This window comes from Roseobacter sp. OBYS 0001 (assembly GCF_019654895.1).
In the GTDB taxonomy this organism is placed as follows: Bacteria; Pseudomonadota; Alphaproteobacteria; order Rhodobacterales; family Rhodobacteraceae; genus Roseobacter; species Roseobacter litoralis.
The window spans coordinates 1-57671 of the sequence record NZ_BPES01000009.1 but is presented as its reverse complement, the minus strand read 5'-3'; the positions used below and the strand labels follow the sequence as shown (position 1 = coordinate 57671).

Annotated in this window: 51 protein-coding genes and 1 tRNA gene (1 of these 52 running past the window's edge); 17 read left to right on the top strand and 35 right to left on the bottom strand. The window is 57.5% G+C overall.

Features of this window, described 5'->3' with window-relative positions; translation table 11 throughout:
- The 6 genes from K5Q35_RS16205 to K5Q35_RS16185 form a co-directional block, all read right to left on the bottom strand.
- Window positions 1–1004, bottom strand: partial view of an FAD-dependent oxidoreductase gene (locus K5Q35_RS16205; protein ID WP_220800314.1) — the start only. 1447 nt of this gene lie to the left of the window's left edge; only the first 1004 of its 2451 coding nucleotides appear in the window; the start codon lies at window positions 1002–1004; its stop codon lies off the left edge, out of view.
- A gap of 1 nt (window position 1005) precedes the next feature.
- A complete protein-coding gene (locus K5Q35_RS22700) occupies window positions 1006–1137 on the bottom strand; it encodes a hypothetical protein (RefSeq protein WP_259650560.1) in 132 nt (43 codons plus the stop codon).
- 1 nt (window position 1138) lies between these two features.
- The gene (locus tag K5Q35_RS16200; protein ID WP_220800313.1) at window positions 1139–1759 is read right to left on the bottom strand and encodes a LysE family translocator; all 621 of its coding nucleotides are present in this window, start codon (window positions 1757–1759) and stop codon (window positions 1139–1141) included.
- Window positions 1759–2331 (bottom strand): helix-turn-helix domain-containing protein, encoded by a 573-nt coding sequence (locus K5Q35_RS16195; RefSeq protein WP_013963697.1) that lies wholly within the window; start codon window positions 2329–2331, stop codon window positions 1759–1761. The genes K5Q35_RS16200 and K5Q35_RS16195 overlap by 1 nt, the downstream gene beginning before the upstream one ends.
- 120 nt (window positions 2332–2451) lie before the next feature.
- The gene (locus K5Q35_RS16190; RefSeq protein WP_220800312.1) at window positions 2452–2907 is read right to left on the bottom strand and encodes a GAF domain-containing protein; all 456 of its coding nucleotides are present in this window, start codon (window positions 2905–2907) and stop codon (window positions 2452–2454) included.
- 49 nt (window positions 2908–2956) lie between these two features.
- Window positions 2957–4129: an acetyl-CoA C-acyltransferase gene (locus K5Q35_RS16185; RefSeq protein WP_220800311.1), complete on the bottom strand. Its 1173-nt coding sequence runs from the start codon at window positions 4127–4129 to the stop codon at window positions 2957–2959.
- 81 nt (window positions 4130–4210) lie between these two features.
- Between K5Q35_RS16185 and K5Q35_RS16180 the strand changes: the two genes are divergently transcribed.
- The 3 genes from K5Q35_RS16180 (at window position 4211) to ggt (ending at window position 6863) form a co-directional block, all read left to right on the top strand.
- Window positions 4211–4552 (top strand): STAS domain-containing protein, encoded by a 342-nt coding sequence (locus K5Q35_RS16180; RefSeq protein WP_013963700.1) that lies wholly within the window; start codon window positions 4211–4213, stop codon window positions 4550–4552.
- Between the two features lie 23 nt (window positions 4553–4575).
- On the top strand, window positions 4576–5022 hold the full coding sequence (locus K5Q35_RS16175; RefSeq protein ID WP_013963701.1) for an ATP-binding protein: 447 nt from the start codon (window positions 4576–4578) through the stop codon (window positions 5020–5022).
- 263 nt (window positions 5023–5285) lie between these two features.
- Complete coding sequence (gene ggt, locus K5Q35_RS16170; RefSeq protein ID WP_220800310.1) at window positions 5286–6863, top strand: gamma-glutamyltransferase; 1578 nt, start codon at window positions 5286–5288, stop codon at window positions 6861–6863.
- A gap of 8 nt (window positions 6864–6871) precedes the next feature.
- On the opposite strand, the gene hspQ is transcribed toward ggt, so the two are convergent.
- On the bottom strand, window positions 6872–7198 hold the full coding sequence (hspQ, locus tag K5Q35_RS16165; protein WP_013963703.1) for a heat shock protein HspQ: 327 nt from the start codon (window positions 7196–7198) through the stop codon (window positions 6872–6874).
- A gap of 84 nt (window positions 7199–7282) precedes the next feature.
- Here hspQ and K5Q35_RS16160 point away from each other — a divergent pair, with 84 nt between their 5' ends.
- Window positions 7283–8164, top strand: coding sequence for an AEC family transporter (locus K5Q35_RS16160; protein WP_013963704.1), 882 nt, complete (start codon window positions 7283–7285; stop codon window positions 8162–8164).
- Window positions 8165–8235: 71 nt separating this feature from the next.
- Complete coding sequence (locus tag K5Q35_RS16155; protein ID WP_013963705.1) at window positions 8236–8823, top strand: hypothetical protein; 588 nt, start codon at window positions 8236–8238, stop codon at window positions 8821–8823.
- Between the two features lie 2 nt (window positions 8824–8825).
- Here the strand turns inward: K5Q35_RS16155 and K5Q35_RS16150 are convergent, their stop codons facing one another.
- The 4 genes from K5Q35_RS16150 to K5Q35_RS16135 all read right to left on the bottom strand — a co-directional run bounded on the left by K5Q35_RS16150 (window position 8826) and on the right by K5Q35_RS16135 (window position 14955).
- A complete protein-coding gene (locus K5Q35_RS16150) occupies window positions 8826–9419 on the bottom strand; it encodes an outer membrane lipoprotein carrier protein LolA (RefSeq protein ID WP_044025753.1) in 594 nt (197 codons plus the stop codon).
- A 104-nt stretch (window positions 9420–9523) separates the two neighbouring features.
- Window positions 9524–12316 (bottom strand): DNA translocase FtsK, encoded by a 2793-nt coding sequence (locus tag K5Q35_RS16145; protein ID WP_220800309.1) that lies wholly within the window; start codon window positions 12314–12316, stop codon window positions 9524–9526.
- A gap of 23 nt (window positions 12317–12339) precedes the next feature.
- Window positions 12340–13518 carry an aminotransferase class I/II-fold pyridoxal phosphate-dependent enzyme gene (locus K5Q35_RS16140; protein WP_220800409.1) on the bottom strand — a complete coding sequence of 393 codons (1179 nt, stop codon included), beginning with the start codon at window positions 13516–13518 and terminating at the stop codon, window positions 12340–12342.
- Between the two features lie 108 nt (window positions 13519–13626).
- On the bottom strand, window positions 13627–14955 hold the full coding sequence (locus K5Q35_RS16135; RefSeq protein ID WP_220800308.1) for an amidase: 1329 nt from the start codon (window positions 14953–14955) through the stop codon (window positions 13627–13629).
- Between the two features lie 51 nt (window positions 14956–15006).
- On the opposite strand from K5Q35_RS16135, the gene K5Q35_RS16130 reads away from it, so the two are divergent.
- Window positions 15007–16269 (top strand): FAD-dependent monooxygenase, encoded by a 1263-nt coding sequence (locus tag K5Q35_RS16130; protein WP_220800307.1) that lies wholly within the window; start codon window positions 15007–15009, stop codon window positions 16267–16269.
- A 99-nt stretch (window positions 16270–16368) separates the two neighbouring features.
- Here K5Q35_RS16130 and K5Q35_RS16125 read toward each other — a convergent pair whose 3' ends face one another.
- The 5 genes from K5Q35_RS16125 to K5Q35_RS16105 all read right to left on the bottom strand — a co-directional run bounded on the left by K5Q35_RS16125 (window position 16369) and on the right by K5Q35_RS16105 (window position 19926).
- Complete coding sequence (locus K5Q35_RS16125) at window positions 16369–16554, bottom strand: Trm112 family protein (protein WP_013963711.1); 186 nt, start codon at window positions 16552–16554, stop codon at window positions 16369–16371.
- Window positions 16551–17195, bottom strand: coding sequence for an LON peptidase substrate-binding domain-containing protein (locus K5Q35_RS16120; protein ID WP_220800306.1), 645 nt, complete (start codon window positions 17193–17195; stop codon window positions 16551–16553). The genes K5Q35_RS16125 and K5Q35_RS16120 overlap by 4 nt, the downstream gene beginning before the upstream one ends.
- A 27-nt stretch (window positions 17196–17222) precedes the next feature.
- Window positions 17223–18140: a co-chaperone YbbN gene (locus K5Q35_RS16115; protein WP_220800305.1), complete on the bottom strand. Its 918-nt coding sequence runs from the start codon at window positions 18138–18140 to the stop codon at window positions 17223–17225.
- Window positions 18141–18194: 54 nt separating this feature from the next.
- Window positions 18195–18983, bottom strand: a complete 789-nt coding sequence (locus K5Q35_RS16110) for an exodeoxyribonuclease III (protein ID WP_220800304.1) — start codon at window positions 18981–18983, stop codon at window positions 18195–18197.
- A 256-nt stretch (window positions 18984–19239) separates the two neighbouring features.
- The gene (locus tag K5Q35_RS16105) at window positions 19240–19926 is read right to left on the bottom strand and encodes a response regulator transcription factor (RefSeq protein WP_011566403.1); all 687 of its coding nucleotides are present in this window, start codon (window positions 19924–19926) and stop codon (window positions 19240–19242) included.
- A 162-nt stretch (window positions 19927–20088) separates the two neighbouring features.
- Here K5Q35_RS16105 and ribA point away from each other — a divergent pair, with 162 nt between their 5' ends.
- Window positions 20089–21177 (top strand): GTP cyclohydrolase II, encoded by a 1089-nt coding sequence (gene ribA, locus K5Q35_RS16100; protein WP_220800303.1) that lies wholly within the window; start codon window positions 20089–20091, stop codon window positions 21175–21177.
- The gene (locus K5Q35_RS16095; protein WP_220800302.1) at window positions 21174–21668 is read left to right on the top strand and encodes a L,D-transpeptidase; all 495 of its coding nucleotides are present in this window, start codon (window positions 21174–21176) and stop codon (window positions 21666–21668) included. Before ribA ends, K5Q35_RS16095 begins: the two co-directional genes overlap by 4 nt.
- Window positions 21669–21675: 7 nt before the next feature.
- On the opposite strand, the gene K5Q35_RS16090 is transcribed toward K5Q35_RS16095, so the two are convergent.
- Both K5Q35_RS16090 and K5Q35_RS16085 read right to left on the bottom strand, forming a co-directional pair.
- On the bottom strand, window positions 21676–22329 hold the full coding sequence (locus K5Q35_RS16090; protein ID WP_174270239.1) for a YggS family pyridoxal phosphate-dependent enzyme: 654 nt from the start codon (window positions 22327–22329) through the stop codon (window positions 21676–21678).
- A gap of 101 nt (window positions 22330–22430) precedes the next feature.
- A complete protein-coding gene (locus K5Q35_RS16085) occupies window positions 22431–23393 on the bottom strand; it encodes a porin (protein WP_013963719.1) in 963 nt (320 codons plus the stop codon).
- Window positions 23394–23640: 247 nt separating this feature from the next.
- Here K5Q35_RS16085 and K5Q35_RS16080 point away from each other — a divergent pair, with 247 nt between their 5' ends.
- The 5 genes from K5Q35_RS16080 to K5Q35_RS16060 all read left to right on the top strand — a co-directional run bounded on the left by K5Q35_RS16080 (window position 23641) and on the right by K5Q35_RS16060 (window position 28859).
- Window positions 23641–24132 (top strand): DUF3576 domain-containing protein, encoded by a 492-nt coding sequence (locus tag K5Q35_RS16080; protein ID WP_013963721.1) that lies wholly within the window; start codon window positions 23641–23643, stop codon window positions 24130–24132.
- Window positions 24133–24245: 113 nt separating this feature from the next.
- Window positions 24246–26792, top strand: a complete 2547-nt coding sequence (leuS, locus tag K5Q35_RS16075; RefSeq protein ID WP_220800301.1) for a leucine--tRNA ligase — start codon at window positions 24246–24248, stop codon at window positions 26790–26792.
- A complete protein-coding gene (gene lptE / locus K5Q35_RS16070) occupies window positions 26779–27258 on the top strand; it encodes an LPS assembly lipoprotein LptE (RefSeq protein WP_220800300.1) in 480 nt (159 codons plus the stop codon). The genes leuS and lptE overlap by 14 nt, the downstream gene beginning before the upstream one ends.
- Entirely contained in the window at window positions 27255–28256 is a 1002-nt protein-coding gene (gene holA / locus K5Q35_RS16065) for a DNA polymerase III subunit delta (RefSeq protein ID WP_220800299.1), read from the top strand. The genes lptE and holA overlap by 4 nt, the downstream gene beginning before the upstream one ends.
- 18 nt (window positions 28257–28274) lie before the next feature.
- Window positions 28275–28859, top strand: coding sequence for a glutathione S-transferase family protein (locus K5Q35_RS16060; RefSeq protein ID WP_220800298.1), 585 nt, complete (start codon window positions 28275–28277; stop codon window positions 28857–28859).
- On the opposite strand, the gene K5Q35_RS16055 is transcribed toward K5Q35_RS16060, so the two are convergent.
- From K5Q35_RS16055 to K5Q35_RS16010, 10 genes are all read right to left on the bottom strand, one after another.
- On the bottom strand, window positions 28838–30022 hold the full coding sequence (locus tag K5Q35_RS16055) for a TIGR03862 family flavoprotein (protein WP_220800297.1): 1185 nt from the start codon (window positions 30020–30022) through the stop codon (window positions 28838–28840). The two genes, K5Q35_RS16060 and K5Q35_RS16055, sit on opposite strands and share 22 nt — an antisense overlap.
- The gene (locus K5Q35_RS16050) at window positions 30019–31353 is read right to left on the bottom strand and encodes a mechanosensitive ion channel family protein (RefSeq protein WP_220800296.1); all 1335 of its coding nucleotides are present in this window, start codon (window positions 31351–31353) and stop codon (window positions 30019–30021) included. Before K5Q35_RS16050 ends, K5Q35_RS16055 begins: the two co-directional genes overlap by 4 nt.
- A 102-nt stretch (window positions 31354–31455) precedes the next feature.
- Window positions 31456–33459, bottom strand: a complete 2004-nt coding sequence (locus K5Q35_RS16045; RefSeq protein ID WP_220800295.1) for a hydantoinase/oxoprolinase N-terminal domain-containing protein — start codon at window positions 33457–33459, stop codon at window positions 31456–31458.
- Between the two features lie 67 nt (window positions 33460–33526).
- Window positions 33527–34567: a tRNA epoxyqueuosine(34) reductase QueG gene (gene queG / locus K5Q35_RS16040; protein WP_220800294.1), complete on the bottom strand. Its 1041-nt coding sequence runs from the start codon at window positions 34565–34567 to the stop codon at window positions 33527–33529.
- Between the two features lie 12 nt (window positions 34568–34579).
- Window positions 34580–35245: a glutathione S-transferase family protein gene (locus tag K5Q35_RS16035; RefSeq protein WP_220800293.1), complete on the bottom strand. Its 666-nt coding sequence runs from the start codon at window positions 35243–35245 to the stop codon at window positions 34580–34582.
- Between the two features lie 55 nt (window positions 35246–35300).
- On the bottom strand, window positions 35301–36023 hold the full coding sequence (gene mtgA, locus K5Q35_RS16030) for a monofunctional biosynthetic peptidoglycan transglycosylase (RefSeq protein ID WP_220800292.1): 723 nt from the start codon (window positions 36021–36023) through the stop codon (window positions 35301–35303).
- 52 nt (window positions 36024–36075) lie between these two features.
- The gene (gene gltB, locus K5Q35_RS16025) at window positions 36076–40605 is read right to left on the bottom strand and encodes a glutamate synthase large subunit (RefSeq protein ID WP_220800291.1); all 4530 of its coding nucleotides are present in this window, start codon (window positions 40603–40605) and stop codon (window positions 36076–36078) included.
- On the bottom strand, window positions 40602–41036 hold the full coding sequence (locus K5Q35_RS16020; protein ID WP_220800290.1) for a GFA family protein: 435 nt from the start codon (window positions 41034–41036) through the stop codon (window positions 40602–40604). Before K5Q35_RS16020 ends, gltB begins: the two co-directional genes overlap by 4 nt.
- The gene (locus tag K5Q35_RS16015) at window positions 41033–41467 is read right to left on the bottom strand and encodes a GFA family protein (protein WP_013963734.1); all 435 of its coding nucleotides are present in this window, start codon (window positions 41465–41467) and stop codon (window positions 41033–41035) included. The genes K5Q35_RS16020 and K5Q35_RS16015 overlap by 4 nt, the downstream gene beginning before the upstream one ends.
- 130 nt (window positions 41468–41597) lie before the next feature.
- Window positions 41598–43031, bottom strand: coding sequence for an NAD(P)-dependent oxidoreductase (locus tag K5Q35_RS16010; protein WP_220800407.1), 1434 nt, complete (start codon window positions 43029–43031; stop codon window positions 41598–41600).
- A gap of 224 nt (window positions 43032–43255) precedes the next feature.
- On the opposite strand from K5Q35_RS16010, the gene K5Q35_RS16005 reads away from it, so the two are divergent.
- The gene (locus K5Q35_RS16005; RefSeq protein WP_220800289.1) at window positions 43256–44059 is read left to right on the top strand and encodes an undecaprenyl-diphosphate phosphatase; all 804 of its coding nucleotides are present in this window, start codon (window positions 43256–43258) and stop codon (window positions 44057–44059) included.
- Here K5Q35_RS16005 and K5Q35_RS16000 read toward each other — a convergent pair.
- A complete protein-coding gene (locus tag K5Q35_RS16000; protein ID WP_220800288.1) occupies window positions 44056–45039 on the bottom strand; it encodes a complex I NDUFA9 subunit family protein in 984 nt (327 codons plus the stop codon). The genes K5Q35_RS16005 and K5Q35_RS16000 overlap by 4 nt on opposite strands.
- A gap of 165 nt (window positions 45040–45204) precedes the next feature.
- Between K5Q35_RS16000 and K5Q35_RS15995 the strand changes: the two genes are divergently transcribed.
- Together K5Q35_RS15995 and K5Q35_RS15990 are read left to right on the top strand one after the other, a co-directional pair.
- A tRNA-Leu gene (locus K5Q35_RS15995) sits at window positions 45205–45290 on the top strand.
- 95 nt (window positions 45291–45385) lie between these two features.
- Complete coding sequence (locus K5Q35_RS15990) at window positions 45386–46789, top strand: tyrosine-type recombinase/integrase (protein WP_220800287.1); 1404 nt, start codon at window positions 45386–45388, stop codon at window positions 46787–46789.
- A 146-nt stretch (window positions 46790–46935) separates the two neighbouring features.
- Here K5Q35_RS15990 and K5Q35_RS15985 read toward each other — a convergent pair whose 3' ends face one another.
- The 4 genes from K5Q35_RS15985 to K5Q35_RS15970 all read right to left on the bottom strand — a co-directional run bounded on the left by K5Q35_RS15985 (window position 46936) and on the right by K5Q35_RS15970 (window position 52178).
- Window positions 46936–47655: a PP2C family serine/threonine-protein phosphatase gene (locus K5Q35_RS15985; RefSeq protein WP_220800286.1), complete on the bottom strand. Its 720-nt coding sequence runs from the start codon at window positions 47653–47655 to the stop codon at window positions 46936–46938.
- Entirely contained in the window at window positions 47652–48974 is a 1323-nt protein-coding gene (locus K5Q35_RS15980) for a serine/threonine-protein kinase (protein ID WP_220800285.1), read from the bottom strand. Before K5Q35_RS15980 ends, K5Q35_RS15985 begins: the two co-directional genes overlap by 4 nt.
- Window positions 48975–49180: 206 nt before the next feature.
- Window positions 49181–50485: a hypothetical protein gene (locus K5Q35_RS15975; RefSeq protein WP_220800284.1), complete on the bottom strand. Its 1305-nt coding sequence runs from the start codon at window positions 50483–50485 to the stop codon at window positions 49181–49183.
- A gap of 1054 nt (window positions 50486–51539) precedes the next feature.
- The gene (locus K5Q35_RS15970) at window positions 51540–52178 is read right to left on the bottom strand and encodes a recombinase family protein (protein ID WP_220800283.1); all 639 of its coding nucleotides are present in this window, start codon (window positions 52176–52178) and stop codon (window positions 51540–51542) included.
- A gap of 277 nt (window positions 52179–52455) precedes the next feature.
- Here K5Q35_RS15970 and K5Q35_RS15965 point away from each other — a divergent pair, with 277 nt between their 5' ends.
- Window positions 52456–53103 carry a hypothetical protein gene (locus K5Q35_RS15965; protein ID WP_220800282.1) on the top strand — a complete coding sequence of 216 codons (648 nt, stop codon included), beginning with the start codon at window positions 52456–52458 and terminating at the stop codon, window positions 53101–53103.
- A 117-nt stretch (window positions 53104–53220) separates the two neighbouring features.
- Here K5Q35_RS15965 and K5Q35_RS15960 read toward each other — a convergent pair whose 3' ends face one another.
- On the bottom strand, window positions 53221–54327 hold the full coding sequence (locus tag K5Q35_RS15960; protein ID WP_220800281.1) for a restriction endonuclease: 1107 nt from the start codon (window positions 54325–54327) through the stop codon (window positions 53221–53223).
- On the bottom strand, window positions 54251–57229 hold the full coding sequence (locus K5Q35_RS15955) for a class I SAM-dependent DNA methyltransferase (protein ID WP_220800280.1): 2979 nt from the start codon (window positions 57227–57229) through the stop codon (window positions 54251–54253). The genes K5Q35_RS15960 and K5Q35_RS15955 overlap by 77 nt, the downstream gene beginning before the upstream one ends.
- Window positions 57230–57671 lie beyond the last annotated feature (442 nt).

Here is a 57671-nt window from a genome sequence, read left to right as displayed (position 1 = left end):
ATAGGCCCGTTGATGTTGCGCCCCACACCGGATGTGCCCAAAAGTGGCATCCGTTCCATGGCGTCTTCGATATAATACTCCAGCCGTTCCAGATCATCCGGGTAAAGCTGGAACGAGAAATCCTCCGGCATGGGATCCTCCGGCGTGACCCAATGCGCCTTGCAATTGCGCTCATAGGGGCCGAGGTTCAGACCCGTCTTTTCCTGCCGCAGGTAATAGGACGTATCCACATCGCGGATCATCGCGACCTTCTTGCCGTTCTCCTTGGTCCAGGCTTCCAGCTCGGGGATCGGTTCGGTCAGGAAGTACTGATGGCTCATGACCACCATCGGCACAGTGCGCCCGCCGAAGGGTTTGAACATCTCACCGACGCGCTGCGCGTAATACCCGGCGCAGTTGACGACCTTTTCGCAGCGAATATTGCCTTTCTCGGTTTTCACGATCCATTCATCGCCATCCCGGTCCATCCCCGTGACCGGGCAGAACCGTTCAATCCGCCCGCCCGCCTGCCGCGCGCCTTTGGCCAGCGCCTGCGTCAGTTGCGCCGGGTCAATATCACCATCCAGGGGATCCCACATGCCCCCCGCAAGATCATGCGTTTCCATGAAGGGGTTATACTGCTGCAATTCCTCAGGCGTGCAGATGTCCATCTGCAGACCCTGCGCGCGCCCCATGCCCGCGACTTTCTCAAACTCCTGCATCCGCTCTTTCGAGTGCGCCAGACGCACAGCCCCGGTGACATGGTAGTTCATCGGGTAATCCACGTCGTCACCCAGCGTCCGGTACATGGCCGCCGAATAGCGCTGCATGTTCATCACCGCCCACGACCCTGCAAAATTCGGCACATTGCCCGCCGCATGCCATGTCGACCCGGCGGTCAACTCGTTCTTTTCAAGCAGAACGCAGTCTTTCCACCCTGCCTTGGCCAGATGATAAAGGGTCGAGGTGCCCACCACGCCCCCGCCAATAATCACGACACGCGCTGTTGTTGGAAATTCAGCCATTTCACTTCTCCTCTTGTGGGACAAAGTCCGTACTCTTGTGGTAGCCGCCTTTGCCGACGGCAAAGCGATGTGTTTCGCGACATAAACCGGCAAGTGCCATACGCAGGTTGGTCGTGGTGACGTTTGTTGTCATGTCACGTGCGCCCCGGCGCATTTGAAAAGCCGAGCAACAGACCGTAGATCACGAAACAGGAGGCCAGAATGCGCCGCAGCCAAACGTTGAAAACCGCGTCCAGCGCTGCACGCCCAAGCCCTGCGCCAAGGGCACAAAAGCCGGTGTAGCTGAGCGCGGTCAGTGTCAGGGCGGTTGGCACGATGACGGTCATCTGCTCCCAAATCGGCACATCCGGTTGCACGAATTGTGAAAAGGCCGCGAGATAGCCCGCAACGCTTTTGGGGTTGATGGTGGCGATGGCGAGCGCTTGAAAGTAGATGGATTTCGCTGGTGTTGCGCTGATCTTCACCGGGGTGCGGGCCTGCATCCAGCCGCGCACCCCAAGGTAAATCAAAAATGCCGCACCGATCATCTTGGCCGCGAAAAAACCGGCGGGTGATGCCGCAATCAGTGCCGTGATGCCAAAGGCGGAGAGGATCAGAAACAGCGTCGCCTGTGTCAGGATCGCCAGCACCCCGATCATCGCAGGGCCAAACCCGAGGTGTATGCCGTTTTGGATGCAATTCACCGCATTGGGACCCGGCGTTGTGACAAAGACAATCCAGAACAGCGCGAATATGGTCCATGCCTCAAACCCCATCAATAAACCGGTGGGGCGATGACCCAGATCGCCACTGCCGGCTCTGCGTAGGGGTTTGACCAGCGGAACGCTTCGCCGCGAATGCGAAAGCTGTCACCGGGATGGATCGTGTGGACGGTTTCGTTGATCTCGATCTGCAAGGTGCCGGAGAGCAGATAGGCGACTTCTTGAGTGGGGCGGGTGACCATCTCCTTGACGCGGCTGCCCGGTTCAAAGGTGGAATGCACCATCTCGAAATCATCCGTGAGGTCAGGCGATAATAGTTCTTCGACCAACCCTTCGGTTTTCGAGCCCATCGGGCGGCGCGCAGCGGCACGCACGATATAGCCCGCCTCGGTCGCGGTCGCCGGTGCGTGGCGAAACAGCATCGAGATTGAGACCTCAAGCACCTTGGCAATCGCGCGCAGGTCGGAAATCGACGGGTCGGATTTGTCCCGCTCCACCTGACTGAGCCATCCGACAGAACGCCCCAAACGCTCCGCCAGATCCGCCAGCGTCAGCCCGCGCGCTTTGCGCAGGGCCCGCAGATCGGCCCCCAAAGTCTGTGGTTCGTCCGGTAGGCTGTGGTGCATGAGCGTGAAAATTCTCCTTTGAATTTCACGGTGCCTGAGTTGAGTGAAAAAATCCAGGCTTTTTTCATGGCGCAGGCCGCGTTTTTTGCCGCCGGATTGAACCGCCCTCGGATCCAGAAACTACAACCGACCGAAAACAGCCTTCAGAATACGGTCGATCTCATCCGCATCGCGCTGATGGAATGCAGCGGGCTGGTCGCTGTCGATATCAAATACCCCCAGCAACGCGCCACGCGCGTCCTCAACCGGCAACACCAGTTCGGATCGTGTGCTTGAGGCGCAAGCGATGTGACCCGGAAAGGCATCGACGTCTTCAACACGCTGTATCTCGCGCGTCCTTGCAGCAGCCCCGCAAACGCCGCGCGAAAACGGGATGACCAGACAGCCATGCCCCCCTTGATAGGGACCGATTTTGAGCATTTGCGGCCCCGTCACCCGGTAAAAACCGGTCCAGTCGAAACGATCGTCGCAGTGATGGACTTCGCAGGCGACCGTCGCCATCAGGGCGACAACATCCGTCTCTCCCTCGGTCAGGGCAGCGATTGTTTTTGCAAGGGTTGGGTAATCGACCTTCACGCGTCTGGACTCCGGGTTTGAAACCTGTTTCTTCAAGACGACAAACGGTTCAGTCGCGCTCAAGCGCGATGGCTGTCGCCTCGCCCCCACCAATACAGATCGCAGCGACACCCCGTTTGACATCGCGCTTTTCCATCGCATTCAGCAAGGTCACCATGATACGCGCGCCCGACGCGCCAATCGGATGCCCCAGCGCACAGGCACCGCCGTTTACGTTTACGACGCCATGATCAAGGCCCATTTCATGCATGAAGGCGAGCGGCACAACCGCGAAAGCTTCGTTCACCTCCCACAGATCAACGCTGTCCTTGTCCCAGCCTATCTTTTGCAACAGCTTCCGGGCGGCTGGAACCGGTGCGGTTGTGAATAGCCCGGGCGCTTGGGCATGTGTCACATGGCCAGCGACGCGACACCGAACTGTCAGACTATTTGATACGGCATAAGGATTTGAGGCCAAAACCAGCGCCGCTGCCCCATCCGAAATGGACGACGCATTCGCCGCAGTTACCGTGCCACCGTCCCGAAACGCAGGCTTGAGCTGCGGGATTTTCTCCGGCCTTGCCGCCCCCGGTTGCTCATCCGCGACGACCGTGATCGTGCCCTTGCGCGACACCACGTCAACCGGTGTGATTTCGGCGTCGAACGCGCCGGATTTCTGAGCTTCTATCGCGCGGGAAAGTGATGCCAGTGCGTATGTGTCCTGTGCCTGCCGCGTAAACTGAAACGTCTCTGCACAGTCTTCGGCAAATGTCCCCATCAAACGCCCTTTGTCATAGGCGTCTTCCAACCCGTCAAGGAACATATGATCAATCACTTCACTATGACCAAGGCGCGCGCCAGAACGCATTTTATTCAACAAATAAGGGGCGTTGCTCATGCTCTCCATGCCACCTGCCGCGATCAGACTGGCCTGTCCGAGGGCGATCTGATCAAAGGCGATCATCGCTGCTTTCATGCCTGACCCGCACATCTTGTTGAGCGTGGTCGCAGGCACTGTGTCGTCCAGCCCCGCCGCAAAACCCGCTTGCCGGGCGGGCGCCTGACCCTGACCCGCAGGTAAAACGCACCCCATCAACACCTCGTCCACGGTCGCGACCCCAGCAACCTGCATCGCTGATTTCAACGCGACCCCGCCAAGCTGCGCAGCGCTCAAAGACGACAAGGCGCCTTGAAACCCACCCATTGGGGTGCGCGCCGCTCCCACGATCACAACGTCTTCCATGATTCGCATTCTCCGAATACCTAAATCAAATCGTAAGACTTACCCGGTAAGCACTTATGCACGATTATGTCAGGGTATATAATGGAACTTGCAAGCAAAACAGACCAGCAATTGCGGATCGTTTCCGTACAAGGTGCGCGCATAGACGCGGCTGTCGCGATTGAGTTCAAGGATGCAATGCGTGTGGAAACAGATGACGGTCCAGACGTCGTCGTTCTGGACCTGAGCCGTGTTGAGTTTATCGACTCGAGCGGATTGGGCGCCATCGTGGCGGCGATGAAACATATGGGCGCCAACCGCAAGATGGCGCTTGCCGGTCTGACGCCGACTGTCGAGCGTGTCTTTACCTTAACGCGAATGGACTCGGTCTTTAGCGTCTTTCCGACATTGGAAGGTGCCCTCGCCGAATTAAGGCCTCAATAGACGTGCCAGTAAGGAGCGATTAAATGGAAGCGGAACAACTCCGTCCATTTAGAGTCTGCGTAGAGAGCGGGCAATACGCGGCGAGAGAAGCTCTAAGCCAGTTTCTTGACGCCTTGCGTCCGTTGGAACTGGATGTGGAAGAATCCGGTACCATCGAACTGGTCCTGGCAGAGGTTTTGAACAATATTGTTGAACATGCCTATCCACCGTCGCAACCTTCCGGCCCGATCGCAATAGAATGCGCGCACCGGAAAGATGGCCTGATCCTGAAGATCAAGGATAAGGGCTATGCAATGCCCGATGGCAAAATGCCCTTGGGCGAACTGGGCACTTTGGATTTGGAACTGGAAGACATGCCTGAAGGCGGCTTTGGTTGGTTCCTGATCACGCATCTCGCAAAGGACGTCCGTTACGAACGCGTTGGAAGCGAGAACCATCTGGATATGCGCCTTGCAGTTGGTACAGCTTAGCAGGTGCAAAGACGGCAGGTCGTTTTTCTCGTTACTTTCCTCAAACGGCCCCGTTACGAGCATATTCTTGCCTTGATTGCACGTCACACCAACACCTGTAGCTAACATAAGCTTCCCTCGACGCTGCGTGTAACAGCCCCCACCCAGTACGCAGCGTCGGGGACTTCCCTTTGCATAGATTGACATATCCAGCCGAGGGTCGTGGACTTCCAAATCGAAGTCGCTAATTTACGCGCAACACAGCCCTGATTAAAGGTCCTCAAATGCGCGATTTTCACCACCCCGGTCGTTCCCCGGTTCTTGCCAGCAACGGCATGTGTGCAACCTCTCACCCGCTCGCGGCAAAAACCGCAATCGATGTTCTGCAACAAGGCGGAAACGCGATGGACGCCGCCATCGCGGGGGCTGTCTTGCTGGGCCTGTGCGAACCGGCCATGACGGGCATCGGCGGTGATTGCTTTGTTCTGTGGTCTGATCGTGACCGCCAGAATGTGCGCGCTTTGAACGGATCAGGCCGGGCACCCGCAGCTTTGGATGCGCATGATTTGCGCGTGGCAGGTGAAACCACCGTTCCGCCCTTTTCAGCCCATGCCGTTACAATTCCAACGGCTGTCGCCGCTTTTGCCCATTTAGCTGAAACGGTTGGCACCCTCGGTCTGGACAGGCTGCTGGCACCATCCATTAAATATGCACAGGACGGAATTCCGGTCGCACCGCGCGTGGCCTTTGACTGGGAAAACTACGGCCATAACCTGCAAGGCAGCGCGAGAGAGAAGTACCTGATCGCCGGGAAGCCCCTGAAAACCGGTGATATCTTCCGCGCACCCGGTCAGGCGGAAGTCTTGCGCCGCATCGCTGAACAAGGCGCGTCGGCCTTTTACACCGGCGAAATTGCCGAAGACATGGTCACCACCCTTCAAGCCGCAGGGGGCGTCCACACATTGGATGATTTTGCCGCCGCAGCCTGTGACGAGACCACGCCAATCTTCGGCTCCTACAAGGACATCGAAATCGTCGAACATCTCCCCAACGGTCAAGGGGCCACCGCGATCCTGATGCTCAACATCCTCGCGCAGTTTGACCTTGCGTCGATGGCGCCTTTTGGCACCGAACGCGCGCATATCGAAGCGGAAGCAGCGAAACTGGCCTATGACGCCCGCAACCGTTTCCTTGCGGATGCCGATCACACCACGCGGTTGGCGCATATGCTGGATATGTCGCTGGCCAAAAAGCTGGCCGCCATGATTGATCCGGGCAAAGCGATGCCAGCGGCCGCTCCTTTGACCGAAATGGTCCACAAGGACACCGTCTATATTTCTACCGTAGACCGCGATGGCATGGCCGTGTCGCTGATTTATTCAATCTTCAAGGATTTTGGCTCGGGCATCGCCTCTGATAAATTCGGGATTTTGCTACAGAACCGCGGGGCAGGATTTACACTCGAACAGGGGCATCCGAATGAGCTCAAGGGTGGCAAACGTCCGATGCACACCATTATCCCTGCCATGCTGCGCAAGAACGGCAAGGTGATCATGCCGGTCGGCGTCATGGGCGGGGCTTACCAGCCGAACGGACATGCGCGATTTGTCAGCAACCTCACCGATTTTGGCATGGACCCGCAATCAGCGATTGATGCCCCGCGCGCCTTTTCTGACATGGGCAATATGCAGGTCGAACGCGGCTATAGCGACACAGTGCGCCAGGAACTGACCGATCTGGGGCACTCTGTCAGCATCCCCCAGACGGCAATTGGCGGGGCGCAGGCGATCCTGATACATGACAATGGCGTTTTTGAGGGCGCGAGTGATCCACGCAAAGATGGCTGCGCTTTGGGCTACTGATCGAGCACTCAGTTCAGCTGAAAATGCAGCGGGTAGGTGCCATCCTGCAGGGGGCCGAACAAGTCGGGGATATCAGGGTGATCCACCGGCTCACCTGAATAATCCGCAATAAGATTCTGCTCGGAGACATAGGCGACGTAATAGCTCTGCTCATTTTCGGCCAGCAGATGATAATACGGCTGTTCTTTCACAGGGCGGCTGTCTTCGGGAATGGCTTCATACCATTCCTCGGTGTTTGAAAACTCAGGGTCCACGTCAAAGATCACCCCGCGAAACGGGTGTTTTTTGTGCCGGACGATCTGGCCAAGATGATATTTTGCGCGTGTTTTAATCATAGCATTGCAGCCCCTCGTTTCCGTTAGTAGACGCTTCGGGCGGTGTTTGTCCAATACTTGGTCGGCAAAAAAAGGAAACAGTCTGTGAACCTCGCACTGACAGTGCTCGAAATCGTGGCGCCGGTGTTTTTGTTGGCTGCAATCGGATTTGTCTGGGTCAAACTGGGCAATGAATACCGCATCAGGTTTGTCACACAGCTTGCCATGACGCTCTCAGTGCCCTGTCTGGTTTTCGTATCCTTGATGCAAACGGAGATCGCACCGGAGGATTTAACAGCGCTGTCACTGGCCGCAATCGGGGCCTATGGCATTGTCACAATTGCAATCCTTGTGTTGGTTTTTGTGCTCAGGCTCAACCGCCAGACATTTGCGGCGCCCCTCATGTTCGGCAATACCGGCAACATCGGTTTGCCACTGGCATTTTTCGCGTATGGCGAAACGGGCCTTGGCTATGCCATCATCGTTTTCGGAATTATGGCGGTCTGGTCCTTCACCTTCGGGGTCTGGCTGGTCGCGGGTGCCGGATCGCTGGGCAAGGTGATCCGCGAACCCATGGTCGCAGGCACCATTTTGGGCGCAATCTTTCTATGGCAAGGCTGGCAGACACCGCCCTTTGTGACAAATACGCTCGACCTCATCGGGCAAATGGCGATTCCGTTGATGCTCATCACACTTGGGGTCGCCATCGCGCGGTTGAAACCGGGCGGGGTGTTGCGCGCAACGGCCTTAAGCGCGGTCAAACTGGTGATCTGCACAGGCGTCGCGTGGTATGTCGGTGATGCGTTTGCCCTTGATCGCGTTGCCTTGGGCGTGCTGGTTCTGCAGGTCGCAACGCCGGTTGCGGTGACGTCTTACATGTTGGCGGAAAAGTACGGCGCAGACGCCGAAGAGGTCGCGGGCCTCGTTGTGGCTTCAACCCTGATGTCTGTTGCTGCCTTGCCTCTGTTGCTGGGCTTTCTGTTGTAAAAAACGTGATTTCCCCTTGGCGAAGATTTGCGCTACTGCAATAAAAAACAAAAAATAAAAGCGAGAGGCAGATGAGCAGAACTCTTCGCGCTATGGCAATTTTACTGTTGGTCGCCTCCTGCGGGGGGGTGTCCTCTACGGCTCCGCGTAATCTGAACGATGCGTGCAGCATTGCCCAACAGCGCCCTGAATATATGCGTGCTTTCCAGAGGACCCAGCAAAAATGGGGTGTTCCGGTGCATGTACAAATGGCAACGATGCATCAGGAAAGCCGGTTTATCGGCAATGCAAAGACGCCACATAAATACGCCTTGGGGGTCATCCCGATGGGCCGCGTTTCCAGCGCATACGGCTATTCGCAAGCGCTGGATGGCACATGGTCAGACTACCAACGCGCGACCGGCAAACGTCTGGCGCGCCGTGACCGTATTCGCGACGCCTCCGATTTCATGGGCTGGTATATGAACATCAGCCAGCAGCGTAACGGCATCGCCTTACATGATGCGCGCAACCAGTACCTTGCCTATCACGAGGGGCACACAGGTTATGCGCGTGGGTCGTACAACCGCAAATCCTGGCTCTTGAATGTGGCCAACAAGGTGGACGCGCGCGCCGATCTTTATCAGGCGCAACTGGCCACCTGTAACCTGCGCCGCTGACCTCAGCGGTCGCGGCTTTTCTCGCGGTCCGGATCAAAAAGAGAGTTGGGCAGGTTTATGCCCGTCTCGAACTCACCCAGAACGACTCTGGTCCGCCCGCCTGAAGCATCGTGGATGACCCATTGTTCCAAACGCGTGGGCTGATCGGTGAAATACATCTCAAGATAGCCGTTTTCGAGGTTATCAGGGTCCTCGGCGGTCACGATGGTCCATGTCCCGTCAAACCGCGCATTGCGCACCATCGCGGCCCGCGTCAAATCAATATCCCGACCGAGCAGCAGCGACAGCGGCGTGCGGCTCAGCGGATATGTTTCTGACGGTTGGTTCGATTTCCTATCGATGATGACGACGGCAGAGGCTGCCGCAATCACCAGCGCCTGTTCGGGCGGGTCGTATTCAAACCGCATGCGTCCGGGCCGCCGCATATAAAGCTGCCCGGTGCTGACGGAACCGTCATCGTTGATTTGGCGAAAATCGCCCTTCAGCGTTTCGAGACTGTTGAGATAGGCGGATATTTCAGCCAGCTTCAACTGCTCCGCCGCACCTGAGGCCGCAGGGACCAAGGACAAGCAAGCAACCAACAGAATGCGCGATATAAGGCTCAAGGAAGTATCCTCCGATGTTCAAACTCACCTGTGACATAGGAGGCATCGGCCTGTTATGCGATATCACCGCGTCAAACGAAGCGTTTTTTTGCCCGTTATCCCTGCTCTGGCACGAGAATCTCCCGTTTGCCGACGTGGTTTGCAGGCGAAACGAGACCCTGATCCTCCATCTGCTCGACCAGACGGGCGGCTTTGTTATAGCCGATGGCCAGTTTGCGCTGGATGTAGCTGGTTGAGCATTTGCGATCCTTCAGGACCACCTGCACGGCCGTGTCATAAAGCGCGTCTTCACCATCGGTGTTTCCGCCCAGACCCAGCACCGCGTCGATACTGCTTTCTGCATCCTCGGACGGCCCCTCTACCACGCCATTGACGTAGTCAGGTTCACCGAATGCCTTGAGGTGATTGACGATTTCCTCGACCTCTTCGTCAGACACAAAAGGACCGTGGCAGCGGATGATCTTTGCCCCGCCCGCCATGTAAAGCATGTCACCCATGCCCAGAAGTTGTTCCGCGCCCATCTCTCCAAGGATTGTTCGGCTGTCGATTTTCGACGTGACCTGAAAGGAAATCCGCGTCGGGAAGTTCGCCTTGATCGTGCCCGTGATCACGTCCACCGAGGGGCGTTGCGTCGCCATGATAAGGTGGATGCCAGAGGCCCGCGCCATCTGCGCCAGACGCTGAATGCAGGCTTCGATTTCCTTGCCGGCCACCATCATCAGGTCTGCCATCTCATCAACGATCACGACGATATAGGGCAGCGTCACGGGCGTGTTTTCTTCCGTCTCAAAGATCGGCTCGCCGGTATCATCGTCAAACCCGGTCTGGACGGTGCGGCTGAACATCTCGCCCTTGCTGAGCGCCTCGCGCACACGGCCATTGTAACCCTCAATGTTACGCACGCCCATTTTCGACATCTTGCGATAGCGTTCTTCCATTTCACCGACCACCCATTTCAAGGCGACAACCGCCTTTTTCGGGTCGGTCACAACCGGTGAAAGCAGATGTGGAATGCCGTCATAAACGCTCAGTTCCAGCATTTTGGGATCAATCATGATCATCCGGCATTCCTGAGGCGACAGCTTGTACAGCAACGACAGGATCATCGTATTGATCGCAACGGATTTACCGGACCCCGTGGTCCCGGCAATCAAAAGGTGGGGCATTTTGGCGAGGTTTGCCACGATTGGATCGCCGCCGATATCCTTGCCCAAGGCAAGCGGCAGGCGCATGTTCGTGTCGCCAAAATCCCGGGCAGACAGGATTTCGCGCAAGACAACCTTTTCGCGCGTGTCATTGGGCAGTTCGATCCCGATCACGGACCTGCCCGGCACAGTTGATACCCGCGCAGAAAGGGCCGCCATCGACCGCGCGATATCATCAGCCAGACCGATGACCCGGCTTGCCTTGAGACCCGGAGCAGGCTCCAGTTCATACATGGTCACGACCGGGCCGGGACGCACGGCGACGATTTCGCCCTTAACGCCATAGTCATCGAGAACGGACTCCAGCATGCGCGCATTTTCCTCAAGCGCTTCATCGCTAAGCTGCAGGCGCGGTATGTCTATCGGGTTTTCCAGCAGGTTCAGCGGCGGCAGTTCGAAACCGGGGTGGGTGTCATCGAACGACAGCGTCGGCTGGGCTTCGGCTTGCGCACGCCGTGAGGGTTGAACCGGTTTTCGCACGGGCTGCTGCACAACGCGGCGCGGTTCCGGACGGGGAATTTCGATGACTTCGTCAACGCGGGCTTCGGGCATCTCAAATGATGCCGTGTCTTCTACTTCCGGCTCTGGTGCCTGCGCCTGCCGAGCGGTGAGCGGTGGTTCGGGCCGCACAGCCGGGGATGTATCCAGCACCAGCGGATCCGGGCCACGCCCGCGGCCGCGCGTCAACGGGGCCGTCGTCGGGACATGCACTGCGGTGCTTGAGCGCACGCGGGATTTGATCACATCCGCGATACGCGCCTTTATTCTGTCCTCGCCCGGGCCTTCTTCGACATCGGGTGCGTCGGGCTGTGTGACCAACTCAGGTTCGGGCATTGCGTCTGGTCGACGCACAAGGCTGGGCATGCGGGCAAACAAGCCGCTTTTCTGCTCAGGCTCAGGTGTCTCGAACATCATGTTCTCAGGCAACGGCGCAACTTCGGTTTGCGTAAGCGCTGCCATTTCCTCCGCCTGCGCCCTGCGTTCGGCGCGCCGCGCCGCAATTTCTTGCGCGGTAGAGACGGCGCCCTGCGCACTACGGCCCAGCAAGGTCATCAATCCAGCGTAAAGCATCACAAGACCCATCAGCAGAAAGCGCCCGATCCGCGCAACCTCTGCGCGCGTAAAGCCCAAAACGAAGCCGCCAAACACAATGATACCAACGGCCATCAGCAAGGACATCAGCTTCACCGTGACGGTCGAACCAACAGGCAGCAGCGTCAGAATTGCGCCCATTACCGTATCACCAAACAGGCCGCCCAACCCAAAGCTATGAGTATCGAGCCAATTGCCATCCGGTGTCAGCGTCGCCGCATAAATCGACCCCAGTGCAATCGCAATCGGGGCGAAAATCAAGCGACCCAAGGCGCGCTCCGCCCCGGTGTGTAGCGCAAAACGCGCGCCCCAGGCCAAAAGCACAATCCCGATGCCCCAGGCACCCCAGCCCACGATCATGAACAACGGTGCCGCAATCGAGGCCCCGATCCGCCCCATCCAGTTCTGGACCGTTGCATCGGTTGATACCATCCAATTGGGATCATCCGGCGTGTAGGATGCAATCATCGCGCAGGCCATCGCACCGAGGATCATCAGCGCCAGACCGAAAAGCTCTTTCCCGCGCTTTTCCATCGCCTCCGCCATGTTGCTGTCGAAAAGTGGATCCCGCCCGCGTGTCTGAAATGCCATACCCTTTTTACCCTTCATATTTTTCACGGATACAAACAATCGCGGATCATCTGGATGCCCCGCTCAGTTTCCGCTTTTGGAGCCACCATCGCAGCCCGAATATATCCCTGGCCGGGGTTTACCCCCTCCCAGTCCTGCGCCAGATAGCCGCCCGGCAAAACCCGCACACCGGTTTCGCGCCAAAGCTTCACCGCCGCCTGTTCATCGTTTTCGACCGGTAACCACAGGAAAAATCCGGCATCCGGGCTTGCATAGCCGGGCACATTTCCCAAAATCCGGTCTGCAATTTCGTATTTTTCGACGTAAAGCGCGCGGTTTTCGCTCACATGCACCTCGTCATTCCAAACCGCGGCGGCAGCCATCTGCAAAGGCAAGGGCAAAGGCGCCCCCGCATAGTTTCGCAGCTGCTTGATTTCCGTGATGTTTTTTGCGCCACTCGCAACAAACCCGGAGCGAAGCCCCGGCAGGTTGGAGCGTTTGGATAAGGAGTGGAAAATCACAACGCGGTCCGGGTCTGCGCCGATGTCTTGTGCGATCTGCAACGCCCCGATGGGCGGCGCGCCGCGATAAATCTCAGAATAACATTCGTCTGCAAAGACTTTGAAGTCGTATTTTTCGGCCAGTCCGATCAGATCACGCCAATACTCCGCACTCGCGACCGCCCCTTGTGGGTTGGCCGGTGAGCAGATGTAGGCCGCTGTCGTACGGTTTAGGGTTTCCTCTGAAAGGGACGAAAAATCAGGCAGATGACCGTTTTCGACCGTCGCAGGCACCATCACAGGGTCCGCGCCGACAGACAGGGCGGCGATCATATAGACCTGATAGAACGGGTTTGGCATCAAAATTGCGGGGCGTTGTCCGTTTTTCGTCTCCGGACACAGGGCCATCACCGCGTTATACAACCCTTCCCGCGTGCCGTTGAGGGCCATGACCTGCGTGTCCGCATCGACGGGCACGCCGTAGCGACGATGCACAAAGCTCGCGATGGCCTGACGCAGTTCAGGCGCGCCATCATTGGGCGGATAGCTGTTGAACCCGGCTGAAAGTTCGTTGATGACTTCCATAACCCATTGAGGAAAAACATGTTTCGGCTCACCAATGGTCATGTGAACAGGCACGCCGCCGCCCTCATGCACGTCTAAAAGAGCGCGCAGGCGCGGCCAAGCATGTGCCGGAAGGTTCGAAAACCGCTCTGGATACATCATCAAAACTGCCTCAGTCGGGATCGTTATCGTCCCGTTGTCCCTAAGGTAGCCAAGCTGACGCCTTGCGTCCACAAAAACGCGCAGCTTTATCGCAGTTTGTGTCTTTTAGGCCAAAGCCCGTTCCGCCGCCGTTCCCAGACGCAAAAGGGATTCCTCACGGTGCGGCGGTGCCATCAGCATGAGCCCGCAACTGGGCGTATCCGTTGGCAGGCTCAACGCGCAAAGCCCCATCAGATTGCCAATGCGCGTATTGCGCAGCGACATCAGGTTTTCTGTGACGTAATAGTCGTGATCCGTGTTCAACCTGTTCAGATTCGGCGGCAAAATGGGTGCTGTTGGCAAAATGACCGCATCAAACCCGGCCGTCGCTTGATGGTAAGAAACGCGGGCCGCCTCAAGTGCTGCCCAAGCAGCGACATAATCCGGCCCGGAATGGTTCTGGCCAAGACGAAAGCGCTTGAGAATTTCCTGATACATCGCGTCCGGGTTCGCCTCGATCACGTCGCGCCACAGCCCATAGGCCTCGGCGGTATATAGGCATGTGGTCAGGGCCATCGCATCGTTTACAGCGTCGATATGGATCGCCTCTATCTGCGCCCCCGCCTGTTCCAGCTTGGAAACAGCGGTGGAAAACGCTTCTGCGGGACCGCTGCGTACATCTTCCATCGCGATGGTGTTCAGCACCGCCAAACGCCTGCCGACAAGGGATGCCCCGGATAGATCCGCCGCCCTGCCCCCTTGCAGCACCGCCAGCATCAGCGCTGCATCCTCGACAGAACGGCACAGCTGGCCGACCGTATCAAAGCGCGCAGCGAGAGGCACGACCCCTTCAAGGCTCAGCCGCCCCGACGTCGTCTTGAGACCCACAAGGTCGTTCCAAGCCGCCGGAATACGCACCGAACCGCCGGTATCAGAGCCAACACCAACAGCCGCCAGATCGAACGCCACAGAGGCCGCCGCACCGGAAGAAGACCCGCCCGGCACCGCGCCCTCATCATTGACGCAAGGCGGCGTCGCCGTGCTGGGGTTATAGCCCAGACCAGAAAACGCCAATTCGCTCATATGTGTCTTGCCGAGACAAACAAGCCCGGCGGCGGTGGCGTTTTGCAGCACCTGTGCATCCTGATCAGGCACGCGATCCTTCAAAAGCAGCGATCCCGACTCAGTTGCAACACCCGCCGTATCGAACAGATCCTTCCAACTGATCGGCACACCATCCAGCAGCGAACGACGCTGACCACTGCGCGCGCGATCCCGGGCGGCTGCCGCTTCGTTCAAGGCACGCTCTGCTGTCACACGGGCGTAAATTCTATCCCGTAACGGATGTGCGCTGATCGCATCCAGATAGGTTTGTGTGAGATCGACCGGGTCGATTTCCCCCGTGGCGATCCCCCTGCCCAGATCAGCCGCCGTCATTTTGAGCCAAGCCTGCATGCCATTCCCCCGAAGCTTTCGATTTGTGCGACGGTAGCGACGCAACCGCGCATGGACAATCCCCCCGCCCCGACCATATTCAGACCTATGACCTTTGACAGTGACATTTTGATCGTAGGGGGCGGGCTCAATGGGCCGGCTCTGGCTTTGGCGTTGGCGCAGGCCGGACACAGCGTGACGATGATCGATTCGGTACCCCTGATCAGCCGCAAGACCCCCGGTTTTGATGGCCGCTCTTATGCGATGGCGCTGACCTCGACACGGCTGTTGCAGGCGATTGGCGTATGGGATGCGCTGGAACCTCACGCGCAGGCGATGCTGGACATTAAAGTGACCGATGGCCGTGCTGGCGAAGGGCCTTCACCGTTTTTCATGCATTTCGACCATGCCGAGATCGAAGAAGGCCCCATGGGCTATATGGTCGAGGACAGACACCTCAGGCCCGCTTTGCTGAGCGCCTCGGACGCGCATGAAAACATTCAGACGCTGCACGGTGAAACAGTGGTTTCGCAATCGGCAGAGGCAACAGGAGTATCGGTGGCACTGGCAAGCGGGCGCGTCCTGACGGGCAGGCTGCTTGTGGGTTGTGATGGGCGCGGGTCCGGCACAGCCACGCGCGCCGGGATCAAACGCACGGGCTGGGACTACGGCCAGACGGCCTTGGTCTGCGCGGTTGAACACGCATTGCCGCATCATGGCGTCGCACATCAATTCTTTATGCCGCCGGGGCCGCTGGCGATCCTGCCCCTGACGGGCAACCGTTCATCCATCGTCTGGAGCGAAACTGCCGAGAACGCCGCGCGGATCAATGAGATGCCCGATGAGGCCTATATCGACGTGCTCAAACCAAGGTTCGGCAGTTTTCTGGGCGATATTTCACGCGTCGGCGCGCGCTACACTTACCCTTTGTCGTTGTCGCTGGCGAACACGCTGATCGCCCGCCGGGTCGTTCTGGTCGGCGACGCAGCCCATGGCGTCCACCCGATTGCAGGTCAGGGACTGAACGCCGGGGTTCGCGATATCGCCGCACTGGCCGAGGTTCTGACGGACGCAAAACGGCGCGGCGAAGACATCGGCACCGAGGGCGTGTTGTCGCGCTATCAGGAATGGCGTCGGTTCGATAATACCACTTTGGCGCTGGCCACGGACACATTCAACCGGCTGTTTTCAAACGACAACCCTGTGTTACGAGCCGTCCGTGACATTGGCATGGGGATTGTCGGCAATATGCCCGCATTGCGTCGGAGCTTCATCCGCGAAGCCGCCGGTCTGACCGGAGAGTTACCCAAGCTGCTGAAAGGCCAAAGGCTCTAGAGCGTCTGACGAAATATCTGAAACATCAAGCATCACGTAACGCGTTGAAATCTTTGATTTCAGGCAGCGTTACGTGATTCAGGTTTTTCGCATGACGCTTTAGTCCAGCACCCGCGCCTCATCGGTGAGCATCACAGGAATGCCGTTGCGAATAGGGTAAGCGAGATTCGCAGCTTCCGAAATCAATTCCTGGCGCTCCTGATCATATTTCAGCGTCGCGTGGCTGCGCGGGCAGATCAGGGCTTCGAGCATGCGGCGGTCAAACACCACTTCGGTCTCGCTCACTGCATCATCTCGCTCTCTTGCCCACCGCGCAATTGGTACTCCATCAGCGTGACCAGCGTCTCGCGGCGGGTGGTCAAAGATGGGGCTTCAAGCAGTGCTTGTTTGTCCTCGGGATCAAAATCAAGCATCATCGACAACGAATTGACCAGCAATTCGTCATCCGCTTCTTTCAAAGTTTCCCAGTCCGCCGACAGCTCACGCGCATCAAAATACCGCTCCAGCAGCTCTAAAAAGCCTTTGCGCTGGAACGCTGTATCGGTTTCATCCGGGCCAAGATCCCGGTCAAACCCGTCCCAGACGACATCGCAGCGTCGGTAGGGCGTGAACCCTTCAATCTCCTTGACGACGCGGAACCGGGAAACACCGCCAAGTGTGATCAGATAGCGGCCATCTTCGGTCTCGGAAAACTGCATGATCCGCCCGGCACATCCGATGGTGTGCAACCCGGTTCCGGCACGGCCCGGCACCTCATTGGGCTGTATCATTCCGATCAACCGTTCACGCGTTTTCAGCGCATCCTCCAGCATCTGAAGGTATCGCGGTTCGAAAATATGCAGTGGCAATCGGGACCGGGGAAGCAACAAAGCTCCGCCCAATGGAAAGATTGCAATCGTGTCAGGCAATTCTGAAGCTTTTATCATAATGGGGAACCTAGCCCGCCCGAACGATCAGGCAAATATGATGGAGCTAAGTTTGCGCCGCCCATTCAGAACAATCGGGTCATTCGGCTTAAGCGCCTCGAATATCGTGAACAATTGCGCCTTGGCTGCCCCGTCATTCCATTCCTGATCGCGCCGGAAAAGTTCCAGCAACTCGGCCACGCCGCCCTCGACATCGCCGTTCGCGTGCATGGCCTGCGCCAGATCGAACCGCGCCTGATTGTTGTCCGGGTCTGCCGCAACGGCGGCTTTCAACTCGTCAACAGGGCCTGCACCCTCAGCCTGACGGGCAAGTTCCAGCTGCGCAAAGGCCGCTTCCAGCTCAGGGGCTTTTGAAATCTCTGCCGGTGCGCCGTTCAAAATCGCCTCTGCCTGATCGAGTTCGCCCATCGCGATATGGGCCCGCACCATGCCACCGTAGGCCGCCGCATGTTTCTCATCTTCGCCCAATACGGCGGCAAAGGTCTGCGCCGCATCCGCCGCCGCCCCTTCGGCCAGCATTTCTTCGGCCGCAGCCACCGCATCGGCCAGGCCATCTCCGGGCGCTTCACCGCCGGTGGCTTTCACCACACGGTCCACAAACGCCTTGATTTCGGAGTCAGGCAACGCCCCCTGGAACCCGTCAATCGGTTGCCCTTTGGAAAACGCATAGACGGTCGGGATCGATTGGATCTGCAACTGTCCGGCGATCATCTGGGCTTCGTCCACGTTGATCTTGACCATCTTGACCGCGCCCTTTGCCGCGCGCACAGCGGCTTCAAGCTGGGGACCAAGCGTTTTACAGGGTCCACACCAAGGCGCCCAGAAATCGACGATCACCGGCACCGTCTGGGACGTATCAACCACATCCGCCATGAATGTCGCTTCGGTTGTGTCTTTGATCAGGTCATCCGCTGCGGGTGCAGCCCCCAAATTCAGGTCCATCATCGTGTTATCCTTCCGCCTGCGCGTCTAGCGTTATATGGGAGGCAAATTGCTTTTTCAAAGGTCAAATTGCGCAAAAACCGGGGCGTGATCGCTGGGCTTTTCCCAGCCTCGCGCACCGCGAACGATGCGGCTGTCGTGACCGGCTGCGGCGATATCCGACGTGGCCCAGACATGATCCAGCCGCCGCCCCTTGTCCGCCGCATCCCAATCGGCAGCGCGGTAAGACCACCAGCTGAAGAGCTTGCCCTCAGGAATGTCCTGCCGGGTGATATCGACCCAGCCACCGGCGTCTTGCGTTTGCGCCATATGCTCAACCTCGATGGGCGTGTGGCTGACAACTTTCAGCAGCTTTTTATGATCCCATACATCGTCTTCGCGCGGGGCAATGTTCAAATCACCCACAAGGATTGATTTTTCAGGCTTTTGCGTATGAAACCAGTCGCGCATTTCCGTGAGGTAATCCAGTTTCTGACCGAATTTTTCGTTCACTTCCCGGTCCGCGACGTCTCCGCCTGCTGGGACGTAAAAGTTATGCACCGTCACGCCGTTTTCCAATCGGCCCGCGATGTGGCGCGCGTGTCCCAATGCGACAAAGTCTTCGGCAGCGGCTTCTTCCATCGGGATTTTGGACAGAATGGCCACCCCGTTGTAGCCCTTTTGGCCGCGCGCCACGACATGCGCGTAACCTGCGGCGGCGAAAGCATCCAACGGCATCTTGTCGACAGGGCTTTTGCATTCCTGCAGGCACAGGACATCGGGCGCTTCTTCGGTCATGAGTTTCAGCACGAGGCCTTCACGCAACCGCACAGAATTGATGTTCCAGGTTGCTAACGAGAAAGCCATAGAGATACTCCGCCATTGAGATTCTGCGGCACCCTAAACACTGCGCGCCGCTGGCACCATGCCCAACCGTGACGGATCGTGTTTTCTTTTGAGGGGGGTTCTACCCGCGGACCAGACAAAAAAAGACCGGGCATAAAGCCCGGCCAAGTCCAACAGGGAGGTGCATGTCAAAAACCCGGACATGCGCGGGATATCTATGTTTAGCAAAAGATGGTTAACAGATTCTTGATTCATATCAAAAACTGCGAGAAATTTCTTAAGCCATTAGTCTGTATCCACCAGATTCTGTAACCAGCAGACGCGCATTTGACGGGTCCGGTTCAATTTTCTGACGCAAACGGTAAATATGCGTCTCCAGCGTATGCGTTGTGACCCCGGCGTTATATCCCCAGACCTCGTGCAAAAGCACATCGCGTGCCACCACACCCTCGGTCGAGCGATAGAGGAATTTCAGAATATTGGTTTCCTTTTCCGTCAGGCGAATTTTCTTTTCGTCTTCGGTAATCAGCGTTTTCATCGCAGGCTTGAATGTATAGGGCCCAAGCTGGAACACCGCGTCTTCTGACTGCTCATGCTGTCTGAGTTGCGCGCGTATCCGCGCCAACAGCACGGGAAATTTGAAGGGTTTGCTGACGTAATCATTGGCGCCGGCATCCAGACCCAAAATCGTATCAGCATCACTATCGTGCCCGGTCAGCATCAGAATCGGGCTTTTCACGCCTTGTTTGCGCATCAAACGGCATAATTCGCGACCGTCCGTATCTGGCAGCCCCACATCAAGGATCACAAGATCATAGAGCGCCTCCTTGGCGCGCACCATCGCATCCGCGCCGTTTGCCGCTTCAAAAACATCAAAGTCTTCGGTCATGATCAACTGTTCGCTCAGCGCGTCGCGCAGATCATCATCATCATCTACCAACAGGATTTTCTTTAACTGTGCCATCTGCCGCCTCCGTTTTGCCCTATTAGACTTGTGCATTTCAAAGCGATCTCACAAGCTTGTGTGCTCACGCCTCACGGCCTCGTGTTACAAAGCGGCTCAAATGTTTCAATTCCATCCGAATTGCCCTAGATCGAGGCATGATTTGTCAGGCATTGTAACATCATGAACTTTTCTCCAGACCAAAACGAGTTGATGGCGCGTGCGCGCGCAGACCTGCGTATGGGCGTGCCGGTTGTTGTTGACGGACCGACGCCTCTTCTCGCAGCAACGGTGGAGACGCTCAATACCGACCGGCTGGGTACCATGATGGCCCTGTCTCAGGATGCAATGCTGGTCATTACGGCGCGGCGCGCGGCGACGCTGAAGGCCGCCGCCTATGATGGTGATCTGGCGCGGGTGAAACTGCCGCGCGATGCAACACTGGCATGGGTCAACGGGATCGCGGACCCGGCGGGTGATTTGATGCACCCGATGAAGGGTCCGCTGTCTTGCGCCCGCGGTGGGAACGTTGAAACGCATCGGTTTGCCATTCAGCTGGCGAAAGCTGCGCGCCTGTTGCCGGCTGTTGTGTGCATCCCTTTGGAACACGCACTTTCTTTTGCGGCGGAGCACAACCTCGTTTATTTATCCGCGCACAGCGGCCAGGCGATGCTGGACGCCTCCAGCCCGTTGCATTCGGTGATCAGTGCGCGGTTGCCAATGGAGGTTTCAGAGGCCGGGCGGTTGCATGTATTCCGTCCCGAAGATGGCGGCGAAGAGCATTACGCCATTGAAATCGGCAAGCCCGATCGCGCTGAGCCGCTGCTGACAAGGCTGCATTCCGCGTGCTTTACCGGTGATTTGATGGGGTCGCTCAAATGCGACTGCGGGCCACAATTGCGCGCCGCCTTGGCGCAGATGGGGGATGAGGGGCACGGCGTGCTTTTGTATATGAATCAGGAAGGACGCGGCATCGGTCTGGCCAATAAAATGCGGGCATATTCCCTGCAGGATCAAGGCTTTGATACGGTCGAGGCCAACCACCGGCTCGGGTTTGAGGATGACGAACGCGACTTTCGCCTTGGAGCCGCAATCTTGAAATCCATGGGGTTTTCCAAGGCGCGGCTGCTGACGAATAACCCGCGCAAGGTCGCCATGATGTGCGAAAACGGCATCGACGTGACCGAACGTGTGCCCCTGCATGTGGGCGAAAACGCGCATAATCACGCCTATCTCGCGACAAAAGTTGCCAAATCGGGCCACCTGAAATGAAGCCGGATGATCTGGTTGTCACGCCACGGGGCCTGCGGTTTCAGGGGCAACTCTTTCCCTGCACGATTGGGAAAACCGGCATAACCCGGCGCAAGAAAGAAGGGGACGGGGCCACACCCACGGGCATCCACCGGATTGTCGGCATGTTGTACCGCCCGGACCGGATGGCCAAGCCAGCAGACTGGGCCTTGCCGATCGGGCTGAATGATCTGTGGTCAGATGATGCCGGGCATGAAGATTACAACATGATGGTGCGCGCGCCCTACCCGCACAGTCATGAAAAGCTGCGCCGGGCGGATCCATTGTACGATCTTGTGCTGCTCACGGATTGGAACTGGCCCTACGCGGTCAAAGGGCGTGGTTCGGCGATCTTCATGCATCAGTTTCGCCGCCCCGGCTTTCCAACCGAGGGCTGTGTCGCCCTGTCGCGCCAAAACCTGCGCCGTATTGCCCCGCGAATTACGCTCCAGACACGGCTGATTGTACCCTAGCCCCCGATCAGGCCGGAACGCGCGCCCCGAAGATCGCAGACCCGACGCGGATATGCGTCGCGCCAAATGAAATCGCTTTTTCGAAATCGTCGCTCATGCCCATGCTCAGGCCCGCCAACCCGTTACGCTCTGCAATTTTGGCCAGCAAGGCGAAATGCAGGGAGGCTTCCTCGTCAATCGGCGGGATACACATCAAGCCTTTGATCGGCAAATCAAGTGCTCGACACTCCGCGACAAACCCGTCGGCGTCGGATGGGAAAACGCCCGCTTTCTGCGGCTCTTCGCCTGTGTTGACCTGAACGAACATTTCCGGGCAGTGACCCGTATCCTGCGCCAGCCGGGCAAAAGCCTTGGCAAGCTTGGGTCGGTCCAAGGTGTGAATGGATTGAAACAGGTCAAAGGCCTGTCGCGCCTTGTTGGTTTGCAGAGGGCCGATCAAATGCAGATCAACGCCGTCGTAGTCATCGCGAAACGCGGGCCATTTGCCTGCCGCTTCCTGCACCCGGTTTTCACCAAAGCAGCGGTGGCCCTCTTTCAGCACCGCTTCTACCCGCTCATCCGGTTGCACTTTTGACACCGCAATCAGCTTGACGGAGCCCGCAGCGCGCCCCGCGTCCGCCACTGCCTTTTCGATACGTTGTGAAATGTCGCTCAGGCTCATCATGTCTCTCGTTTACTGTCCATGGACAACATAAACCCGTTGCCCAAAAGAAAAGGGGCGGACCCAAAGGACCGCCCCAAATTCACGATGTTATTTTCAACTTAGAAGTTGAAGATTACACCCAAGTCACCAACGGTATCACCGAGGCTGTTTTCACCGATACCACCTTGGAGGCGTACACCGCCGCCGAGGCTGTGACGGAAGCCGATGGCGTATGCAGTGTCGTCACCTTTGGTCGCTGCGAACGAGTCGCTGCTGTCAAGACCGTTGTCTGACACAACGAAACGGACGTCTGTTGCTGCACCAACTGGTACGGCAATGGATGCACCAAGTGCTACGTCGTCTTGGTCGTCGCTATCGGCTGCCAAGAGCGAGAATGCGAAGGAGCCGAGGTCGCCGTTGAAGGACAACGCCCAGAAGTCTGTATCGTCAAAGTCACCGCCATCAACGTTACCGAACGCAGCACCGACACCGTAGTTGCCGAATTTGTAGCCCAAACCGATCTGGTACTCTTCAGTTGCAGAGTCCAGCGCGTTGTCAGAGTAGGACGCACCGAATGTGAAGTCGCCAACGGTATAGCTGGTTTTGATCGTTGGATCGATGTCGTCGCCGCCATTGATGCCGCTGATGACGTCACCGGTTACGAAGTTGCTGGAAGTTTCAGCAAAATCTGTAAGACCGATACCGTTACCGTAGTAATCAACAACGTCGCCGGAGTCGATAAGGTCAGATGTGTTACCAAGGAACACGTTGAAGCCACCGGCGCGTACGCCGAATTCAGGCGCTTCTACGACGTTGCCGCCGCCGGAACCTTGACCGTCGCCGTTATCGTTGGACTCCAAACGCAGACGTGCGCGGAACTCGACGCCACCGTCTGTTTCAGTTGTACCAACAACGTTCAGGCGAAAACGCTGGTCCAGCTGTGTGTCGCTGCGATCGCCATCGTCGTCGGCGCCATCGTTATAAACAATACCGAAACGACCGAAGCCGTCGAAGGTGATGTCGGCGGCGGCCATTCCGGCGGTCGCGACAAGCATCGTGGATGCCATAAGAATCTTTTTCATGTCTCAATCCCTCAGGGTTAGATAGTGTCTGGGGCGTTTGTGCATCCCGGACGTGCTAAACCTAATGTCTCACAGCCCCGTCAATCTCAACCCAAGACAAAAAAAGTCCCCGAGTTTCCAAAAAGCTGGTGCTGGATTGCCACACCCCCGAAAGCCCCCTTCGGACGGCCCATTTGATGCCTGCCGCTTGCGGCACCCCGGCAAGTGAAGTAAGCCGTTGTAAAAGGTCTATCGAGGCGGATTTTCGATGCAGAAGATATGGTTCATACAGATAATCACGGTCATGGCGGTCGCCGCCACGCTGTCAGGCTGCGGCGTCGCGACGCCATCAAATGCCGTCACCGGCCCGCCAGGAAGCGACAACTTCACAAGTCAGCGCGATAGAAACCGATCGTCTGGTACCACCATCTGGGATGCGTTCAACAGCGGGAACAGGGAACAAACCGTCGCTGTGAACAAGTACCTGTGGTCCGCGTCGCTCGAAGTGCTGAGTTTTCTGCCTGTTGAGTCAGTTGATCCCTTCACAGGTGTTATCGTAACCGGCTTTGGCACGCCGCCCGGCAGCGGGCGGGCGTACCGCGCGACCATTCTTATTGATGACCCGGCACTCGCTGCGCGATCCTTGAATGTTTCGTTGCAAACCCGCAACGGGCCTGCCAGTGCGTCAGCCGTTCAGGCCGTCGAAAACGCCATCCTCAGCCGGGCGCGCCAACTGCGCATCGCGGATGATGCGCTCTAACTTGGCCTGTGCGTTTTAACTTTGAGGCGCGCAACAAGCCAGATTCAATTCCCGGCGCCGGGCTCCGCACACATGACGGCTCCCGGCGCTCTCACGTTAAGAAGGACGCCGTCATGACGCGTTATACCCCAGCCGAAATCGAAGCACGCTGGCAGAAAGCATGGACCGAAAACGAAGTCTTCAAAGCCGTCAGGTCCGCCGACAAACCCAAATACTATGTGCTCGAGATGTTCCCCTACCCGTCAGGGCGTATCCATATGGGACATGTGCGCAACTACACCATGGGTGACGTGATCGCGCGCTATAAGCTCGCAACCGGGCATAACGTACTGCATCCAATGGGCTGGGACGCCTTTGGCATGCCTGCGGAAAACGCCGCCATGGCGATTGGCGGTCACCCCAAGGACTGGACCTATGGCAACATCAAGGACATGCGCGACCAGATGAAGCCTTTGGGCCTGTCCATCGACTGGTCCCGCGAATTTGCCACCTGCGATCCGGAATACTACGGGCAGCAGCAGTCGCTGTTCCTCGATTTTCTGAACGCGGGGCTGGTCTATCGCAAGAACGCAATCGTCAACTGGGACCCGGTGGATATGACCGTTCTGGCCAATGAACAGGTCGAGCAGGGGCGCGGCTGGCGTTCTGGTGCCTTGGTTGAGCGGCGGGAACTGACCCAATGGTTCTTCAAAATTTCGGACCATTCCGAAGAGTTGCTAAGCGCGCTGGACACATTGGAAAACTGGCCGGCCAAAGTCCGCCTGATGCAGGAAAACTGGATCGGCAAATCGCGCGGGCTGCAATTTGCCTTTTCGACGATTGACGGACCCGACGGCCATGACCGGATCGAAGTCTACACGACGCGTCCTGATACGCTGCTCGGGGCGTCCTTTGTCGGCATCTCGCCGGACCATCCGCTCGCCAAACTACTCGAACGCGATAACGACGACGTGGCGGCCTTCTGTACCGAATGTCGCAAGGGCGGCACCACCGAAGAAGCCATGGAAACCGCTGAAAAGCTGGGTTTTAACACCGGTCTCCGGGTGCGCCACCCCTTTGACACGGCTGTTGAATTGCCCGTCTACATCGCGAATTTCATTCTGATGGACTATGGCACCGGAGCGATTTTCGGCTGCCCCGCACATGATCAGCGCGATTTCGAGTTCGCAACGAAATACGACCTGCCCATTATCTCGACCTTTCTGCCGTCACAGGACGCCGACGAGGTGCTGAGCGAAGCCTTTGTACCGGCAAAAACCGAAAAAGTGTTTTATAACAGAGGCTTTGCCGGGGAGGAATTTCAGACGGGGCTTGAGGCGATTGATGCCGCCATCGACTTTTGCGAAAGCAATGGCATCGGTCAGGGCGTCACCAAATACCGCCTGCGCGACTGGGGTCTGAGCCGCCAGCGCTATTGGGGCTGCCCGATCCCGGTGGTGCATTGCGACGATTGCGGCGTTGTGCCGGAAAAGAAAGAAAACCTGCCCATCGAACTGCCCTATGACGTCAGCTTTGACACTCCCGGCAACCCACTGAACCGCCACCCCACATGGCGCGACACGCCCTGCCCCGCCTGCGGGAAACCGGCGCAGCGTGAAACCGACACGATGGACACTTTTGTCGACAGCTCATGGTATTTTGCGCGCTTCACCGCGCCGCGCGCCGAGACGCCGACCGTCATGGAAGACGCGCAATACTGGATGAATGTCGATCAATATATCGGCGGCATCGAACACGCGATCCTGCATCTGCTCTATTCGCGCTTCTTTGCCCGCGCCATGCAGATCACCGGTCACCTGCCGCAAAGCGCGATCGAACCTTTCGACGCCCTGTTCACCCAAGGCATGGTCACGCATGAAATCTACCAGACCCGCGACGCGAACGGTCGCCCGGTCTATCATCTGCCCGAAGATGTCACGGATGGCAGGCTCGCGGATGGCACCGAGGTGGAAATCATCCCGTCGGCCAAAATGTCGAAATCCAAGAAAAACGTAGTCGACCCGCTGGGCATCATTGCAAGCTATGGCGCGGATACCGCCCGCTGGTTTGTCCTCTCCGACAGCCCGCCCGAACGGGATGTGGAATGGACAGCATCAGGCGCCGAAGCCGCCTTCAAACACCTGACCCGCGTCTGGACCCTGAGCGAGCGCATCGGACAGATGGACAAAGCCGCCGCCGGGAAAGGGGATGAGGACCTGCTGCGCGCGATGCATGTGTGCATTCACGATGTGACAATGGGCGTCGAATCCTTTGGCTTTAATGCCGCCATTGCCAAGCTTTACGCCTTCACCGCCAAATTGCAGAAATCCAAGGCAGGCTACACCGCACAACGCACTGCCATCATGACATTGGCGCAACTGATGTCCCCGATGACACCACACTTGGCCGAAGACATCTGGGCGCATCAAGGGGGCACAGGACTGGTGACAACCGCGCCCTGGCCCAAGGCGGACGAGGCGATGCTGGTGTCCGATACCGTCACGCTGCCTGTTCAAATCAACGGCAAGCGGCGCGCAGAAATCGTCGTATCCGCCGATTTAAGCAAGGAAGAGGTTGAAAAAATCGCCCTTGCGGACCCAGCTGTGATACGAACACTGGATGGGGCCACCCCGAAAAAGATCATCGTCGTACCGGGACGGATTGTGAATGTCGTCGTATAGCCGCCGCAGCCTGCTTTTGTTGCCCCTCGCTCTGGGGGCCTGTGGCTTTGCGCCGGTCTATGGAACCGGCAGCACCGGCAGTGCGCTGCAAAACGCGGTTGAGGTCAGCGACCCCGATGATGTTGACGGATACCTCGTTGTCCGCCGCCTCGAAGAGCGTCTGGGCCGCGCCGCACAGCCCACCTACAAACTGACGCTGGAGGTTGATTCCAAACGCGAAGCGCTGGCGGTGAACAGGGATAGCAACATCAACCGCTACAACATCGTCGGCACTGCCGATTACGTTCTGGTCGAACAGGCGACGGGGCGGGTTGTCACCTCGGGATCCGTGGATAATTTCACCGGCTCGTCGGCCACAGGCACCACCGTTGCAACACTGGCCGCCGAACGGGATGCCCGCGAACGGCTGATGTCCCTGCTCGCGGACCAGATCGTCGTCCGCTTGCTGAGCACTGATTTGACATGAAACTCTCTACCCGCGATGCCGTTTCCTATTTCGCGCGCCCTGACCCGGACAAGACCGGCATTCTGATTTACGGCGCGGACGCCATGCGGGTGGCCCTGAAACGCCAGCAATTGCTGGCCGCCCTTCTGGGCAAGGAGGCCGAAGAAGAAATGCGCCTGACGCGCCTGAATGGCGGTGATCTGCGCAAGGACCCGGCGCTTTTGCTCGATGCCGTCAAGGCCGTGGGCTTCTTCCCCGGCCCACGCGCCGCATTCGTGCAAGAGGCCAACGAAAACTCAGGCCCCGCAATCCTGACCGCCCTCGCCGATTGGCAGAGCGGGGATGCGCAGATCATCGTGACCGCAGGGGCGCTGAAACCAACCTCGAAACTGCGCAAGGCCTTTGAGGCCCATCCGAACGCCTATGCCGCCGGTATTTACGACAACCCACCCACACGCGCAGAAATCGAAACGACGCTGGCTGAAACCGGCCTCGCCCTGCCGACAGGTGACGTGATGGCTGCCCTCAGCGATCTGGCGGAGGCCATTGACCCCGGTGATTTTCGCCAGACCATCGAAAAACTCTCCCTCTACAAATTGCACGACCCGGCCCCGATCTCCCTGCAGGACATCGCGGCCTGTGCGCCAACCTCGACCGAGGCGGATGTGGATGACGTTCTGATGGTGGTTGCCGAAGCGCGTGCGCATGAAATTGGCCCGATGATGCAGAAACTCATCGCGCAGGGGGCCAATCCGGTCGGCCTGTGCATCGGGGCGATGCGTCATTTCCGGGCCTTGCACCGGGCGGCCTGTGACACATCCGGCAGGCCGACGATATTTGGCCCCAACCGGGATCGCATGCTGGCGCAGTCTCGCAAATGGGGCGCTGTCAAACTTGAAACCGCGCTGACCGTCCTGACGGATACGGATCTCAAACTCCGTTCCGCCGGGCAACATGCGCCGGGGATGGCACTGGTCGAACGCGCATTTATCCGCCTCGCCATGCTGGCCCCGAGATAACGGCAAAAGGAAACGCAAATGTATACGGTTATCGGCCCCGTCAAATCCCGCGCCATGCGCGTCCTCTGGATGCTCGAAGAACTGGGCGAGGCTTACAATCACATCGACGCCGCACCCCGGTCCGACGAGGCGCGCACATATAACCCATCCGGTAAGGTGCCCGCGCTGATCGACGGCGCGGAGGTGCTCACCGATTCGATGGCAATCCTCACCTATCTGGCGGATAAACACGGCAAGCTCACCGCACCGGCGGGCACAGTTGCGCGGGCGCGGCAGGACGCGATGACCTTCTGGCTGGTAGACGAATTCGACGTGATCCTCTGGGCAGCAGCAAAACACAGTTTTGTCTTGCCGCAGGAACACCGCGTACCGGCGGTCAAAGACTCCCTTAAGGCAGAGTTCAGCGCATCCGCCGATCAACTGGCCGCAAAACTCAATGGGCCGTTTCTGATGGGCGATCACCTTACGGTTCCGGACATTCTCGCCTGTCATTGCCTGAACTGGGCCGTCGGCGCTGGATTCCCGCGCGTGGATGACAAACTATTCGCCTATGGCAAAAACCTACGGCAACGGCCCGCGTTTCAGGCGGCGGCTGCGAGGTAATCCACCGCCCCGCGTCCCGCCCAGCGTCCGGTCGCAAGACATGCGGTAATCAGGTAGCCGCCCGTCGGCGCTTCCCAGTCGATCATTTCCCCCGCACAGAAGACGCCAGGGCGCGATTTCAGCATCAGGCGATCGTTCATCGCGTCGAATCGCACGCCGCCAGCCGTTGAAATCGCTTCATCCATCGGCCTCAGCCCATCGTATGGGACAGCCAGCTTCTTGAGGGTCGTGACCCATATGTCCCGCGACGGTCGCGCCGTCGCAGTCATCTCAAAAAAGAAAGCAATTTTCGCAGGTGACAGACGCAGGTTATTTCGCAGCCAATGGGCAAGCCGTAGCTTGGCTGGCTTCTTGGCCAAATCCGCCGCCAGTTTTTCTGCGGACAGATCCGGGACAAGATCCACAAACAAAGGCGCACCGTCCCGCAAAGCCGGTGTAAGGCTATAAACCCCGCCGCCCTCGAGACCGTATTGCGTAATCGACGCCTCTCCACGTGATGACAGGCCACCAGCCTGCCATGCCACTGACTTAAGAGCATTCCCAAAATGCGGGGCCATATGGTCCGTCCACGTGATCGACACCGCCGCATTCGACGGCGCGAAGGGGCTCAGCGCGCAGCCCTCTGCCCCAACCGCATCGGCCCATGCGCCATCAGACCCCAACCGCGCCCAGCTTGCACCGCCCATGGCCAACACAGTGACATCCGCTTTCACCTGTTCGCGACCATTTGGCGTATCAAACAGGGCGGCGTCCTGATCCCATCCCAACCAACGCCAGCGGGTTCGACGCTCGACACCCGCTGCATCCAGCCGTGCCAGCCACGCGCGCAACAGCGGCGATGCCTTCATGGCTTTTGGAAACACGCGACCCGTGGACCCTGTGAACAAATCCTGATCAAGGCCGCGCGCCCAGTGTTGAACAGCCTCAGCGTCAAAGCTTTCGACAATTGGACGCAAAGGCGTCTCAGCGGCAGAATACTGCGTCATGAAAGGCGCAAACGGCTCGTCCCGTGTCAGGTTCAAACCCGACTTACCCGCCATCAAAAACTTGCGTCCAACGGAGGGCTTCGCATCACAGACAATGACACTGTGGCCCGCATCGCTCAACGTTTCGGCGGCCATCAAACCTGCGGGGCCTGCCCCGATCACCAATGCCGTGCTCACGATGAGACGCCCGGTAAACCGCCTTTTATTTCGACCACACGCTGCGGATAAGGTATTTCGATGTCATTCTCCTTCAGAGTATTCCAGATCAGAAAAAGCACATCTGACGTGAATTTATTGGGGCCATCGTCAAAGCCGTTGACCCAGAACTCGACGGCAAAGTCGATGCCGCTGTCACCAAACCCACGCAACTCGCAATCCGGCGGGTAGGGATCGTTCAGCACGCCGGGGTGCGTCGCCACCGCCGCCTCGATCAGCGCGGGCACCCGGTTGATGTCCGTATCATAGCTGACGGAAAACGGGGCCTCATAGCGATTGGCCGATCCACTGTCGGAATAGTTCACCACCCGCGTCGTGATGAAATCCTCGTTCGGCACCACGATCCAGCGCCCGTCAAAGGTTTCCAGAATAGCCGCGCGCGCGGTCATTTTCACAATGCGACCGGATTCGCCGCCATCCAGTGCGACGTAATCCCCAACGGTCGCCTGTCCCTCGACCAGCAGAATTACGCCGGATATAAAGTTCGACGCGATCTTTTGCAGTCCGAACCCAAGGCCCACACCGACCGCCCCCCCGATAAAGGCCAGCGTGCTGAGGTTGATGCCCATGATGTTCATCAACAGCAGGAACGCGATGCCAAAGATCGAAAATTCCACCACTTTGGCCACAAGCTGGCGCAGCGACGGGCGCATGTCCTTCTGACTTTCAATGAATTGCGCACTTTGGCGGTTCGACCATCCGCCGAGCCAGAACAACACGCTGCCGGCGATCAGACCCCGGATCAGGCTCATCACCGAGAAAGAGATGTTCCCGAGGCTTATGGTCGTCTCGGTCAGCTTGGCGCTCACCGCATCAAGCAGACCCAGCGCATAGATCGCAGCGATGGGGATCAGCACATATTTCCCCAGCAGCTTCAGCAACGGGTCCGAAATAATGTCCCGCACCAGCGTGCGCACAGCCAGAAACAGGAACACACGTTTGCCAAAGGCGATCACCGCGCCACTGTCGAAAATCGACCGGACGACACTTTCCCCAATGGCGGTGAAACCATAGGCCAGCAGCGGCAACAGCAAGGGCAGGAACATCAGAACCGTGCGCCGGGACCGCGCTATCATCGACTCCGCCTCAGCGGCCGGGGTCAGCAGGCGCGTCAGCGTTCCGCGCAGCCGTGCCGCAGCAATCACCGCCAGCGCATAAGCAAGCACCAACAAGGCAAACTGTGACCAAGCCGCCGGGCTCAGGGCCCATGACTGCGCGATCTCCCATATCTGCAACGCATAGCCAGCAGCAAGCTGCACAATTTCCGGCTGCTCGGCGAGGTCAAACTCCACGACTGCATCCTCTTTTAAAATCCACTCATCCGTCTTGCTGTGTGCCTGTGTGTGCCTTTCAGAGCAAGGTAAATGTCTGTTGTGAGTTGCCTCAATACCGCGTCAGACCGTGACCCGGGGGCGGCCCGCGGCTTCGACTGTGATCAAGGCCTCGACAAAAACTTCGCGCGCTTCGACGCCAGCGGTTTTGACATCGCGTGTCACGGTCAGCTGTATATCGGCAGCCCCCGCCTGCGCGGCATCGGCCTGCGCACGCTCCCTCAGGTGTGCCTCAAGCGCTTGTAATGCGGCATCGCAATCCGCGAAATCCTCCGGCCCACTGTCAAAGTGAACGCGAAATCTCCCTTCCGCGGGGGACGTCACACTGCCAGCCCGGCGCATGGTCACGCGCCCGACCACCGCACCGATCGCATTCGCCACCCCGGCGTGTTCGGGCAACACCATTTCGGCCCGGACGGCGCGCCCGACCGCCGGATAATAGGTTGGCGCTGACGCCCCCAGCCCCACAACCGGCACATCAAGTGCTGCATCAAACCGCAGCAAACCGCGATGCGCCCGCAATCCCGCCTGCATCAGCCCATGGCGCGCCAGATCGCCCGGTGCGCCGCCAAAATCCGCATTCTCTTCGGCAAAGGCGGCCTCCAGCAGCGCAGTAACCGTCTGCTGCGTGAGTTGATCCACGATCATCTGCGCCATGTCTTGCGCCGTTCGCGCCAGCACCTCGCCCGCGCCGGAGCGTCGCCGCGCCAGCAAAACCAACGCCTTGCGTGCCGCTTCCGCATCCCAATCCGTCAGCGTCCCCAGCACATGGCTCGCATCGGACGGGGTAACGCCGCCCAATTGCACAAGGCCGCGTTCCACCAACCTGTTGAGCGCGCTGTGCTCAAGGCGTGCGCGCAAAACCGAACCCAGCGGGTGAATCGTGCTGCCGATCCGATCCAGCAGCGTAGTTTCCCGCGCGCTCAGCCCCTCGGTGGATTGCCCGCGCACAGCTTGCACAAACCGCGTATCATGCTCGCCTGGTGCTGCGGCGCGCAGGGCAGCGTCCAAGGCAGCATGCACAACGTCAGGCGCATGACGCGCCATCAGCGACACCGGAACGACCCGGCGCGGCCCCAGCGTGATCGCGCGTGCCAATCCCCCCGATACCATCTCGACCGCGCTGTCCCCGCCAAGGCCCGTGGTGCGCATGGCAACCGCTTCGACCATCGTGCGATAGGGGCCAACCTGCGCCCCCGCCGGGTCAATCGCCGGGCGACCATCCTTGAGCAGCGCGATATCCGTCGTCGTCCCGCCAATATCACTGACCAGCGCATCCTGCGCACCCGTAAGCCACCGCGCACCCACCAGTGACGCCGCCGGGCCACTCAGGATCGTCTCAATCGGATGGTGCCGCGCCTGTACTGCAGAAATCAACGCGCCATCCCCCCGCACCACCATCATCGGCGCCGTGATGCCAAGCGCGCGCAGCATATCTTCCGCACGCCCGATCAGCCGGTCAATCATCCCCACAAGCCGCGCATTCAGCAGCGCCGTCATGGCCCGTTTCGGCCCGTTCAACTTGGCGGATAGCTCATGCGAGGCAGAAACAGGCCGCCCCGTCACCTCTTCAATCAGCGTGGCAGCCTCAAGTTCATGCGCCGGGTTGCGCGTTGCAAATTGCGCCGCGACGGCAAAGGCGCTCACGTCTTTTGCCTGCCCTCTCAGAAACTGTTGGATCAGATCACTGTCCAGCGCAGCCACCTCAGCGCCTGCGTGGTCATGCCCGCCCGCACAAATCAGCACCGGGTCGCCTTTCAGCGCGTCACGCAGGCCATGTGTGTCCAGATCACGTTCCTGAAAACCGATCAAGATCAAAGCGATCCGCCCGCCTTGCCCCTCCACAAGCGCATTGGTGGCCAGCGTGGTCGACAGTGAGGCCATGGACACATCAGCGGGCGCAACCTCCGCCGCGCGCAACACCGCCCGCACGGCAGCGCCAATGCCCTCGGCCAAATCGTGCCGCGTGGTCAGGGATTTCGCCGTGGCGATGACCTCTTTTTCATCGCGGATCAAAACCGCATCCGTATAGGTGCCGCCCGTGTCCACACCCAGCAAGATCGGCATGCATTCTTCTCCTGTTACTGGTCCCGATGTAGCAAAGCAAAACGACGTTTCCCGCCTGTTTGCGTCATCAACCACCCAGTTGCGCCACCGCCCAGCGCGCCGCATCCGCCACGGCGTCATCCGGATCATCCGTCAGCTCAGACGCGATCTGGCGCAGAGACGCCTCACCCGAATTGCCAATCGCATAAAGCACGTTGCGCACGAACCGGTTGCGCCCGATGCGCTTGACCGCCGACCCCGAAAACAGCGCACGAAACGCCGCATCGTCAAGCGCGGCGAGGTCGGCCAATCGGGGTGCCGTCAGTTCGGGCCGCGCCGACAAGCGCATGTCGCGCGCAGCAGTGGCAAATTTGTTCCACGGGCACACCGCCAAACAATCATCACAACCATAAATCCGGTTGCCCAACAGCGGGCGCAAATCGGTCGGAACGGGTCCTTTGTGCTCAATCGTCAGATAGGAAATGCACCGGCGCGCGTCCAGCTTATAGGGCGCGGGAAAGGCATCCGTCGGGCAGACATCAAGACAGGCGCGACAGGATCCGCAATGATCAACCTCCGCCGCGTCCGGCGCAATATCCAGCGTGGTAAACACCGCGCCCAGAAACGCCCAGTTGCCCCACTCCCGGCTGAGCAGGTTCGTATGTTTGCCCTGCCAGCCCAGACCCGCCGCCTGACCCAACGCTTTTTCCGGCACCGGGGCCGTATCGACAAAGACCTTGACCTGCGGGTCAGCATCGGCGGCCTCAGCCATCAGCCAGCGCGCCAGCCGCTTGAGCCGTTTCTTGACCACATCGTGATAATCGCGCCCCTGCGCATAGACCGAAATGGCCCCGCGCTCGGGCTGCTGCAGCACCGCCATCGGGTCATGTTCAGGGCCATAGCTCTCGGCCAGCATGATCACCGAGCGCGCCTGCGGCCAAAGCTGCGTCGGATCCCCGCGCCAATGCATCCGATCCGCCATCCACGTCATCTGACCGTGATAGCCCGCATCCACATACGCCTTGAGCCGCGCGGCCACATCGGGCACCGCATCCGGTCGGCATATCCTGCAGGCGATGAACCCCTCTTCCAAAGCGCGCGCGACGAGCTTTTCCTTGAGGCCGCTCATGCGATCCGCAAATCAGAAATCCAGATCATTGTAATGTTTGGCGGGCGGAAAGCCCGGCACCTGATCTGCCAGAATGTTGCGAAAGGCCGGGCGGGATTTGATCTTGGCATACCAGTCCTTCACCACCTCTGATCGGTTCCAATCCACGTCCGAATTGTAATCCAGCGCGCTCAGATGGGCGGCAGCGGCGAAATCTGCCAGCGACATCGCATCCCCGGCCAGCCAGCGGCGATGATCCAGCAACCACGTCATGTAATCAAGGTGATACTTGATCGCCTTTGACCCCGCCTTGACGTTTTTACTATCGGGATAGCCCAGTTTCATCATCTTCTTGTTGACCCGCTCATACAGCAGCTTTGACGTCACCTCATGGTGAAACTTGTCATCAAACCACCCCACAAGGCGACGCACCTCGGCCCGCGCAATCGCGTCCTTGGGCATCAGCGACGGGTCAGGCCGCGTCTCTTCGATATACTCACAAATCGCGGCACTCTCGGCCATGATCACGCCGTCAATCTTGAGCACAGGCACCTTGCCCGCCGGGTTGCGCCGCATGAATTCCGGGTCTTCTTCCCAATAGCGCTCTTCAACCAGCTCAACATCGATCTTCTTTTCAGCAAGGCTGAGCCGGACCTTCCGACAAAACGGGGACAAGGGAACATGAAAGAGACGGGCCATCAGTTTTTCCACAGTGCAAAGGGTCTCTCTTCAATGCCTGCAACGGCGCGCGGATTCAACTCTCGAAACAGGCGGCGCGTCCATCTCTGCGGATCGTCGCGGCCCCGTCAATGATCGCGCGCGTGCGTTTGCGCACAAAATCAGACGGGCGCGAGGCGGACCGTGTTTTCGGGCTGGGCAAAATCGCGGCAAGCCGTGCCGCCTGCGTGGCACTCAACGCATCCGGGCTGACCCCAAAATAATGAGCGGCCGCCGCTTTGACGCCAAAGACGCCCGAATCGAATTCCGCAATATTGAGGTAGACCTCAATGATCCGCCGCTTGGGCCAAAGCCCCTCCAGAACAGGGGTCAACAACGCCTCCGCCGCTTTGCGCGTGTAATTGCGCCCATGCCACAGGTAGAGGTTCTTGACCGTTTGCTGGCTCAGGGTCGAGGCCCCGCGCGTGCCGCCATCCTCGATCGCCTCCCGGATGGCAACCATATCAAACCCCCAATGGGTGCAGAAATTCGCATCCTCCGCCGCCACCACCGACCGCGCCATGACCGGTGCCACATCCTCCAGCGCGACCCATTCATAGGACACACCACCCAGTTTGCGCCCTTCTGCAAACATATAGGGGGTGGTCAAGGGCGGCACATAACGGCCCAGAAACATCACCAGCAGACCCAAGGCCACGACGACCAGCCCCACACGCACCGCGATGCGCAGGGTCTTGCGCACAAGACCTTGCGACCTTACGCGACTTGTCGTCCTGGTTCTGGTTTTACGCTTCGCCATGGCGCCACAGTAGGCGCGTCGCCATGGCTTGTGAACCGCGCAGCGGCATCAATTATTCCGCCGGGATCGCGCCTTCTTCCAATGCCAGAGGGGCAGGCAGATGGACCAGCATCTCCTTGGGGCAAATCTGCAGGAAATGCTGCTTTTCGATATCCCAATGTTGCAGGATATCGCCAACGCGGCGGCTGCCGGTTTCCGCCAGATGCATCTCTAGCAGCCCGCGCAACTCAGCCAGCCAATGCCCTTCGGCCACCGGGCAGATCACGAGCGTTTCCATATTCATCAACGCCGGTGCCTTACCGTCGGGGTCATACAAATACGCCATGCCCCCGGTCATCCCCGCACCAAAGTTCGCGCCGATGTCCCCAACGATCACGGCCACGCCGCCGGTCATGTATTCGCAGCCGTTCGATCCGCAGCCCTCAATCACCACCTTGGCACCCGAATTGCGCACCGCAAACCGCTCGCCTGCGCGCCCGGCCGCAAACAGATAACCATCCGTCGCACCATAGAGCACGGTATTGCCGATGATCGTGTTCTCCCCGGCCACAATCGGCGAGGCCATGGGCGGGCGCACGACAATCCGGCCACCGGACAGCCCCTTGCCCACATAGTCATTGGCATCCCCGGACACTTCCAGCTTCAGCCCCGGTGCTGCAAAAGCCCCGAGCGACTGGCCCGCCGACCCGCTCAGCTTGACCGTCAGGTGATCCGGCTGCAGGCTGTTGCGCATCCCGAATTTCTTGACGATGTGGCTCGAGGTGCGTGTGCCCACGGTGCGGTGCGTGTTCTGAATGGCATAGGACAGCTGCATCTTTTCGCCATCCTCCAGAAACCGCTGCGCATCGCGCACGATTTCGGCATCCAGCGTATCGGGCACCGCATTGCGCGCTCTGGCGCGGTCATAGACGATATCCGCCGCCCCATCGACCGTGATCAACAGCGGGTTCAGATCCAGATCATCCAGATGCGCCGACCCCCGGCTGACCTGCGTCAGCAAATCCGCGCGTCCGATCACATCATCAAGGCTGCGCGCCCCGATCTGCGCCAGAATTTCACGCACTTCGCTTGCATAGAATGTGATGAGGTTCACGACCTTATCCGCATTGCCGGTGAACTTGTCGCGCAGTGCTTCATCCTGCGTACAAACCCCGACGGGGCATGTGTTGGACTGGCACTGCCGCACCATGATGCACCCCATCGCGATCAGGGCTGCGGTGCCGATGCCGTATTCCTCGGCCCCCAGCATAGCCGCCATCACGATATCGCGGCCTGTGCGCAAACCCCCATCGGTGCGCAGGGTCACACGCTCGCGCAGGTTGTTCATCGCCAGCACCTGATGCGCTTCGGTCAGACCCATTTCCCACGGCAGCCCTGCGTATTTGATCGAGGTCGCAGGCGAGGCACCCGTGCCCCCGTTGTGACCCGAAATCAGGATCACATCCGCCTTGGCCTTGGCCACACCAGCCGCAATCGTGCCAACCCCGGAGGAGGCAACGAGCTTCACCGTCACCTTGCAGCGCGGATTGATCTGCTTGAGGTCATAGATCAGCTGCGCCAAGTCCTCGATGGAATAGATGTCGTGGTGCGGCGGCGGCGAAATCAGCGTCACGCCCTTGGTCGAATGACGCAGCCGCGCAATCAGGTCCGTGACCTTCATCCCCGGCAATTGCCCGCCCTCGCCCGGCTTGGCCCCCTGCGCGACCTTGATCTCAAGCTCTTCGCATTGGTTGAGGTATTCCGCCGTCACGCCGAAACGTCCGGAGGCGACCTGCTTGATCTTGGCCGACGGATTGTCGCCATTGGGTTCGGGGACGAAATGTGCCGGGTCTTCGCCGCCCTCACCACTGTCGGATTTCGCGCCGATCCGGTTCATCGCCACGTTCAGCGTTTTATGCGCCTCCGGGCTCAACGCGCCAAGGCTCATGCCCGGCGTCACGAAACGCTTGCGTATGGAGGTGATGCTTTCCACCTCTTCCAACGGGATCGGTTTGCCCAATGGCTTGACGTCAAGAAGGTCGCGCAAATGGATCGGCGGGTTGCTCTGCATCTTGGCCGAATACTGTTTCCACATCGCATAGGATGCGGTGTTGCAGGCCGTCTGCATCATATGCATCGACGTCGCTTCCCACGCGTGGGTCTCGCCGGACTGGCGTGCTTTGTAAAAGCCGCCGATGGGCAGGACAGACCCGATGCCTGCCCATCCCTTGGCATGCACCTCTTCGACCTTGTGCTGGATGCCGTGAATGCCGATGCCGCTGATCCGGCTGGTCATGCCGGGGAAATATTCCGCACACATCGCGCGGCTCAGGCCGACCGCTTCAAAGTTCAGCCCCCCCCGATAGGAAGAAATCACGGAGATCCCCATCTTGGCCATGATCTTCAACAGACCCTGATCAATCGCATAGCGATAGCGCGCCACCGCCTCGGTCAGCGTGCCGTCAATCAACCCGCGCTCGATCCGGTCCGCGACCGTGTCCTCGGCCAGATAGGCGTTCACGATGGTCGCGCCCGCCCCGATCAGCACCGCAAAGTAATGCGGATCAATACATTCTGCCGAGCGTACATTCAGCGAACAGAACGTCCGCAGCCCCTGCCGCACCAGATGGCTGTGCACCGCCGAGGTGGCGAGGATCATCGGCATGCCCACCTTGGTGGCGTCACTCATGTGGTCGGTCAGCACGATATGCCCGGCCCCCGAACGCACCGCGTCTTCGGCCTCCGCCCGGATACGCTTCAGCCCCGCATCAAGGGTGCCGCGCCCCTCCTCGAAGGTGCAGTCAATCTCCACCAGTTCGGCGTTGAAATGGCTCACCAGCGTATCAAACTGCGCATTGCCCACGAACGGGCTGTCCAGCGTGATGATCTCCGTCTGGCTGCTGTCCTCATCCAGCACGTTCTTGAGGTTCCCGAACCGCGTCTTGAGGCTCATCACCCGGTATTCGCGCAAACTGTCAATCGGCGGGTTGGTGACCTGACTGAAATTCTGACGGAAAAAATGGCTCAGCGGGCGGTACTGTTTGGACAGCACCGCTGAGGGCGTATCATCCCCCATCGACGCCAGTGTTTCCTTGGCATCCTCCACCATAGGTGCCAGAATTTGTTCAATTTCTTCAATGCTGTAGCCTGCCGCAACTTGCCGGCGGCGCAGCTCATTGCCCGCAAAGATCGTGGTTTCCGTGACACCGGTCAGCGCTTCATCCAGATCCTTGATCTTGCCGACCCACTCGCCAAAGGGCTGGTTTGCCGCCAGCTTGTCCTTGATCTCGGTGTCGTGAAACAGCCGCCCCTCGCGCATGTCCACGGCCAGTATCTGACCCGGACCCAACGCGCCCTTTTCCACCACATTCGCCTCGTTCAGCGGCACCATCCCCGCCTCGGACCCGGCGATCAGCATGCCATCATTGGTCACCACATAGCGCATGGGCCGCAGCCCGTTGCGATCCAGCCCCGCACAGACCCAGCGCCCATCCGTCATGGCCAGCGCCGCAGGCCCGTCCCACGGCTCCATCACCGAGTTGCAATAGGAATACATGTCGCGCCAGCTCTGCGGCAATTCCACCGCCTGCTTGGACCAGCTTTCCGGCACCAGCATGGTCTTGGCCATCGGCGCATTACGCCCCGCGCGCACCAGCACCTCAAACACCGCATCAAGCGCCGCACTGTCGCTGGACCCCGCAGGCACAATCGGTTTGATGTCCTCTGCCATCTCCCCAAAAGTCGACGATGCCATGCGAATCTCATGGCTCTTCATCCAGTTCAGATTGCCCTTCAGCGTGTTGATCTCCCCATTATGGGCCAGCATCCGGAACGGCTGCGCCAGCCACCACTGCGGGAAGGTGTTGGTCGAATACCGTTGGTGATAGATCGCGAAAGCACTCTCGAACCGCTCATCCATCAGGTCGGGGTAAAACTCCGCCACCTGCTCGGCCAGCATCATCCCCTTATAGATGATCGACCGGCAGGACATGGACGCAATATACAGCGTCGGCACCTGTGCTGCCGCTGCCGCCTTTTCAATACGGCGGCGTATGACATAAAGCTCGCGCTCGAATGTCTCTTCGTCCACCCCTTTGATGTTCGAAATCAAAATCTGCTCGATCTCGGGCCGCGTCGCATTCGCCTTTTCGCCCAGCACCGAGATATTGACCGGCACGTGACGCCAGCCATAGATGTAATACCCCATCCGCAACACTTCGGTTTCCACGATGGTCCGGCAGGTTTCTTGTGCGGCGAAATCCGTGCGCGGCAGAAACACCTGCCCAACCGCCATCAGCAATTCCGTCTTGGGCTGGTGGCCCGTGCGGCGCACCTGATCATAGAAAAACGGCGCCGGGATCTGCACATGAATGCCCGCGCCATCGCCGGTCTTGCCATCCGCATCGACGGCCCCCCGGTGCCAGATCGCCTTGAGCGCCTTGATCCCGTTTTCAACGACCTCGCGGCTGGGTTTGCCATCCACGGAAACGACCAGCCCGACCCCGCAGGACGAATGCTCTTCCGCTTCGGAATAAAGCCCGTTTTCCGCCATATAGGCGCGTTTAGCTTCTTCGCGGGCTACCCATGCGTCATCATAAGTCATTTTACGTCTCCCTCGACAAATCTGTTCTTTGCTTCGTATTCCGCGCCGGTTGCGCGCGGATGATCCCCGGTGAGCGTCGCCATCGCGCCGTCCACATAAATTTCTGACCGCATGGTCCAGTCGCGCGCGGCATCAAACAGGCCCGGCATCAACTCATAGGCGGTGCCCGGCGTATCCGTGTCGCGCATCCACAAATGCGACCCGCAGCGCGGACAAAATGCGCGCTCCGAAAAGTCGGACGAGGCATAGCGCGCCACATCCCCCGTGACCGTCACCGCCTCGGCCTGCGCCTCAAAACACATGAACACGCCGCCGTTCCAACGCTGGCACATGCGACAATGGCAGGCACCGGGGCGCGGATCATGCGCGCCCGCGACGGTGATCTGCACCGCGCCGCACAGGCATTGCCCTGTCAGATGGTCTGTGCTCATGCGCCCGGCTCTCCGCCTTCGGTAAAGGCCGCAATCGTCTCGGCCTCCGTCATGCGCCGGTGATCGCCTGTGAATGCATAACCTTGCGGGCAATTGTCCGAAAAATACTCAAGCGTCAGCGGGGCACCCGCCGCATCCGGGAACAACCCCGACGACAAATACCGCGCACCGTCATGCACCGTGCCGTACCAGAGGGTCGAACCGCAGGTGCCGCAAAACGCCCGCTCCGCCCAGTCGGACGATTTGAAAACCTTGATCGGGCCGCTGGCCTCGGTCCCCGCCTGCTCCGTCATGATGGAGATATAGGGCCCAGCGTTCTGGCGCTGGCACATGCCGCAATGACAGGCCACCAACGTGGGTGCATCAACAACCGCCGCGATCTTCACCGCGCCGCACAGGCATTGACCGTCAATTTTCTGTTTATCGCCCATTTCTGGATATTCCCGTTACGTTTCCGTCAAAGGTCAGCCTTGCTGTCCTTGCCAAATCCTTACACCGCCAAGCGTACCGACGTGATACCGACGCAACACCGACATGATACCGATGGTGCATTTCGGCGCTTTACTCCGCTGCGATCTGCGCGCCTGCGTCCAGCTTTTGCAGGATCGCTTCGGCGCAATCGCGCCCGTCACGGATCGCCCAGACCACGAGGCTCGCGCCGCGCACGATGTCCCCAACCGCATAGACGCCGTCAAGATCGGTCTCACCCGTCGTAAAGGCCGCCTTGATCGTGCCCCAGCGCGTGACCGGCAATTCCGGCTGATCCCAAAGTGCCGGCAAATCCTCAGGCTCAAAGCCCAGTGCCATGATGACGATGTCGGCCTCCTCGACATAGTCGGCCCCCTCGATCACTTCCGGCGCTTGCCGTCCGGTGGCATCGGGCGCACCCAGACGCATCTTCTGCACCATCACACCCGTCACCGGGTCGCCGACAAACCCTTTCGGCGCGGAGAGCCATTCGAAAACAACGCCCTCTTCTTCGGCGTTCTGAACCTCGCGCTGGGATCCCGGCATATTCGCGCGGTCACGGCGATAAAGGCATTTGACCGACGTCGCCCCCTGCCGCACAGACGTGCGTACGCAGTCCATCGCCGTGTCGCCGCCCCCGATGACGACCACGCGCTTGCCCTCGGCATTCAGCGTGCCATCATCGAATTCCGGCACCGCATCGCCAAAGCTCTTGCGGTTGCTCGCCGTCAGGAAATCAATCGCGCGCACAAGACCCTGCGCGCCCACGCCGGGGGCTTCGATCTCCCTTGATTTATAGACGCCGGTGGCAATGATAACCGCATCATGCTTGGTGCGCATATCTTCAAAAGAGACGTCTTCGCCCACCGTGCAATTCAGCTCAAAGGTGATCCCACCAAGCTCCAGCTGCTTGTTGCGGCGCATCACCACGTCTTTCTCCAGCTTGAACCCCGGAATGCCATAGGTCAGCAGGCCGCCCGCGCGGTCGTACCGGTCATAAACCGTGACCTGCACCCCGGCCCGGCGCAGCACATCCGCCGCCGCCAGCCCGCCCGGACCCGCGCCGATGATGCCCACGGATTCGGTCCGCTCGCGCGGGGGCGAAATTGGCAGAACCCAACCTTCTTCCCACGCCGTATCGGTGATGTATTTTTCCACAGCCCCGATGGTCACGGTGCCATGGCCGGATTGCTCAATCACGCAATTGCCTTCGCACAGGCGATCCTGCGGGCAAATGCGACCGCAAATCTCGGGGAATGTGTTGGTGGCCTGACTGACTTCATAGGCTTCCCGCAGGCGGCCTTCGGCGGTCAGGCGCAGCCAGTCGGGGATGTTGTTGTGCAGCGGGCAATGCGTCTGGCAATAGGGCACACCGCACTGGCTGCACCGGCTGGACTGCTCCTTGGCCTTGGCGTCAGCATATTCCGCATATATTTCCTTGAAGTCTTCACGCCGCGCGTCTGCTTCACGCTTTTCAGGCATGCCGCGCTCTACAGTGACAAACTTCAACATCTGCTGACTGGCCATAAGGATGATGCTCCACAACGATTTCCGAAGTGCACCCATACGCCAACTCAAATCGGAAATAAAGTCAGTATTACTTACCTAGTTTTGCAAAAAGCACCTGAAAAATGAAAACGAATCCAAATTATTCAGTTTTTTGCGTCCGTTTCGGACCTAAATTGAGACTTTTCATTTGATTCCCTGCCCTTATACCAGCCTTGCACGCACGCAGGCAGCGGATTACCCATATGACCCTTTTCCACCTTATTCTTGTCGCCGCGATTCAGGGTCTGACGGAGTTTTTGCCCGTCAGCTCTTCGGGCCATCTGGTACTGCTACCCGCCCTGACCGGACAGCCTGATCAGGGCCTGGCGATTGACGTGGCCGTCCATGTCGGATCCCTCCTGGCGGTCATCCTGTATTTCTGGAGCGATGTGCGTATAGCTGCCGCAGGCTCCCTCAGACTCGCGCAGGGCAAGGTCGACACGCAAGGCGCATTCCTCGCGCTCTGTCTTATCATCGCGACCATCCCCGTCATGATCGCGGGCCTTATCATAAAGCTGACCGGCCTTGACGAAATGATGCGATCCGTGGCCGTGATTGGATGGACCATGCTTGGCTTTGGTCTTGTTCTCTATTGGGCGGACAGAACTGGTGCATCGACGCGCACCGCCAGCGGCTGGACGCTGAAGGATGCCTTTGTCATGGGTCTTGCACAGATCTTGTCCCTGATCCCCGGCACATCACGCTCGGGCATCACGATCACCGCAGCGCGGCGTTTGGGCTATGGACGCGAAGGGGCGGCAAAGCTGGCAATGCTGATGTCCATTCCCACGATAATCGCATCCGGCGCTCTGCTCGGCGCGGATGTCATTGGCGAGGCGGACTGGCAGATGGCAAAGGACGGCGCATTTGCAGCGGTGCTTGCTTTTGTGTCGGCGCTACTGGCGCTAGCCCTGATGATGCGCCTGCTAAAGAGCGTCAGCTTCACACCATACGTTGTTTACCGAGTGATCCTCGGTATCATCCTGTTGGTTTACGCCTACAGCTAAGACCGCAGGTTCTTGGCAGATTTCTTGATCGCGTCGTACTGTCCCGACGGGCGGAACCGCCATAAATACTCTGGCAAAACAGACACCATCGTCGCAGGCTCAATGCCAAGCGCGTCAAACCCACGCTGGCCCTCGCCAACGACGTTGTCGCGGGCAAGGTTTTTCACTTGGTCCCGCGTGATCATTCCGTTCTTTATCAATCCGAGAGAAGCCGTTTGGACCATGTCAAATGTGAACCCCATGATCCGGGCCGCAAAAAACGGGATGTTCACGATCAACCGACGCCTGTGTATCGTCTCAAGCATAAGCTCCATCAACGCGCGGAAAGAGCAGACATCTGGCCCGCCCAACTCGTACACGCCCGGCGCAACCGTTTCGGTCAAAGCCTTTTCAGCGGCCTGCGCCACATCATCGACATAAACCGGCTGAAACCGGGTATCCGCGCCGACAACTGGCAAAACAGGACCGAGCTTGGTCATATCAGCGAAACGGTTAAAGAACTGGTCTTCAGCGCCAAAAACGATGGAGGGACGCAGGATCACAGCGGCAGGAACATGTTGCAAAACACCCGCTTCCCCCAACGCTTTCGTGCGGGCATAGTCGCTGTCTGAATGCGCGTCAGCCCCGATGGCTGAAACATGCACCATTTTCGCGATACCCTCTTCGGCGGCTATCCGCGCGATGCGTTCGGCGCCTTCGGCCTGAACCGTGTCAAAAGTATTCTTGCTGTCCTCCGCCAGTATTCCGACGCAGTTCACAACAGCATCCGCCCCCATCATCACATCCCGCACCGACGCATCATCGCGGACGTTACACAGAACCGGCTCAACCTGACCAACGACACCATAAGGCTTCACAAACATAGCTTCATTAGGCCGCCTTACGGCAACCCGGACCCGCCATCCCGCTTTGGCCATACGCCGAGTGATGTAGCGCCCTATGAACCCGGAACCGCCATAGATCGTAACCAGCTTTGACATTGCGTGCCTCTTTGATCAGATTATTGGCTAGAACTACCCCTGCAGAGAGGGTGAGACAAGGCGCAAATAGGCGCATCTCTGGCATATCCCGCGAACACGCCTGTGCCATCAGTTTTCGTTTGACACCTAAAGCCGATCAGATTAACAGCCGTCTCAACGACACCTGCCCAGGTGGCGGAATGGTAGACGCGCTAGCTTCAGGTGCTAGTACTCGCAAGGGTGTGGAGGTTCGAGTCCTCTCCTGGGCACCAAGACTTAGGTCGTAAATCCATATTTTATAAGCATATTAGGCACTTATCCACTTCCCCCGGATGCGTTTCGGGATACATTGACTATGGCGATGCTTATGAAACTTGAACATCTGGTGACTAAGAACGGGAAGCTGACGTTCCGTCGGAGAATCCCTCAAGACCTTCTTGAGGTAGTCGGGAAGACCTTCTTCCAAGAGCCCGTTAGGTCCCAGCAACAGGGCGTCGCTTTGGCTCGTGAACACGCTGCCCTAATGGATGCCTTCCAACGCTTGGTGACGGATGCGCGTGAAGGCGTCCTTGAGAAAACGCCCAAGCAATATGCTGAGGAGGCGTGGGAATCGCTAGGGGATTCAAGGTCCGATTGGGAGAGGTGGAGAGACTTTAAGGTGGAAGCCCAGCGCATGCTGAACGGCGTCAGTGGCTTTCGAGATGAAGAGGAAAGACGAGGTATCTTGGCCGATGATCTTGCCCAGCGCAATGCCGACCCAATGCTTTACAAGGCGGTAGTATCTCCTGACGCAGAAGGGCCGGAAGTCACCCTTAAAGATGCCCGCAACATGTATCTGAAGGAGAACATGAAGGGAGCGACGGGGCGCAATCAAATGAACCGTCTGGAAAGGGTCTGTGCCCGAGTCGCGAAGTCCTTGGGACCGTTGGATAGGTTGCCTCTAGTGGACCTCAAGAGAGAACACGCCCGCAAGCTGAGAGACGACATGCTTAATACTGCCAAGTCAGACGGGTCTCTTCTCTCCCCGGCATCGGTGCGACGGGAGTTGAATATGGTCAGGGCGATGGTCAGCACTGCCATCAAGGAATTTGATCTCCACGGTAAAGCCTTTAACCCCTTCGTGGGTCTCGACATTGCCGGATACCACCCTGCCCCAGAGATTGAGGGAGATCTTCGCGACCCGCTACCGCCATCCGTCTTAAAAGCTGTGCGTCAGAGCATAATGGAGAGCGTAAGGATACCCGAGTTGAAGCTGATATGGCGTCTCCTCGAAAAAACCGGATGTCGTGGAGCAGAGATCACAGGCCTTCGTTTAGAAGACGTCCAGCTTCACCACAAATACCCACATATCTTGGTCCGGTGGCACGAAGACAGACGCGTCAAAACAGTCGTTTCGATCCGTTCAGTTCCTCTCATTGGAGACGCTCTCACAGCTGCTAGGGAAGCCGTCGAGCTTGCTGGTGATGGACCTGCGCTATTCGCTCGATATGCCCATGAAGCAGGAGCTGATAGTGTTTCAGGGACTCTGATGAGGCAGGTTAGAAAACACACTGAGGACAAGCGTCACGTTGTCTATTCCCTTCGTCACAACATGAAGGATTGGCTGATAATTGCAGGCGTCCCTGAGAGGGATGAGCATCGGATACTAGGGCATTCGCTCGGGGGTGTTGGTAACAGGGTATATGGGGGCGATGAAGCCAAGCTTAAGGCGTCAACGAAGGCCATGGAGGCGGCTTTGCAGGTTGCCGAGGAATGGTTAAGTGCGCAATGACTTGCATTTGAGTATATTCAAGTCCCGACACCCGTTACCAGAGTTGGCTGTCAGAACATTCAGGCGGTATGAATGCCTTATGTTCTTCGAAAGAGCGATTTCAGTAGCCGTGGTGAATGCGACGCCACCTTTGGAGCGTTTCAGTTTCACGTTTTGAGATAGGCGACAGCGATTGAAAAATTGTCGTCTGGGGAATTTCTGCGGACATTTTCTGTAGCTTCCTGCGCGAAGTTGTTAGCGCCGGGGAATCTGTTAGAAATCTCAAGCATCGGTCGCAGGGGTAACTTAGAATGGAGGCCATCGCTGGTGACAAATATCCTATCATTCACCTGCACAGAGAACTCGAAGCCATCAATCCTTGGTTCGCCCTCTGCGCCTAGTGCACTTTCCAAAATGTGCTTGCGCGGATAATTCCTAAACTGAATTTTGTCTATTTTACCTTCGTCAAACAACCTTTGAGCTTCAGAATGATCAGAGGTCAGCTTTTTGATGCCCTGACCTCTTGCGATCATTGCGCGCGTATCACCTGCATGAGCGCCGACTAGTTTTGTCTCTCCCAAAAACACAGCTGTCAATGTAGTTGCCATGAACCGTTGCTGCTCAGATTTCTTTTGTTCAGATAGGATTTGTCTATGTATTTCTTGAAATACGGTAACCAAGGCGTTCGAACTTTTCGGAAAGCTCGTCACTCTTTCTCGCAGAAGACTTACGGCAAGCGCCGACGCAGCGCCCCCTGAGCCTCGTCCGCCCAAGCCATCTGCGACAACAAGGCCAACAGTATATTCATCCAGTTCCCAAGCCTCAGCGCAATCCTCATTTTGACTGCGCGGACCAGTTTCAGATATTGCAGCTAAATCGAACCTCATACGCATATTTCAGAAATTGCTTTGGATACGGCTGGATGGAAATGTTTGATGCTCGCATCGATTGACCGCTCAAGATGGCGTATTTGTGGACAAATCATTTTGTCTAACACACGAAACTCGATTGCGGCGCGTTGCGCGAAAGCTTCATCTATCTCTGGTCCCAGCGAGTTCATAAAAGCGTGTTCAACATGCCAACGATTGTGTGATGTTCCAAGAACAAGTAAAGCGTAGCAACCTTGAAACCTGCGTTCGAAATCGACACTCTCAAAACAATCAAGTATTCGCTCACACAAGACATCGCAGTATTCGAACGGGAAATCCCTTCGAGACGCTACCCAATCGCAGTATTCTCCGTATATTTGTTGTCCAGCTTCCCCACTGACGCCAATCGCGTTTTTGATCGTTTCGCCCGAAATCTTTGAGAAAATGAAATTCTTGACTGCTCTGTCGCCGCCAGTCACGGCGCTTAAAACAGACTCCCAAAACTCTGGGTTGTCCTCCGAGTTAGTTCCAAAAGAGTTTGCGAGGTCTTCAAATGCAGGGACTGAAGGCGTGCTTACAGAGAACGCAACATCTGCAACAGCATCGACGAACGATTTCGCTGTCGGAAATCGCTTGGATGGGTCCGCCCGTGTCGCCACTGCAAAGATGTCGCCAAAGCTAGTGCCACTTTCAATAACACCGCAAGGAACGCGAACACCATCATCAACAATATCGTGCAAGATACAGGCCAACGAGTATACATCTGTTTGTGCGCAAGCCGTCGATAGTTTTTGTGTGATTTCGGGGGCGGTGTAGGCATCTGAACCTTTGCGCATTCCCGTAGCAGTTAGGTTTGAGAGATTGCTTTCTTTCAGAGAGATCAGTCCAAAATCACTTATTCTGTATACTGGGCCACCTTCATCTGTTTCAAAACGAAGAATGTTCTGCGGTTTCAGGTCTCTATGACAGATTTGAAGCGAATGCAGGTAGTTCAGTGCCAACGCAATATCTGAAATTATTTCTAAATAGCGAGAAGCAACATCAGGCTTATTTGTCTCAATCTCGTCAGCAAGGCTGCACGTCGCGATTGGCATGAGATAAGAGGGTTTGTCCCCTTCCCACGACTCAATAACTGGAACGATGTTTGGATGATTGATATTCTTCTGGATGCGAACTTCTTTGATAAACCGCTTCCTGACGTTCTCCAGCAAATCTGCATTCATTGGTTGGTTTTGTGCGAAGTACTTGATCGCATAAGAATTTCCGTCGCCATCTGTCGCCTTAAAGACGTTCCCGAACCCTCCCTTTCCCAAAAGTTCTCCAATATTGAAACTCATATCAAATTTTCCCGTGTCCTTGGGACATTGCACGCCAGTTCGCCAAGGTTTTTAGCTACATGATTGAATGTAGCTTCGCAACGCGCCGCTTATGCGGGTAATCTTTTTTTGCTCACTTGGAATTGGAAATGCTGGTTTGCAAGCTCGGGTTGACCCCGCTCAGAGAAACTGAACGAGGTCGTCTTGTGTGATGCTAGAGCGGAAGTTTACGCTGCTTCGAAAAGATCGTAGCTGTCACTTTCGCTGCTTAACCAACCCTCAAAAATTGCACGCATACGTTCATCCGGTATAGCTACAGTAATCGGCAAGCCGTCACGGACACGCGTTCTCCATATCCATTGGACCATCTCCGCCAACGCATACTCATCGGCAAAATGCTGACCTGAGACCCCAAGGAAATTTTGCACCTTGGGGTTGGGTGACATCGAATAGAGGTAGATCGCGTGGGTGGCATGCTTGAAATCGTTGGTCCCGCGCGTCTTGTTGGGAAGCCACTTCACACCACCTTTGCCGTAGTCCCTACCGAACAGCCGGGAATACTTGGCCCACTGTCCAGCATAACGACTTTTACGGTCATCAAACCACTTGCCACGAGCACAAGTAAGAATGATGTTGGTCCGGTCTACACCTTTCCAACGCCGATAGAGGAGGTTTTTCAGAGCACCACCTATGGACTTACATGTTTTGTCTGTCGAGCGTCGTGTCTGCTTTGAGAATGACAAGTTGACGTGCTTTGGTAATGCCAACTCTTCCACAGTGACCAACTCCCTCGCCTGTCTGAGCCAATCAGCGGGCGTCTCTTCAACTACCGTGTAGGCCGCCTTCGGGTGCGACTTAGCGAGCACGTTAAGGTAGGCTCGGATGTATGTGCCTTTACTGAGGAACGTCATTACCGTCAGCGAACGGCCCGAGAGCAGCACTTGATTTGGCGTTGCCACCGCAAAGATACCATTGTCGTCAACGTGAAGCTGACCCTGAATTGCCGGTTTGTATATTTCAGGGTGCAATCCATTCGAGTATGTCGGTTCACCATCTTTGTCGAACCTCTCGCGCTGCCACTTGATCCACTCCATAGTAGGTTGGACTTGACCCGTAGCGGGACAGACAGTGGCATATCCACCACCAACTACAGCCTCGTTAAAGGCATCTGCATCGATGGTGTTAATATTGGTAACAGGGTTAGGCGCTTCGTCCACGATGATCTCGTAATCGGCCATCAAGTCGGCCAATCGAAGCGTCATGAAGAACAGCTTGTGCGTGATTGCTACGGATTTGCCATCGTTCAATAGCGTCTCAAGCTGGATGAGTTTCGGACCATTGCCTTCTTTGGGTGTGACGACTTCAACACCATGTGGTGCGTCCCTAACGAAACGGTCGATTTCAGTGAGCGACGGCGTAACAAGTAGATATTTCCGCTCAGGTTGCAGTGAAGTCAGCATTTCGGAAGTCTTGCCGGTGCCGCATGCGCGGTCGATGATGACAGTGTGTGTTGAGCGGTTGGGATAGAGCATGTGATAGCTTTCTGTTTGGGGGCCTCGAGATGAAGCGGTTCATTGGCCATGAGGGCCGGGATTGCGGGATGCAAAAGAATGGTGCGGACGGCACATCTGTCTCACTCAAAATTGAGAGAGGTTGTAAGCATATGAAAATGAATGATATTTCAGGCTTCGACAGCACCCTGTCGTAAACCTGTTGTTTGTGAGAGGGAAACCTTAAAGGGGAACCAAAGGGGAACCATCGCGGGCAACCTCGAATGGTAATCACATAGGAAACCAAACGGGTTCACTTGGAGGTGGAAAATCATCATGACGGCATCAGCCGACAAAGAATTAGAGGTGAACCTCGAAGAGGGTTTGGACTGAATAACCCAGATATTCTGGATGCACTCTAGCAGGTCGCCAGTCGTTCACCTTCGCATGTCGCTATCGCTTGAAGACCCAATTCCGATGGCTTTGCCACGGAGACGATATTTCCTTTACATGCTCCTCAAATGTGAAGGTCAGGTCATTGGGTGAACAACATATGCCTTTTCGTTTTGGTGAGCTTCCTCACATATCGATCACACCCTTTCACTCATTCATGGGTGAAAAGAACCAAGTTTCATTCAACGCAGAGCAAGTTAGTTTCGGGTCTCAGATGCGGGTCAATATCTCCTAGCGTTTGGTGTGGGGCTATGTTGTGTTTAGCGGCAGGAACGGGTTGCTAGGGCTAAGGTGGGGGTTAATTGCCTTTTAACACGAATGCCCCCTTTTAGTGCTATGGGGTGGGTTAATTGGTGACGCAGCTCGGCTTTCGGCGCTTACCTCTAGTATGGGGGTTAATCGGGTCACCTCGAAACAGGCCACTAGTAGTTCCATGGTGGGGGTAAATCCAATGGACGCGCATCATGTGAGCTTGGGTTTAGTATGTGGTGAATTGGTCTCGCCCGGCTTTCCGCCAACTTATGGTGTTTGTGTCTAAGGTGTGGGTTACAAGTTGCCATGCACGGTAAGCAACCAAGTGCCATCGACATGGCTAGGTCCTGAACTGTTAACGGTTTCTTGGGCTTGTATGAGGGTTAATGCGTTACAACCCCCACTTCTCCAGTGCCGCTTCTGCCTTCGACGGGTCTTGGGCAATCCTGATTACGGCGTTCCGGTTGACGCCTGTGGCCTTAGCGATAGCCGAGTGACCTTGCCCTGTATTCAGCATCGCTTGCACAGCTTCAAAGCTGGCCCTACTGAAGTTTGGCTTGCGCCCTTTGAACTTCTCCGGAGAGGTCGCCTTGTGGTGCGCTATACCGGCCCTCTGAGCCTCTTTGTTGGCCTCTGCTTGCGCCTCTGCCATCGCCGCCATAAAGCCTATCAGCGCGTCCCTGATAGCCTTCTGACTGGGGTCTGTGGTTGTCCCATCAAAGACCATGTTGTTGATCACGGTCTTGATCGTCACACCGCTGCGGATGAATTCCCGAATGGTGTCTGTTACGTCCTGATAGTTGCGGCCAAGACGGTCCACCCAACGGACCACCAACGTGTCCCCTTCACGCAGCATATCGAAGAGCCGCTTGCCGCCTTCTCGTTCTGCCAGCTTGGTGGTCACCCCAGAAGTGCCATGATCGGTCACAACTTCATCAACCTGAAAGCCTGCCTTGCGGGCCTGTTCAAGTTGGTGGTCGCTGGTTTGTTCGGTCGTGGAAACGCGGGCATATAAAATTGTCTTGAGCATGTGGTCACCTGTTCACTAAGATTATGTTCACATAGCTGATGTGTTCACAAGAAAAAGTAAACCCCTGTGAACAGCCTTTTAGTTGCCGCTAGCGGTGTTCTCTGCGGTATACCCCAAAGAACACACGCGCGCGTCCCGTCACAACCCGTTGGGTTCAAACGCAAGTTCCAAGAATGTTCATAGCTCTCCGGTGGTCACAACAATTTGGCAAACATTCAAAAGCACTTCTTTTGTGATATCCTCAAGTGAACTCGATCAACACAAGAGAGTGTTTCATATGTTGCGGGCATTTCGACTCACCTCCAAATTCGTGCTGACACTGGCTTTATTGATGTCTCTTGCACTCAATATCGCGACCATAACGATAAGCGGGGTTTACACTGCCGTTTCTTCCGCCGCTTCAGCCGTTGGTTTGAGCACTATCGCAGCAAGAGAAGCAAGTGAAAGGCTCGCAGCGAAGAAAGCGTCGCGCGAGGTAGTCCGCAAAACGACAAAGCGGGTGTCGTCCAGAATGGCGAGAGGTGCCACTAGGAATGTCACGACGTCGTTCAGTGAAGCGATACCGTTCATAGGCGTTACCGTAATTGCGGGTGGTCTGGCGCTGGAAGTTAAAGATGCCTGTGACACCGCCCGTGACATGGCAGGCTTGGAAGGAGCACTTGATAACCCCGATGATCCAGAAGCGGGACAAAAGCAAGCAATGGAAGACTTTGAGTGCACCGAAATGATACCCGAGGCGGAGGACTTACCCAACAAGGAAGACATATGGGCTGGCATGATGAACGCTCCGGGCACCGCTTGGGAATACGCGTCCAACTACGTAAACGATCTACCCGAACTTGATTTGTCGGGGCGGACCGAGAGTGTCATAGTCGCCGCTGGGCATCGCCTTGAAATGCTTGCCGATTGGATAATGGATTGGTGAGGTCTTTATATTCCCAAAAGCAGCCCGGCGGGGGGAATGCGCAATCCGATCTATCAATCTCGACCTCTCGGATTTTTGCGGTGAAATGAAAGCGAAGCCTTCGTTCTGACCGCCTCTTCAATCCTGCTGCAGGTCTGGCACGAAAATCTGTTTGAGCGGTATCATGGCGCGGTAGCGAGGCGATAGGCTGGCGTAATGCTCCAAGATCAGTTCCACAAACTGTTCGCCATTTATCAATCGAAGCTTGGCCCGGTTGCGCTCTAGTTCGACGGCTCCGCGCGCAAAAGACCCCAAGTTTACAAACAGGCCATATTCCCCGTCACCAAGGGTTCCCAACAATTGGTCAACGTCTGGACGCGGTGTTTGTCCTGTAGTGCGCTTACATTGCACCTTCACGATGGGCGGTTGAAAGCCTAGTGGGTCCATATGCGCGATGACATCCACGCCCCCATCCCCTGATTTTGGTGTGACGCGGGCGGTGTATCCCATGCACTCAAGCATATGCGCCATGAACTCTTCGAACTGATGCCCTGACAATTCGGTCATGAGGCGCTTGATCACGAAGTCACTGGTGCTTGCCTCGGCCTGCACGGCGGCGGAAACTGTAGCAGTATCGTCGTCAGTGATCTCGTCTTGCGCGTCTTCATCTGTTTCGGCCCGCTCGGACCCACTGACGGAAGCGTCAAGGTTCACCTTTGCGAGAAACTCACCTGTATGCCGTTTGACACGGAAGAGCGTGAGAAAAGACCCGATTTCGTTTAACGATGCCTGACTAAACTCATTTCGAGGAAAATGCCCCAACCACTTCACCTGTTGGCGGGTTGCGTAGCCGTCAGTGTCGCCCTCGTGGTAGCTTACATTGCCGGTAAAGCGCCCGATATTGACCATCCGGTCGGACTTCGAAGGGTATATAACCAAATCGCCCGCTTTGATCACGTGCACGAACTTATACATCGTTCCAGCATCAACCGGGATAGCGCCTGCTTTCTTGTCGGGATAGGCCGTTGCCAACCGAGTTTTGTAGGCTTCTCGGTCTGGCGGGATTCTCGTGAGGTCTCCCATATCAGGCCAGCCGATTGCGACATAGCAGCCCTCAATGGGCCTATCTGAAACATGCGCGCCCATGTGAACGCCCCACACTGTCGGGTCATTTGGCATTCGCGCGCCCTTTCTGTTTCTTTTTGGATGTCTCTTCTGTGTTGGCTTTTTCTTCAGCTGCGGCACGGTCTTGGTTGAGCTTGAACAGGCGGGCTAGGATTTCGTCTTCGGTCAGTTTGCCCGCGCGCCAGTCGTCGCCCCAGCCATACGCCTCGGCCACCGCTTCGTCTAATGCCTTGTGCGCGTGGTCGAGCCATGCGGGGCGGGTGTTGTAGAGGTTTGTCAGGGTGCGTTTCTTGAGTTCCTTGGCGGCGGCGGCGTCCTTGGGAAGGATGCGGTCGGGATAGCCGGGAACTACCTCTGGCACCCGGTCCACCAGATCAGCGGGGTTGAGCCAGTTTTCCCTTAACTCGTTCAGGCGTTGGGCGGCAGATGCGATTTTGACGGCGCGTGGGTCATCTGCATACCCGGATGCGGGGATGTTGGGGGTAAGGCCGTCGGGAAACGGAAATGTCTCGAAGGTGGTCGAGGGCGTGTAACGAGGGTCGTTTCCCACTCCGAGAAAAGTGCCCATGCGGAGCGACCAAAGCTCGTGGAAACTAGAGTGTAGGATGCCAAAGGTGGTATCGTCGTCGCGGGCGATCGCGATAATCGCGGAATCTGCCAACGTGGCAGCATCGACCCATGTGAATAACCGGTATTTTGAAACCCTTGGGCTAAGAATGTATCGGTCTAAGCCATTGAGGCTCTTCCGCATTTCAGGTCGAGGTCTCTGGTGTAACCACCAGCCATCAAGAGCACGAAGTTCGCGACCTCTTAGTAGTGGTTTTCCAGCTTTGGCTCGCTCTGCGTTTTCCTTGTCGATGGCCAATCGTAGGTGAGTGAATGGAGCTTCAAATAAGGCCGCGTCGCCTTCAGACATTTCAGTTCCAAAATCCACTATCCATTGTCCCGAAGGCCGTCTTGTTACGTCCATGCCGTTTGACCATGGGCGCAAAACCTCAGAGTTATCTCGCCCGTTCGGATTGATCGGCATATTGAGCCACTGTCTAGCGAGTTCGCCATCGACCTCAAACGGCCCAGTTTTGATAGTTCCCTGAAACGCTACGCTTTTGTTCTCTGGCAAAGAATTGGATTTTGTTAAGTCAACACCACCAGTATTGGCGGTCAAGTCAGCGTGAATCGTAGCAACGGCATTTCCATTAAGGCAAGCTTGTCCTGACTGCTCATCATCAAAGCAAACAAGTGAGACACGAACAGCAGCGCCATCTACTGTCCATTCCTCATCAGACCAAGCATCAAATATCTGTCCGCTAAATAGTATCGGCTTTAAAACGTTCCTGTTTGCACCGCCACGAATAGAGTTCGTGCAAACCAGCCCCGCCTTTCGTAACTTATTCGCTTGCATCTGAGCCCATGCTTTCACGAACCAATAAGCGACCAAATCAACACCACCCGGTGTGCGCTCGTAGGCCTTTCGCAGGGAGACGGTGTAGCCTTCGCCCAGTTCAGCAATCATTTTCTTGTTACCCAAAAACGGCGGGTTACCCACCACCACGTCCGCTCTTGGCCACAAGGCACCGGTCCCGTCAGGGTTCAACACCGCATCCCGGTTCTCAATCGTTGTAAGTGACCGCAAGATCGGATTCTTAGCCGCCTCGAACCCGTTGCGGCGCATCCACTGGATTTCCCCAATCCAGACCGATACGCGGGCCAGTTCCGCCGCATAGGCGCTTAGTTCGATGCCCAGCACCACCTCGGGGCCAATCTGCGGGAACCCTCTGGGCAACCCCAGCGCCTCTGCTTCAAGGTTCACCCGATGTTCGATGTTCTTGAGTTCCAGAAGGGAGATGTAGAGGAAGTTGCCAGACCCACAGGCCGGGTCCAGCACGCGAAATGCCTTGAGCCGATCAAGGAACGCTTGGTGCAGTGCCTCGGCCTTGTCCAGCGCGCGGGTGACTGCGGCTTTCTGCGCCGTGCTCAGAAGCTTTTCCTTGGTCGCCTTGGGGGCCTTGTCGATCAGAGCTTCGATCTTCGCTTTTACCTCAGCCCATTCCGCCAAGAGCGGTTCGACGATGACCGGGTTCACGATCTGCATGATCTTATCCCGATCTGTGTAGTGCGCTCCAAGCTGGCTACGCTTGGCCGGGTCAAGGCCACGCTCAAAAAGTGTTCCAAGGATGGACGGATCAATGTCGGACCAGTCGAGTTGAGCCGCCCTTATCAGATCGTCGAGGTCTTCCCATTCCAGCGGCAACACGTCGTCAGTGTCGAATAGCCCGCCGTTGAACCAGTCCACTGTCTCGAAGCCGACCAGCCCACCGTCTTTCATTGCCGCAAACAGCCCCTTGGCGTGGACCGCGAAAGTTTCAGGCTTGGGGCGTGCGGTTTTGATCATCCGCTCGAACATTTTGTTCGGTAGAAGTTCCACATCCTCAGCAAACATGCAGAACACCAGACGGTTGACGAAGTGTGCCACCTGCTGGGGTTCGTGACCGCGTTCCCGAAGGCGCTGGGCGAGCTTCGCGAACCTCTGTGCGGCCTGTTCTGTGACTAGCTGACGGGTCTTTGTCGGTTTGAACGCTTCCGGCTGTAGAAAAGCATTGCGCAGCTTGTCCCGGTTGGCGGCGTTAGTGAGATCACCCAAATGCAGCGTGTGAATTTGCTGCACGGTATTGGTCCAGTTGGTGTGGATGCGAATAACATCCATGTCCGACACGATCAAAAGCGGCGGATTCTCTAACGCGATAGCGTATTGCAAAAGCTGATCAAACGCTTTGTCGAGGTTGGCACGCTTACCTTTATATTCCCAAGCAAAGCAATCCTTGCGCCAGACGTCGGCCCACCCCTCACCACCGCTGGTTTTTGATGCGCCTTTCTCAAAAGTGAACCACTCACCCTTGGGGTCAGCAGCTACCGGCTCGTCAATCTCCAGTAGTCGGCAAAGGTCGTTGAAATGCGAGTGAGACGCCGTGCGTTCCTTCAGTTCAACATTCCGCCATTTGGCGATGAATTCTTGCGGCGTCATTATGGAGTCCCATTCGAGCGGTTCGATCTCCAGTAGACTTTCAGGTGCTCTATAGGTCAACCTCAACGAGTGGTTTGGACAGGAAAACATGTAAGTTTCTCAGCCACTTCAATGCGCGGCACCCTGCAGATTTCTAAGTAAAGCGTCTGGATGTATAGATAAGCTCGCACCCTATCCTTTCATAGAATCCATGCACTGCGCGTAAGTAGACTCATATGCCGGTTCAGGCGTCGCGTTAGGGAAGCCCTCATAGGTCTTGAAAACCATGTCCATCAATGGGTCATACATCTGTGTGCCGCGCGTTGCCTCTGCTATCTCGTCCTGCAAACTCGTCAGCGACGTCCCATTGTCACGGGCAATGATTGTCCCCTGCGCTGTTCTGGCAAATTGACCTGCTCCCCTTTGAGTCCGCTAATTTACGTTAGCTCTGTTCGGGTTTTGG

Coding starts and splice junctions, on each gene's coding strand:
- hspQ (WP_013963703.1), bottom strand. CDS start 7,198: ATGATTAAAACACGCGCAAAATATCATCTTGGCCAGATCGTCCGGCAC.
- K5Q35_RS15990 (WP_220800287.1), top strand. CDS start 45,386: ATGAAACTTGAACATCTGGTGACTAAGAACGGGAAGCTGACGTTCCGT.
- K5Q35_RS16155 (WP_013963705.1), top strand. CDS start 8,236: ATGAGCAGAACTCTTCGCGCTATGGCAATTTTACTGTTGGTCGCCTCC.
- leuS (WP_220800301.1), top strand. CDS start 24,246: ATGACGCGTTATACCCCAGCCGAAATCGAAGCACGCTGGCAGAAAGCA.
- K5Q35_RS16045 (WP_220800295.1), bottom strand. CDS start 33,459: ATGCCGATCTTGCTGGGTGTGGACACGGGCGGCACCTATACGGATGCG.
- K5Q35_RS15955 (WP_220800280.1), bottom strand. CDS start 57,229: ATGACGCCGCAAGAATTCATCGCCAAATGGCGGAATGTTGAACTGAAG.
- K5Q35_RS15985 (WP_220800286.1), bottom strand. CDS start 47,655: ATGAGGTTCGATTTAGCTGCAATATCTGAAACTGGTCCGCGCAGTCAA.
- K5Q35_RS15970 (WP_220800283.1), bottom strand. CDS start 52,178: ATGCTCAAGACAATTTTATATGCCCGCGTTTCCACGACCGAACAAACC.
- K5Q35_RS16020 (WP_220800290.1), bottom strand. CDS start 41,036: ATGAGCACAGACCATCTGACAGGGCAATGCCTGTGCGGCGCGGTGCAG.
- K5Q35_RS16135 (WP_220800308.1), bottom strand. CDS start 14,955: ATGCAGGCTTGGCTCAAAATGACGGCGGCTGATCTGGGCAGGGGGATC.
- K5Q35_RS16005 (WP_220800289.1), top strand. CDS start 43,256: ATGACCCTTTTCCACCTTATTCTTGTCGCCGCGATTCAGGGTCTGACG.
- K5Q35_RS16060 (WP_220800298.1), top strand. CDS start 28,275: ATGTATACGGTTATCGGCCCCGTCAAATCCCGCGCCATGCGCGTCCTC.
- K5Q35_RS16010 (WP_220800407.1), bottom strand. CDS start 43,031: ATGGCCAGTCAGCAGATGTTGAAGTTTGTCACTGTAGAGCGCGGCATG.
- K5Q35_RS16080 (WP_013963721.1), top strand. CDS start 23,641: ATGCAGAAGATATGGTTCATACAGATAATCACGGTCATGGCGGTCGCC.
- K5Q35_RS16200 (WP_220800313.1), bottom strand. CDS start 1,759: ATGGGGTTTGAGGCATGGACCATATTCGCGCTGTTCTGGATTGTCTTT.
- mtgA (WP_220800292.1), bottom strand. CDS start 36,023: ATGGCGAAGCGTAAAACCAGAACCAGGACGACAAGTCGCGTAAGGTCG.
- gltB (WP_220800291.1), bottom strand. CDS start 40,605: ATGACTTATGATGACGCATGGGTAGCCCGCGAAGAAGCTAAACGCGCC.
- K5Q35_RS16195 (WP_013963697.1), bottom strand. CDS start 2,331: ATGCACCACAGCCTACCGGACGAACCACAGACTTTGGGGGCCGATCTG.
- K5Q35_RS15980 (WP_220800285.1), bottom strand. CDS start 48,974: ATGAGTTTCAATATTGGAGAACTTTTGGGAAAGGGAGGGTTCGGGAAC.
- K5Q35_RS16185 (WP_220800311.1), bottom strand. CDS start 4,129: ATGGAAGACGTTGTGATCGTGGGAGCGGCGCGCACCCCAATGGGTGGG.
- K5Q35_RS15975 (WP_220800284.1), bottom strand. CDS start 50,485: ATGCTCTATCCCAACCGCTCAACACACACTGTCATCATCGACCGCGCA.
- ggt (WP_220800310.1), top strand. CDS start 5,286: ATGCGCGATTTTCACCACCCCGGTCGTTCCCCGGTTCTTGCCAGCAAC.
- holA (WP_220800299.1), top strand. CDS start 27,255: ATGAAACTCTCTACCCGCGATGCCGTTTCCTATTTCGCGCGCCCTGAC.
- queG (WP_220800294.1), bottom strand. CDS start 34,567: ATGAGCGGCCTCAAGGAAAAGCTCGTCGCGCGCGCTTTGGAAGAGGGG.
- K5Q35_RS16145 (WP_220800309.1), bottom strand. CDS start 12,316: ATGGCATTTCAGACACGCGGGCGGGATCCACTTTTCGACAGCAACATG.
- K5Q35_RS16035 (WP_220800293.1), bottom strand. CDS start 35,245: ATGGCCCGTCTCTTTCATGTTCCCTTGTCCCCGTTTTGTCGGAAGGTC.
- K5Q35_RS16175 (WP_013963701.1), top strand. CDS start 4,576: ATGGAAGCGGAACAACTCCGTCCATTTAGAGTCTGCGTAGAGAGCGGG.
- K5Q35_RS16000 (WP_220800288.1), bottom strand. CDS start 45,039: ATGTCAAAGCTGGTTACGATCTATGGCGGTTCCGGGTTCATAGGGCGC.
- K5Q35_RS16140 (WP_220800409.1), bottom strand. CDS start 13,518: ATGTATCCAGAGCGGTTTTCGAACCTTCCGGCACATGCTTGGCCGCGC.
- K5Q35_RS16015 (WP_013963734.1), bottom strand. CDS start 41,467: ATGGGCGATAAACAGAAAATTGACGGTCAATGCCTGTGCGGCGCGGTG.
- K5Q35_RS16120 (WP_220800306.1), bottom strand. CDS start 17,195: ATGATAAAAGCTTCAGAATTGCCTGACACGATTGCAATCTTTCCATTG.
- K5Q35_RS16130 (WP_220800307.1), top strand. CDS start 15,007: ATGGACAATCCCCCCGCCCCGACCATATTCAGACCTATGACCTTTGAC.
- K5Q35_RS16180 (WP_013963700.1), top strand. CDS start 4,211: ATGGAACTTGCAAGCAAAACAGACCAGCAATTGCGGATCGTTTCCGTA.
- lptE (WP_220800300.1), top strand. CDS start 26,779: ATGTCGTCGTATAGCCGCCGCAGCCTGCTTTTGTTGCCCCTCGCTCTG.
- ribA (WP_220800303.1), top strand. CDS start 20,089: ATGAACTTTTCTCCAGACCAAAACGAGTTGATGGCGCGTGCGCGCGCA.
- K5Q35_RS16110 (WP_220800304.1), bottom strand. CDS start 18,983: ATGGCTTTCTCGTTAGCAACCTGGAACATCAATTCTGTGCGGTTGCGT.
- K5Q35_RS16105 (WP_011566403.1), bottom strand. CDS start 19,926: ATGGCACAGTTAAAGAAAATCCTGTTGGTAGATGATGATGATGATCTG.
- K5Q35_RS16095 (WP_220800302.1), top strand. CDS start 21,174: ATGAAGCCGGATGATCTGGTTGTCACGCCACGGGGCCTGCGGTTTCAG.
- K5Q35_RS16085 (WP_013963719.1), bottom strand. CDS start 23,393: ATGAAAAAGATTCTTATGGCATCCACGATGCTTGTCGCGACCGCCGGA.
- K5Q35_RS22700 (WP_259650560.1), bottom strand. CDS start 1,137: ATGACAACAAACGTCACCACGACCAACCTGCGTATGGCACTTGCCGGT.
- K5Q35_RS16090 (WP_174270239.1), bottom strand. CDS start 22,329: ATGAGCCTGAGCGACATTTCACAACGTATCGAAAAGGCAGTGGCGGAC.
- K5Q35_RS15965 (WP_220800282.1), top strand. CDS start 52,456: ATGTTGCGGGCATTTCGACTCACCTCCAAATTCGTGCTGACACTGGCT.
- K5Q35_RS16115 (WP_220800305.1), bottom strand. CDS start 18,140: ATGATGGACCTGAATTTGGGGGCTGCACCCGCAGCGGATGACCTGATC.